This is a genomic window from Microcoleus sp. MON2_D5 (assembly GCF_036701905.1).
Taxonomy (GTDB): Bacteria; Cyanobacteriota; Cyanobacteriia; order Cyanobacteriales; family Microcoleaceae; genus Microcoleus.
Window position 1 is genome coordinate 1 of the sequence record NZ_JAUBRM010000049.1, and the last position, 55,566, is coordinate 55,566.

A 55,566-nucleotide genomic window follows, 5' to 3' on the forward strand; every position below is an offset into this window, starting at 1 on the left:
GTACTAGCTCGAACCTGTATAGCCACATAGATGAGAGATACAACAACTCCAACCGCCTGGATAATTCCAGAAATGTCACCTATAGATAATGAAAAATTGCCTGTCTTCATATAGTTTCTGATTTCATTCTCCTTATTTCCTGCAATGCCTTATCTCTAAAAACTTTGTTCTAAAAACAATTGCTACATTCTCAGCAATTGTTTCCTCCAACCCCCGCGCCTCAACATTCAATATCTCCAACTCCTCATTCAATAGTCCGGACAGTTTTTATATAAATTGACACCTTGAGGGATGAAGTTCTAGAATTACCCTCTCTGGTTACCCCTTTTTCGTGTGATGGGACTTCGGCAGAAGATTACATAAACCCAGGGTGATAGTTTCAACTATCAGTTTTATAGTTTGGCATCAATTAACTGGAGGACTGAGACGACGATGGGCTAACGAACCATTAGAGACATTTAGTAATGGCTTAGAAGCTTTGAGAACAGCTATATCTTATAGATTTGTGCGCTGGCTGCAAGAAAATATGGACGTATTTACTGCCTATAAAGCTAGTTTGGGCTTAGTTTGGGCTTAAAAATTGTTTAAGTCCCGGTAATAGATGGTAAATATGTTTTACAACCAGGCGATATCATCTGGATGCCAGAGATCGGTTTAGAAAAACGCTATATATGGGAATGTAGAAATTAGAGGCGTTTACCCTAGTATAAACACGTAGGCGATCGCAGAATAAAAAAAATCCAAGTATTTTAGAGAAAGGCTTTGAGGGTTTCGTGGAAGGTCAGTTGGGTAGAATCTCTAGTATAAATATTGCTTTTTATTTCAGTAAAACTACGTTTGTATATAGCTTTAAAATTATGCTATTTTTTTTACAGTTCTTAATCAAAGTATAAAGTATTATGAAAACTAGGGTTCTCGTCATTGGTGGAGGCGTGAGTGGATTAACGACTGCCCTATGCTTACTGCAAGATGGCTTTGAAGTAACAGTAGTTTCTGAAAACTTTGCACCAAACAATACCTCGGTTGTTGCTGGAGCTTTGTGGGAGTGGCCACCTGCTGTCTGTGGTTCTCACCGTCACCCAGTTTCCCTAGAACGCTCTAAAAGTTGGTGCATGACTTCGTACAATAAATTCTTGATTCTGGCAGATAATAAGGAGACAGGGGTTTATAGTCGGGATGTCGTGTTCTACTACAAAAAGCCCATAGAGCAGACACTGGAATTGCAAAAAATGAATGAATTGCAGATGAAGGTGCTGCGATTTAGGCGGGATGGATCATTAATTGACTCGCATGGCATCAACCGTGATGTAGGAGTTGTCGATGCCTACACCTATCTAGCACCCCAAGTAGATACTGACATTTATATGCAGTGGCTGTACAGCCAGGTTAAAGAGTTTGGCTGTAAGATTGTTCAAGCCAAAATCTCTGGCAATTTGCCTGAGCTTCAAGAGAAGCTCAAAAATCAATTTAGTGTAGATATCATTGTTAATTGTTCTGGACTTGGCTCAACTGAGCTAGCTAACGACGATATGTATCCTTTGCGTGGCGCACTGATTCGTGTTAAAAATGATGGCGTGTCGATGCCTCGCGTTACAACAGCTCACTGCATGACTTTTGACAATACTGTGGGTGGGCAAAATATGATTTTTATTCTGCCTCGCGGTGAAAACACCCTACTGGTGGGTGGTTTGGTTGAGCCACACCAATGGGAATTGGACATCAACCTAGAGAATTATGAACCAATCCAAGATATGTGGAATCGGTGCGTAAACTTCATGCCAATCCTCAAAGATGCCACTATTGATTCCACAGAACCAGTTCGGGTTGGACTGCGCCCTGCGCGAAAAGACAACATCCGATTGGAGCAAGAACCAGGAACAGACATTATTCATAACTATGGACATGGTGGTTCTGGAGTAACTTTGTCCTGGGGTTGCGCTAAAGAAGTTGTACAGATTGCCAACTCAGGCTTCACCCGCAGCAACCTGACAAAGGTGACGCCTAAACTTGAAGTTTCCTGCTAGGTTGTTGATGAGTTTGGCGATGATTTTTGGTGCAGCATCTGCTTCCACCTGTGGCGGACTTAAACTCAACCGCATTGTCGCGTTATACAAAGCATTGGTGTGGCATTTCCGGCAGATTTCCCTTAAGCCCGACGAACATAAGCATTATGAGCTTAACGGCAAGGAATTAAAGGAATTGTCGGAAACAGATACGCTGTCTAAGTTTTGGGATTAGGGTTAAATTTTAATATTAAATAATAGTAAAAGTGCCGTCATTCGGTGCTGTCCAAGACCACCATACCGAGTTAATTAGCCCACTTTTGCTAGGTTCACCTACTTCCCCCGTAGCTCCAATATTTGACCCTTCTCCATTCGGCGCTAAACCACTAAGCAAAGTTCTGTTAGCAAAATTATCATTTACAGCCATAGTCTTTTTACTTTTTTGTTGAAGAGTTGCCTAACTAGAGAGTTAACAAGCTGTGCAAAACTTTTTTTGCGTCTTGTAATGAAACTTTACCCGGAGAGTTTGATAGCTAGTAAATGTCTGTTTTGGGAGCCACCATAATTTGTGCTTATATGTCCCTCCAAATGAGACAGGAAGCATCTCTTGACCCAGAACTTAGAAATACTACGGCTAAGCGGGGATAGCCTTATTTCCCAGCTTAGGACTTGAAAGCACCGCGGCTACGTCAGGATAGTGGATTAACCTGTCCTAATCCTACATAGCACTAAATTTTGCTAGCAAGGGTGCTAGTAAGCTGTCCGCAAATTTGTTGACAACTCTGCGGACAAAGCTTAATATCGTATTCAGAGAATATGTAGGCAACACAGATTTGAGAAGTAATTATCACAAACTAGGAAATTTAAAAAAATCAGATTAACAGCACTGTTGTCACTTTTAATAACGCTAGGTTTAAACAATTTTCCTACTATTCTAAATGCTCAATTGAAAATATTTTCTTCCTTTGCACTGGCTGAGATAACTGCTGACCGGAAAAAGGAGGCTGACCAATTATTAGAGCGAGGGAAACAGCAATATCAAACCAGTCAATTTCAAGCAGCATTAAAGTCTTGGCAACAGGCACTAATCATTTATCGGGAAATTAAAGACCGAAAAAGTGAGGCGGATGCACTGGGAAATTTGGGAGGTGCTTACAGTTATCTCGGTCAATATGACAAAGCCATTAAGTATGAACGGCAGTCGTTGGCGATTGCACGGGAAATTAAAAATCGCCAAGGTGAGGGGAATGCACTGGGAAATTTGGGACTTACTTACACTTTTCTCGGCTACTACACCAAAGCCATTGACTACAATCAGCAGTCATTAGCTATCGCCCGCGAAATCAAAGATCGCCAAGGTGAGGGGGAGGCACTGGGAAATTTGGGATTTGCTTACCTTAACCGTGGCTACTACGACAAAGCTATTGATTACTATCAGCAGTCATTACTCATCGCCCGCGAAGTTAAAAATCGCCGCGAAGAGGGAAACGCTCTAGGAGGTTTGGGACTTGCTTACCTTCACAAAGGCGATCTAAGATCGTCCGACAGTTCGGATTATGAAATGTCAAGTTTAACGTCAGTGGCGGCAAGTTTCTACATTGACTTGGGCGAATACCGCAAAGCGATTGAATACGAAAAGCAGCACTTGGCGATCGCCCGTGAACTTAAAGACCAAGCTGAGGAGCGGAGAGCTTTGGCAAATTTAGGATTTGCTCTCTACCGACAAGGTAATTTTACCTCAGCCGAGACAAGCTTACTAGATAGCATCAAAATTGCAGAATCTCTCCGGTCTAGTTTAGCTGATGCCAACAAAGTGTCCATATTTGACACGCAAACTCAAGCATATCTCACCTTACAGCGAGCATTAATTACCCAAAATAAAACTCAGGAAGCGTTAGAAATTGCTGAACGAGGAAGAGCCAGAGCTTTTGTTGAGTTATTAGCTTCACGTTTATCTTTACCCCCATCAGCTATCAACCCGCCTAATATTCACCAAATTCAACAAACCGCTAAAAAACAAAACGCTACTATTATTGAATATTCTACTATTGCAAATTTTTTATTATACATTTGGGTAATTAAGCCTAATGGTAAAATTACTTTTCGTTCTGTTAATTTAAAATCTTCTAATCTTCCTAAATTGGCAGAAAATACTAGAGTAGCAACTGCTATAAATCGCGGTTTATCTGATGATTCTGCATTAATAACAAATTTGGTGAGCGATACTCGTGCTGCGGTGGGTGCAACAGAGACGAACCCCTCAGAGCGCTGCGGTCAAAATCAATGCTTGCAACAAATGTATCAAGTGCTGATTAAACCAATTGCCGATTTATTACCCGCAAATCCTGATGACAAAGTTATCTTTATTCCCCATAAATCTTTATTCTTAATTCCCTTTGTCGCCTTACAAGACGAGCAAGGTAAATATTTAATTGAAAAGCATACAATACTTACAGATCCATCGATTCAACTTTTACAATTAACGCATTTACAGCGTCAAAAAATTAAACAATCCCCTTTATCCAATATCACAGTAGTGGGAAATCCGATCATGCCTCAATACGGACTCCCTGGCAATCGCCATCAATTACCCCCATTACCGGGTTCTGAAAAAGAAGCCGCTAACATTGCTCAAATACTCAATACTAAACCGATAATTGGTGATCGAGCTACTAAAGCTTTCGTTATCCAACAAATGCAGCAATCAAATATTATCCATCTCGCTACGCATGGATTGCTGAATGAAGTATACAAACAAGGTTTACCAGGCGCGATCGCATTGACACCAGCAGGGGACGATGATGGTTTACTCAGTTCGGGTGAAATCTTAGACTTAAAACTCAAAGCTGACTTAGTGGTGTTAAGTGCTTGCAATACGGGACGGGGTAAATTAACAGGTGATGGGGTCATTGGATTATCTCGATCGCTGATGACTGCAGGCGCTTCTAGTGTTGTGGTATCCCTGTGGTCTGTTGATGATGAGTCTACGAGTTTCTTAATGTCAGAATTTTATCAACAAATTCAACATAACCCTAATAAAGCACAAGGCTTAAGACAAGCTATGCTAACCACAATGAAACAATATCCGGAGCCTAAATACTGGGCAGCATTTACTTTGATGGGGGAAGCCCTTTAAATGATGTTAACCGTTAACCACTAACAACTCTACCTTTCATCGCGATGCGTCGCGTTTTTCTTTTCGCTACGGTATGTTGATGGCAGTCAATCAGCCTATCCGGGAACTCCTTGACTAGGGTGAGTTGGGTTGTGACAGTTCTCAGGGGGTAACGGCGCGGCTGGCAATTCCTCTTCTACGGGTATCCTCGCCTAAAGCTTTAGCGGGATTTTTTCGACGGGCTGTTAAATGTTTGCCGAAGTGAAAAAATTTAGAAGACCGTCGAAAAAATAGCCGCCTGCCCGTCCGGCAGAGGACATCAAAAACCATGTGTCACGCGCTTGAGACTATTTAATGACCTTAGCGGTTTCAGGCTCTGGCTCAGGATATACTTATATCCTGATGAATCTGTAGCGCTTCTAGTGGTTGGGTTGGGGGAATAAGTATTTATAACGGCAATTTAACAGTCAGTTAGAGTGGCTCTTAACGGACATCCGCGATTGGCTTTGGCAGAATATCAGTTAGTGTTCCATCTATAAAACGTACCCTTGGGCGATATGCCGAATGAATCTGATGAGTTTGATGAATTACTGGAAAAACTGAAAAACTTTCGTCCCAATGTTGGATCTTTAAAGCCACGTAAGGAACAGCTAGTAGATTCAAGCGATCCCTCCTCAAACGATGGAGAGAAAGAAGTTTCTATTTTGTTTGCAAATCTTTACGGAGCTGAGCGCTTAACTCAGCAAATGGAAGTAGAAACTCGCGTCGAGCTGTTCAACCACTATTTTGGAGTGATGGTGGAAACCATTTTCAATCATCGAGGCACATTAGACAAATACATTGATTCGACGATTATGGCAGTTTTTAATTCACCACTGCCCTTAGAAGACCATGCGCTGATGGCAATTAAAGCGGCATTGGCAATGCGAGAGCGACTACCAGAAATCAACAGTTCCTGGTTCCCAGAAGAGCAACATCCGCTGAGGATAGGAATTGGCATCAATACAGATCGTGTTTTCTGCGGTAATGTTGGTTCCCCTCAACGAATGGAGTTCACTGTGGTGGGGCATGGGGTGAATGTGGCTAATCACCTGAGTCAACAAGCGCACCCATATGGCTGCGACATTTTGATTGGTCAAAAGACGTATGAAAGTTGTGTGGAGTATGTTCAGGTGAGAGAAAGAGACTCGACCCAACTGAAACCTGAAGGAAACCCATTCAAGGTTTATGAGTTGATTGGATTGAATGCTTAATTTTTGTCGAGCCAAAATCTTGCTTTATGACCCCAACAACTGATATTGTCCAAAAACTGTGGAATCTGTGCCATGTCGTGCGGGATAACGAAAGTTTGAGATACCAAACCTCACCCTGCATCCTCAGCCGATCGCAAAAGTGTGCAAAATTTGTCACACTTCGGAGTTTTGAGACAGGGGCAAACTGTCTGGCTTCTGTCTCGAAAGCTACATTGTTGGGGTTGCTTTGGTTGCCAAGACGTTTGATGCACCGTTGCCTGGAAATAGCACTCCACTTCTAAAAGCTAGAGAGTCAGGTAAAAATCAAAAATATTCTCTATTTTGATGAAGCTGTAACGGTTACAAGCTTTAGGCTGGGGAAAAAAGTATCCCCGCCTAGAACAAGGTTTTGGAGTGAGTGGGAAATTACCCTATCTCCGTTTAAAGCTCCCAGCGGGATTTTTACGACTGGCCGCCATTGTCTTTTTCGTAGCCACAATTAAAAAATCGACCATCGGAAAAATAGCCGCCTGCCCGTCCGGCTGAGGACACCAAAAACTCGTGTGTCACGCGCTTGAAACTACTAGGCGTTCTTGCTAGACTAAGTGAAACGCTTGACACAAGGGATTCATTTGTTATGCCAAACCCTAAAGGACACGAAGATTCAATCAAAGATTCCCGCTTTAAAGCTGCTTGGCAGAGCGGCCCAACTCGCACCATTCGAGTTCCGATCGCCCTGGCTGACGCTACTCTAGATTATGCCCGACAACTGGACAAAAAACTCGAACCGCGTGACACAGCAGATAATCGTAGCGGTTCCGAAGTAGATAAGAAACAGTCTCAATCGCGTGACACCAGTGGTTCAATTGATGAAGTAAAGCGATTAAAGGGTGAATGTAAGCGACTTCAGAATATAGTGAGTGACATGAGGATTGAGCTGTACCATACCCGACGCCCTGAAATTGAGCTACCAGAGGCTGCTGACTTGTTAAACAGGCTCAAAGCCAAGCGTAAGAAATCAGCGGCAACACTCGCAGACATTGAGGCAATTTTGGAGATGATTGAAGGGTAAACCCCAAAAGGGAATTAAGAATTACGCCCCCTAAAAAGCGGCTTTACTGGGATTGAACCAAAATATGCACCAATCGGAACCCCGCCCTTATGACGCTGTACTCGGCGGATCAAGGCAGCAAACACCCTGCTATGAATACCTTCTCCCAAGCGATTTTGATGCAGAAAGATTGTCCCAGTTAGTTTTAGCCAAGCGCGGCAAACGCGGGTACAGGGAGACAGCAAAAGAAATAGGTATCCGTATCGTCGCTATTTGTCAGGCTGAAAACGCTTACATTAAGAATTCAGCTTGGGTGACAGAAATCCACTTTGAGGATTTTTTAGCTTTGTGTAAGTGGTTGGCTATTTCTCCTGCTGAGTTGGTTCTCACCCCTACTCTGCAAAAAATTCTTGCCGCTCGCGGCGGTTCTGAGCCTGGCCCCTACGATGCTGTGATGGGAGGCTATCAACGGCACAAAACTTAACAGCCCAGTTGGGAATCGCTGTTAACTTCGCACGCATTAGAATTCGAGCCAAAAATGAAAACACGTCTGACACAGCAGCGTCTGGTAATAGTAGCCAGATTGCCCCCATCAACTTCTTTGAGCGGGTGGATTTGTCGCAACTGCTTGCCGTCGCACCTGCATCGGCGGGACTCATCCTACTTCTGGTTGCGATAATCCTGCTTGACGCTGGCTCCCGGCAACTGCCACACTCCCCGCTTAGTTTTAGGCTCCGGCTCGTGGCTTTTAGCATTCCTTCAAGGAGCATCAAAGCCAGCGATTTTCCTGTTTTTCTAGCTCAACATATTTTGTTTTTCTAATGTGTGTAAGGATACGAGGGATAAGTTAAAATGTATCCAGTGGAATGGTAAACACATTAAATTAAAGAGCTATTAACTAATGGAAGATAATAAATTTTTTCAATTTATTCAAGCGCTAGCATTCTTCGAGTTAGAGTTAGAAGAAATAACCGGACAACCAGGTTATGAAGGTAGAAACAAAGTTATTGCCATAAAGAAAAAAGGCGACCCGTCACGGATACTGTGCGCTTATTCCAACTATGACGAACTCTTGGACTGGGCAAAACAACAATTTTGCAACCCCAATTAACGCTTTGGCTAAGGATAATTTCCCAGCCGTTTATCACCCTTGGAAAGCTGCCACGCTTCCTACCCTGTTCGATCGCTCCACAACCTTGGTGTATACCGCTGTTGGGTGTGCATCAGTTCTTTTGCTTGCGGTAATCCTGCTTGACACTGACCGCCGTTGAGAAGCTTTCACACTCTCCGCTGTTGCCGATCGCCCTAAGCACGCTCGATTAGCGCCACACACACATCACCCTTGCACTCGCTCGCCGGAGCCAGCACCCACAACCGCAGAGTATAAAAGTGAAGCAGCACCATCGGTTGAGGTGGACGTGGAAGCGGAGATTGCACATGATGGGGATGATGAACAGCGCTTTCTTTAGACTCAGAAGATGTTGAAGATGCTGTGGCGATCGTCAACGAAGTAATTAAAGCGGCCCGCAATACTGTGGGAATCAGCAACAGCTTAATTTGGGAACGTTTAACGGCTCAGGAACAAGCAGCTTACAAAACAGCGATTAACGCTCAATCCAAACCGGAGGCTTAAACTTTATAAGCCGGAAAAATCGGTTTTTTCCACGAAGTTTAATATGGAGAGCGCAAATAATCCGGAAGATTTTTGTTTTGGAACGAATCTTGGGAAGAAGGAGAAAGCGACAGCAGGTCAGTTAAGATTTATGAATTTTTACTTTTCAAGACAAAAGCAGAGTTTGGTTCTGACTCCATAAACTCTGTTTTTGCGACTTGATAGTAAGCTTCGCTTTGCCCAAAATCAACTGGTGTTGCTTAATCCAGGTACGAAACAAATCAGTTGAAGCTCCCGAAGATTTGTGGATACTGATTCCTATGACTTGCATATTTAGCTTTTCATACCGTAAATCAGCAACGCCTGGCAAATGAAGTTAGTGAAGTGTTGCAGGATAATGATTTCAGCACTACTTTCCTACTTCTCGAACCAGAGCGCTCGAAGGCATTAGCGAGGGTAATGCCGCTACTGAGCAGTCGGGGCAGCACTGAAGTCGCTACAGTAAGTGAAGTCATTGCGGGAGCATCCCCATTTGTCCCTTGTTATTAACTAAAGTTTGAGGTAAAAAGCCGCTATCAGTAAAATAAGTAAAGTAAGTTTTGAGCAAAATTTTATCTACTGGCGGACAAACTAACCCAGTCTCTGCTAATGATTTAAAGGTTTCTTGGAAGTCCAGTTCTGGCATTCTTCCTTGCTGATATAGCTGAGGTATTGTTAGTTCATACTTAAACCTATTTTCAAGGAATAGCGGTACAAGTGGATATAAAGGATTGTCTTCTGAAGGTAAAGCACTCCTTAACTTTGACTGCCATTCTTGGTAAGGAATATGCTTAACTGGATAACCGAAGGAGCCAATGCAATCAACTAATTCATTCCAATATAAACGGTGAGGACTAATTAAATGAAACGCTTTGCCAATAACTGCTTGTTTTGAGAGGTAAACGGTAGCGCGACTAACATAATCTACAGGCGAAATGTTCCAGACATAATCTAGATCGGGCATACTGCCCATCTGAATACAACCTTTAATAAACCGGCAAATAAAATCAGATGTATTACAAATGCCCGTTTGAGTATGACCCAATATCCACGCAGGACGATAAATAGTTACAGGTAGACCGCGCTCGCGTGCAATCGTTACTAATTTTTCTGCTACCCATTTACTCTGGGCATAACCTACTAATATTCCATTAGGATTGACAAGCTCTTCGTTTTCAGTTACTACCTTCCCCGTATAATCGACCGAATCAAATACTGCTGTAGTGGAGATATAATGAACTGGTTTAACTTTAGCCTGGCAAGCTAATCTTAACACTTCTTGAGTTCCTAACACATTGGCAGACTTGAGGGCCGAATAAGGATAAATGAAGTTTAGTAAGGCTGCATTGTGATAAATCCAATCAATCTGTTGGGCTAAGTTTTCAAATTGTTCGGAATTTAAGCCTAGTAAAGGCTTAGATATATCTCCAATAACCGCAACGATACGGTCTTTAAAGTCTAAATTCCACAGGCTATATTTTTCTAAATTAGCTTGGATTCTTTCTTTACCCATTTCTGGACTGTTAGCTCGCACTAAACAATGAATGGATGCAGAGGTTTGTTGTAGGAGTTCATAAAGTAAAAAAGCTCCAAGAAACCCAGTTGCACCTGTTAAAAAAATATGGGTTGGGTATTCGGTGATTGCGGTATTCGTTGTGCCAGGATGAATTGCTTCATCAAGGACTGCTTCAAGATTCAAGTCAAGAGTAGTGTTTTGTGAAATCACATCATAATGATGAGAAACGGTAAAAGACGGTTGGACTTTTTTCTGGACTGGGCTCTTTTCATTGGCTAAATTTTTGAGCTTCTTCAAGGAATAAAGCGACGCCATTACCGAATCTGTATCAACACCAAAATCAATCAAACAGGCAATCTCGTTAATGCCAATTTCTTTGAGACGCTCAATTTTTGCTAGACAGCTTGTCGGCGTACCAAATAAAGCACTGGCTTGAAAATATCTCTCAAAGGCATAATTCAATAACTCTTCTTGCTCTTTCTCGTTCAAATCCTGCAAACTTTCTGCATTTTGTCGCCAGAGATTAACAGAAGTTTTCAAATATTGAATAAACGGCTCTTTTACTTTAGCACGAATTGTTTCTATATCTTCTCCAATAAAGGTATGGAGCATCAAGGTGACATGACCACTATCAGGATCGTGACCATTTTTGGAGCGTGCTTCTCTATAAATAGAGACTTTTTCGGCCAATTCTTCGATAGACTGGAAAAGCAAAGCCGTCAATATATTAGTGCCAGCAGCCCCAGCCTCCATAAATCGTTCTTTACCGCCTGTGCAAGTTGTCCAAACTGGTAGTTCGCTCTGTCTTGGTAAAGGATAAATTCTAATATTTGCTTGCTCTCCTACACCGTTGGGTAAAGAAACTGATTCTCCCCGCCACAGTTTTTTCACTGTCTGCATACTTCTAAATAAAATTTCGGTGCGGTTGGCATAATTTTCTGGAGCTAGAACAAAATCGTTCGGATTCCAACCCGCAGCAAACCCAATATCTACTCTGCCATCGGATAAATTATCAATTACTGACCATTCTTCTGCCACGCGCACAGGATTGTGCATAGGTAAAACAACACTGCCAGCACGAAGGCGAACCCGTTTAGTTACCATTGCTAAAGCCGCCGCTAGCACTGAAGGATTGGGATAAATTGCACCAAAAGCGTGAAAATGCCTTTCTGGTACCCATACGGCTGTAAAATTATGCCGATCTGCGAATTTAGCCCCTTCAATTAAGAGACTATATTTATTGTCTGTAGACTCCGCTTCATTACTAGAAAAGTAAAACAGGCTAAATTCTATTCCCGCTTTTACAACAGGCTTTTTACCTCTAGCAGGGTCATCGAGCGGTTTTATGTCCTCAACGCCTTTGATTAATGTTTCTATTGCCACTTTTGGAGTTGAGGATGCAATAGTAGCTGGCAATTGTGTTTCTGATAAAATCCAACTAGCTATTTTACTGATAGCAATTGGTTGTAGAAATATCTCTATAGGTAAACTCAGACCATACTTAGTCTCCAGGTAGTTTTTTATTTCTACAACTTTGAGTGAGTCTAACCCTAAAGAGTTAAGTACATCTTGGGCAGTAAGCTGATCTGAGGAAATTCCTAAAATTCGACCTATTTCGTTACATAAATCCCGTTCTACTAACAATCGAGGTGAGGAGTATGACCTAGCTGCTGCATCTGGCTCTGTAGTCTGAGTTATCGATGATTGGGGCATTGGGTCCAAAATGCTGGAAGCCATCACCGCTAGCGTTCCACCAAGGAAGGCTTCCCGACACGCAGAACGCTGAATCTTTCCGCTAGACGTTTTGGGAATGCTACCTGGTTTTATCAAGACGATCGCATAAGCCTGCAATTGATACTCTTCAGCAACCTTTTGTCGAATACTTTTGATCGTTGCTTCTGTATCTGAAGGTAGAGAGACTTCTGAAGTGCCACCCCAAATCGCCTCTCCCCGGCGACGATCGGATTGTTGCTTTTCTTGCCCCATGCCTTCATTAGTCTCTCTTTTAGACGAACGTCGCTGCCAATAGCGTCGCTCTACTTCAGCTACTAATACCAACCTCTCTTCCCCATCAATTTCTATAGAAAATGTTGCACTACAATTAAGACGAAGTACAGATGGAGAACTTTGCTCAACTGTTAATTCAATATCTTGGGGATAGTAGTTGCGCCCACGAATAATGATTAAATCTTTTAAGCGACCTGTAACAAACAGTTCCCCATCTTGCACAAAACCTAAGTCACCTGTGCGTAAAAATGGCCCTTCTCCAGTATCTGCCAAAAAGGCTTGAAATGTTTTCTTTGTCTCCTCTGGTGCGTTCCAATAACCTTGGGCTATGCTCTGACCAGATACCCAAATTTCTCCTACTTGACCATCAGGACAAGATATTAATTTTTCAGGATCGACAATTACTAATTTTTGGTTTAACCAAGCATGACCGCAACCTATTAGTTGACGGAAGTTTTTTTGTGGGGTGGTTATAGAGACAATATGATTCTTTGTTAACGCTTCAGCATCAACAGTTTTGATAACAGGAGCATTAGCTTTTATTCCTCCTGTAATAAATAGTGTGCCTTCAGCCATACCATAGCATGGGTAAAATGATTCCCGGCGAAAGCCACAATCCGCAAAAGCAGTAGCAAACTTTTCTAAAGTCTCAGCTCGGATTGGTTCGGCTCCGGTAAAGGCTATATTCCAACTACTTAAATCGAGATCTGCTCGTTGTTCTGGAGTAATTTTATTAGCACAGAAGTCGTAAGCAAAATTAGGGCCACCACTAAGAGCAACTTTGTAACGGGAAATTGCTTGTAACCACCGTAAAGGACTCTGAAGGAAGCTGATTGGTGACATTAAAACAGAATGAAATCCACTATAAAGGGGTAGTAGAATACCACCAATTAAGCCCATATCATGATAAAAAGGAAGCCAAAAGACGCCAGAAGTAGAAGCATTAAGCTCAAAACTTTGAGAAATTTGCTCTGTATTATGTAAAATATTTCCATGATTTACGATTACCCCTTTTGGTTTTCCTGTCGATCCTGAAGTGTACTGTAAAAAAGCCAAATCTTCGTTATTTAATACTAGTTCTTGCCATTCTGATGCTAATGAAATATCTAGTTCATCAGTAGCTACAAATGCTTCTATAGGCAACTCCAAGCCTTTAGTTAATTGTTCTTTAATATTAGTTTTCAAGGAACTGGTGCTGAGTACAAAGCTGGCTTGAGAATCCTTAGCAATAGATTGCAGTCTGAGGATTGATTGATTAGGTCGAGGTGGGTAAGCCGGAACTGCGATCACTCCTGCATACAAACATCCAAAGAAAGCTGCAATGAATTCTAAGCCAGGAGGATAAAGTAATAATGCTCTACTCCCTTTAGCATTTAAAGACTGCAAAGAGGATGCTATTGTTTTTGCTCGTTGCTCTAAATCTTGATAAGTCCAGCATAATTCAACTTTTTCACTCTCTTCTAGCCAAGTAAAGCAGGTTTGCTTTTGCTGTTGTAAAGCTCGAAATTTTAATAGTTCAACTATTGAAGAATAACTCACAAAATTACCTAATTTGCTGTTCAGGGTTTACTTGACTATGACTTCTACTTAAGATACAAAAAAATCAATAAGAATTGTTTCACACGAGGTAAACTATACAACCTAAATAAACTTGAGTTCGACGTAAAAGAAACTATTTCAATTGTTCTATAGCCTTGATGTGATATTTTAACTAAAGAGCTAAAAAGGGTTTTCCATCAACACTGTTTCCAATCAATTAATGGTATTGCTGAATACAGGTATGAATTCAATATTTCGGCATTGCTATAAGCCCGCTTGAGGGTGAGTTTTGTAAGGCTCTCCTGAGTTTTAGGCCATAGTAAAAATCAAACTTCGCGTAGGAAAGACCCGAAAGCTTGTGTGAACCAGAGACTCACACTACCGTTTCCACCAGGAATTGAGAACAGCCAATTTATTCGTCTACTATTATTTGCTGACGACAATATTGATGCCCTTTGGCTTCTTGATTAAGTGCGATCGAATAAACATATCATACTAGAGATAGATGACACAGCAATCAGTATTTATACTGAAAGCTTGGTGAATCAGTTGGACAAGTAAACACGGTATGGGTTCGCGGGGTGACAACCCCGTCAAGTTCCTAAGTTTCCCAAAAATCGGTGCAGCAGATGGCACGCTGGCGGTAAACTGCAAGTAAGGATTGCTAAAGCCCTGGCTCTGGTGAGTTTTAGCGGATAATAAAAATAAAACTTCTTGTGGGAAAGGCCCAAAGCCTGCGTCAGCCAGAGGCTAACACTACCGTTTTCACCCGAAATCCTGAAAAGCCTTTTGTAACCGACATTCCGCACTTCTTAACATTGTCAAAAATATGTTGACGATAAAACGTCATCCTAGGTATTTAATCGCCAATATATTCTCGATAATTAAGGACTATTGAAAAAAACAAACACTCCTTAATAAAAACTCATATTTCTACATATTAGTGCAATACTTGTAGACAAAGAATTATAGCCATTGCTTACCAAAAAATCCTCAATTAATGTTAAGACCTGCGGAATGTGGGTTGGAAAGCCGCCGCGCTTCCTGTCATGTTCGATCGCTCCACACAACTTTGGTGTATACCGCTTCTTGGTGTGCATCAGCTCTGATTCTGTTTGCGGTAATCCCAAGGACGCTGACCCCCACCTTGAAGCTTCCACACTCCCCGCTGCTGCGCTCGCCCCATCTCCTCTGCAATATCGAATACATCACGGTTGTGGCAATTGCTGCTGTACTGTTTGTAGTGGTAAGCCATACCCGCTTTGAGCATTTCCTCTTGCACTGATTGTTCGCCTGATGGTGACTCTAGCAATACTTCGGCGACACTGCGGCCGTACTTGTCCCGATCCATCTCAATAACTATGACCTGACCTTTTGCTTGAGCCACTAGGGAACGCAGGTAATTCCGAGACTCAATACCCAGGGGCTGCTTGGCTTCTGGCGCATCGATGCCGCACAGTCGAATCTTTTGTTCGCGATTGTCACACTTAACCCGAAAAGTATCGCCATCGTAAATCGAACCTTCAACGACCTGACACCGACGCGATTCTGTTTGACTGGGAGGCTTGGCTAGTTTAGGTTGATCACTGTTGGGTTGCTGGAAGTGGAACCAAATCAAAGCTGCGATGGCTAACAGGGGTAGGGCGTTGAGGAACTTCTGCATTTATTGATTCCCAAACCCTTTTTCTATTGCCAAATGTGTCAATTGTCGGTCAATCCACTTCTGGCAATCTGCAAAGGATTTGGCATCTTTAATCAATACCTTAGCACCAGAAAAAAATTGAATTAAGAAGCCTCTTTCTTGCGGAATAATGATACAATTTTGATGGCTTTTACTTAACATTAATTACCACCTCCAAATTAATCTGCCTGTCCTTTTGACCCAAGTTTTTGATACGGCGTACCTTGCCCGCTACGGGAGACTTAATCTGAGTTATTTCTCGCAGTTTCGCTTCTATTTCCTGTTTCTGAGCTACCAAACTAGCTACTTGGTACTGCTGCCTCTGCATTTCCGATTGTTGGCGAATCAGGTTGAGTGAATGCTGATACTGCTGGTGCTGGTGGTCGCTTTGCGCTTTATCTAAGGCAGCAATTGCTTGATTTAATTCGAGCGCTAATTTGGCTTTTGTTTCGCTTATCTTAGCTCGCTCCGAGGCTTCTGTTCTGATACCCTCCGCCACTTTATTCATCTTATCTGGTTCCAGGAGGTTCCTCAAGTTTTCGTCCTTAAACCTGAAAAAGGGTGCGGGTGTTGCGGGTAGCGAGGGTTTGCCGTCCATCAATTCAATTTCGCTTTTGATCCGGGCAATCGCTGCTTCCTGCACTGCAAAATTAGGGGGAGGTAGTTCGGCTACTTGGCTCATAGAAGTGGATAACTGCTTGATGCTGATATCGATTTGATTGCGCTGCGCTTCCAAACTTTCGCGTTCTTCGGTGCGGTCGCTGATGATTTGTCCGGCTACTACCTCTGCTCCTTCAGCAATCTTTAAATCGTTGAGGGAGATTACCTGCACTTGAATGCGATGTCTTTTAGTGGGTTTGGTTGATTGCTGTAGCTGAATAACGGGCTGCTTTTGTAAACGGGGTATGGGTGCGGATGCGGGTGAGGTGGTTAGTGTAGTAGGCTGCGGGTTGATGTTGAGGAAAGGCAAGAATCCGACAACTCCTGCTCCCAATAAAGTTGCTATATATTCTTTCATATTACAAATCAGGTTTGGGGCTAAATATCTTGGCTTCTAATGAACCTGTGATGTATTGTCCGCTCAGTAATTTGATGGCTGTTTCTAGAGGACAATAATTAAAACTTATTTTATCACCCATTAATTTCGCTATCTCTAATTGTTTCGGATTAGCAGTAATTTTAATTGAATCTGGTTCGTCCACTGTTAACGTACCCGTAAGAAAAATGAGAGTATCGGGAATGGGTGCTATGGCAAACTCTTCTTCATCAAACTGCAACAATTGAACTGATGCGGATGCGGGTTGCCCTACTTCCGCAGTTAATCGGCTGCTGATTAGATTGGTACCTGTTTTCCAAAGACCCACTTTATTGTGAATAATAAACTCGTTACCCTCTCCCGCTACTATAAAATACTTACCGTCCGCTGAACTAGAATCACTGGCAAAGGTGCCGCTTACTTGAGCGTAAACGTGATAAGAAGCCGCATTGGTTTGATAAATCTCCGTTGCATTCGAGCGCAATCCGAGGGAATTCCCCACCAATGCTGTGGGGCCACCCGTGCCACTTAATTTAATTGCTCCAATCAAAGTAATTATGGCAATAATTAACACCCAATATTCACCAGTGCCTCCAGTTTGCAAGCGTCGATTGGGATTGGAAACCGATATACACCAAGTGGGATAGGGCCAGAAAAACTGCACTCCCTGTTTGGTGAATATATCGGAGAAGCAACTTAGCAAGTGTCCCAGGGGCAGACACAGCCAAGTTTTCCAATCAGCGTAAAAGTAGACAGGTACAGAGACTAGAGCCAAAGCGCAAGTTGCCCAAAAGCAATGGGTAATCGAACGGTGGGGAAAGCGATCCTCAATCCAATTGCTAATCGGAAATAGGATTTGACCGATGGTACTCGTAGAGGTATCCAAATCGGGAAGCTGGCTGCCACCGATCGCTAAGGCTAAATGCAGGGGATTGGCAGTGGTCAAAATCAAGCTCGTTCCCGCTGCTGCGATGATGCTGTGAGTTAATGCCATCATTTCCAAGCTTCTCCCGCAGGCATAACTTTTCCAGTTTCGTCTATTAGCTCTAAACCGTATTCTGAGGGGTCGTCTAAATCTAAATCTGCTACTTGGCAGCAGTCATAAAACTCAGCACCGCCTGTCAGAGTGAGCTGATAAATATTAACCCACTGTTCGGGGTGTAGTTTATGTGATTCGGTGGCAGGAATACCTTTAATCATTGTCCTAACCTCTTCTTAGCTCCTTCAACCCGCCCTAATTGTTTAGCTGCCATCGCCAGAGTCAGTGAAACGCCGCCAAAGATTTGCCAGTTCTTGTTGCCCGTTCCCATCCCCACGTACCGAATCACGGCAAACGCAAACAAGCCGGTCAGCAAGATGGGCATCATCACTAAATACTGGCGGTGTTCCACTGTTGGGTTGATGCCCAGCTTCTCCTGCCTCACTACTTTACGCGCCAACATCGGATTTCTCCCGGCTAAGGGTTGCAGTTGGGAAAGTCGAGCTGCTGTGAGATTCAAACCCAACTTGGCTGCTTCATCCTGCATTGCCGATCTAATAGCGCGATCGCTCGGCAACTCTAATTCAACTTCGATCATTTTGATGAAGATATCGCGCTGGGGATTCGCTACCGCAAAACAACAAACGCGGCAACCGGCTTCGATTAAATCTTCGAGCCAGAATCGAATCCCCGTGGTGAGGCGCTTGGCTTCGGGCAGCAACAATAAAGCATCAGTGGGAAGATTGAGCGCGATTTCTTCCTTAAGTTGGTCTAGGGTCAATTGTTTAACTTTGCCTTTGTCATCCTCCACTTCGGTAGAAATATCGAGTTGTTCTGCCAATTGCTGAAAGAATTTCTTGCCGCTTCCCTTGTAGATAGTCGTAGCAATGGAGAACTCCCCCGCCAATTCCAGAGCAACGCCTGCTGCTACATCTTCCAAGCCGGTGCCGAGTTCCCCGGTGACGATGCAGCAATGACCGCTGCGGAGGATTTCACAGACTTTGGTTACTTCGTTTCTTGATTTTTCTGTTGATTCTTGTTGCGGTGCCGCTGCAACAGTTGCTGAGCTCTTGCTGCTGCGGCATTCGGCTTTGGGGTGGCTGCATCCCTTATGGCTTGGAGTTTTGCTCTTTGCTCGTCCGATAAATCCTCCTCGGTCATGTTGTTAGCCAGGTGCAACTTAATTAAATGCGGCATCGCTATCTGCTGCGTTTTTAGTTCACCTGCTTCCTCGATGAATTGGCTGAGCATTTCATCATCCATCTGATCGAAAGTTTCTGCCTCCACCTCTGGAATCTCTAACGCCGATGCCAAACCCGAGCTTTCCGATAGCGCTAGCTGACCGCCACCGCCGAATCCCTGCATCTTCCCGGTTTGTCGGATGTGCTCGCTCAAATCCTCCATCAGTTTCATTTGCTCGGCGTTGAGATACGGGCCATCCGCATCCTTGCTTGCCTCAATTCCCAGGTGCTTCAATCTGTTGTAATACGTAGACGATCCGATACTTAGCTTTTCAAAAACTTGTTCGGGTCGCCATTTGGTGGAAAGTTCTGTTGTCATTGGAATTATTGTAGTTTTTTAATATCGGATTTACATAATATGTACTATACACCGCACAAAATCCACACATCCACCGGAACATCGAACTGGAATTTACCCTGAGTTTAGCTCAGTCATTCCACCGTAAATAAATTAGTAAACCTGGTGTATTTTGTTACTTAGCGGTATCCCACAAACCAAAGAGGAATGAGAAACAATGCAAACTGACATGGGCAACAACCGGAGTCGAGCGTGGAACATGGGAACCTTAGCGAAAAAGCGCAAGAATTCCAAAACCGGGGAAAGCGTCGATATCCTAACCGGTGCAGATTGGAACGAGGGTACCGCAACCAAGAACAGCACCGAAGTTTCGAGCATCACTGAAACCATCGGCGGAGATGACATCACCGACTGGGCGAGATTTAAAGTGAACGTTCCGGTGCAAGCGAGTTTGATGACACATGACGCCATTGCAGGAATTCTCAACTCCAGTAACCGGGTTGTTGTAAGTTCTGGCGATGGCTACTCTAGCGAACTTTCAACAATCCTAGAACCGGGAGTTTACTTTCTCCAGTTCAGCACCGAATCCTCCATCCCTTATACGTTTACCTCACAGTTGACCTTAACCAAGGTTTAGCTAATCCGTGCAGATAATGGCATTGGGGCAGTGCTGTTCGATCAGGGAACGGACAGCGCTCCACTCGCCCCGCCCCCCAGACCATCCGAGTTTGTAGGGCACGAAAGGAGTTAGTTGCAGCTCCAAAGATTTGCGGTGGAGCTTGGACAAACAAAGCGCTAGGGCATCGTAATCGGTGTAGCGTTTCTTGCTGCCGTGCAAGTTTTGACCCGCCATATTGCACACCCAAAGCTCTGGAGCGGAGCTAACCCGAACCATTTGAATTTTGCCGGGAACAAAGCGCTCTCCACCTGCATCGGGGCCACAGAAGCGTTGATACTCCGATTCCACCAACGGCCATTTCTTGGCAATTGCCTTGCCCAAACCCGTATGCAGCACACCAGTGCAACACACTTGGTGAGCGATGATGCCCGTTTCGATATCGGGAATGAGTTTGAGTTTTATTTCTAATACCATGTGCTCTATGATACTCGGCTCTCAACAAATCCAAGTTGGCTAAAGTAATAATTTTGTAACAAACTGTAATAACCTGGATTAAAGATTAATTGGTGCAGCATCAAAGTAACCTTGAAGAGGGCAATTCTGAGAATACCAAACGCAGATTATCTTGATAAGCGCGTGCACCGAAACACAGCGAATATCTGAATATGCGAGTGCACCGAAACACAGCGAATATCTGAATATGCGGGAGCACCGAAACAAGCCAATAGCGGCAGTGTACCCAAGCATCAAAACACAGGCAATGCCTTAGCGTACCCCAACTCAAGAGATATCTTGATAAGCGGGAGCACCGAAACACAGGGAATAGCGAGAGTGTACCCAAGCACCGAAACACAGAGAATAACTCGGTGAACCAAATCATCGAAATAGCGAGGAATATCGGGCAACGAGAGAAGTGGGCAGAATGTAACCGCTGGCCCAAACTGAGCAGCTACCAGCGCCCGCAAGCGTGATAGTAATCCGATTCGATTTCGTGCTGGAGTTCGAGGTGAGCTAAATAAGGTTCGATGGATTGTTCTGGTTGGATATATGGTGCTAATTCTTGTTGTAAGAATAGAGCGATGAATTGCACTAAGCTAATTAGGAGCATGGGGATTAGGGTTCATCTTTGTATTTTATACCCCTTGCGATAGCCTTTTTATTGAGTTTTTATTGGTGATGATGTAACATTGATACTTTGGTTTTATTATCCCCAGCAATCCCATGCTTTCTGTAACCATGCACATCATATAATTTAGGATTGCTGGGAAATCTAGCTATGCGGATGCACCCAAACACCCAGCGCACAAACTCTGGGTACGCTGGGTTTTGAGTTAGATGCAGGGGTTGGAAGAGTTGCCCCTACGTCCGGTTCTCATAGAGCCTAGCAGGGTACTTACCACGGTGCAGCGTTCGGCATTTTCTTTGACTAGGTGAATGCGACCCAGGCGTCCGTTACTCACACCGAGCCAGTTGTACTGCATCCGATAGGCTCCATCTTTTTTGTCGTAATAGAAAGTGGCAGTTTTGATGGTGATTTTGGGGTCGATGCCCGCACTTTGCCACTGGGGAGGTTCATCAACTCGGTTCACTGAGTATTCGATGCCTTGGGGAGTTTGTCGGATCAGACACTCCACGATCAATCTTTCACGACGGGCTTCGGACTTAGCTTTTTGAAAGCACCAATAAATCCGATCGTTTGCTACACTAACTTGTTGGGAATTCATGAACCCAATCCATCCGGGTACTGCGATGGCACAAAGGATGTTGAGTACCGCTATGAGGATGAGTTTCTCGGTTAGCGTAAATCCAGAATCTGTTGTTGAACGCATGACATTTTCTTCAATAAGTGTTTACACCCGTGCGGTAGCTGTTTTCTGAGCATTTATTGTTTTCTTGACAGCTACAGTAGTTAGATAAAAAAGAGCGCTCGCACTCTCTCGTAAGTACGACCGCTCAGTTATTTGAGAGCGCGCTTACTCTCGGTCAGCTTCGCTAACTCGGCGTTTAGATTGTTTTACGCTTTTGACTCCGAGTTCGGCATCGATGTCGGGTTCCATTCCTAATAAATGGACGTTGCGCTCCATCCATTCGGCAACTTCATCCAAGGTCGCAGCGCGTCGTTTCAAGGGCCTCCGTTGCGGTTGTTGGGGTTTCGGATTCTGGGCTTTGATGCGGTTGGCTTGATTCCGAGCTTCCTCAAACTCTTCGGGGTCGGCATTCTCGGCTGCGTCTACCGCTTCGTTAATGCGGCGGGTTGCTTGTTGTTCGGGTGCTTCCACCTGGCGCTGGGTCAGCTTGTTCTCGTTGATTTCAAGGAGTCTCGCCTTCACCCGCTGGAGGTTGCGCTTGCGGGCTTGGGCTGATTCCAGACCTAGGAAGAAATCCGGTGCTGCGATGAATTCCTTGATGCCCGCATTCACTTTGGCGGCTAGTTCGAGCATTTCAGCCAGAAGTTTGGCTGACTTGGATGTGAGCGCGGTGGCTCCTGCGGTGTCGAAGTAAATCCTTCCCTGCCAGCAAGTATCGCCCCGCATTTGTTCGACCAATACATCCGGGATATTCGAGAAGTTGGGTGCACTGATGGCGATCGTCCGCTTGTTGGGATTTCGGAAATCTGCTTCGATGCGGATGCCGTTGGGTAGGTCGCTCGTGTACCGCGCTACGTTTTCTAGGGATTCTGAGGATTCATCTTCAATGCGTTCGAGGATGCGGTGTCCCCATTCGTCTAAGGCTACTGAAAGCAGTTCTTCGGTAACGGCTAACAAATCTTTGAGCTTGGTCAATTCTTGAATGCGTTCTAAGCCAAAGGTATCCTCGAAGTGCGTGCAGAAACGCTCCCAGAGGTATTTATTGAGTTGTTGGTAATCCCATTCATCTTTGGAATAGGAACCATCATCCTGGCGGCAACCCGGTGCAATGATAAATTGCTCTAATTCTCCCTTAGATTTAGCATCCATGAAGCTGGCTCGTTTATCTCGATTCAGCCAAGCTGTTTGTCGCAACCCGTAGTAGAGTTTCTTGTAGGTGAAAAGCGCATCCTTGATAACGGTTTGCGCTTCGGCACCGATTGCCGCTTTTTCTGAAGCCTTGGGTGCGTAGATTCCGAGTTGGGATTTGTTGATGAAGCTCACGGTCTTTGTCTCCTGAAATTGAATTCTGTTTACACCGAATGCGAAAGCAGTTTTATTTACTTTTCTTTTTTCTTTTCTCTTCTTGTTCGTGAGCCTTTTAATGCCTTGCTCAGGGCTATATCCTAAGAACGGTAACGGACAATTCTGAGAGCCAAGTTGTATTGATTGGCAAGGTCAATCATGTGCTGGGTTCCGGGTGATTCTCCATCCCAGAAACTAATGCAGTGAGTGGCATACTGCGCCATTTGTTCGTTGCGCCGATAGCCTGCGGATTTACCGTAGCGGTTCCAATCTGCGGGCATTACCTTGAGCGCCATCCCCCGCGATTGGGCGTAGCGTTCACCGAGGCGATCGGCACCCCGCGCTCCTCCAGATACTATTTCTACCTGGTCGGTCGAATAGCGCTGGAGGTACATATCCACCAATCTTTCGAGTAATTCGTAATCGTTGAAATCTCTCGAACCTGCGATGATTACTTTGAGCATTGTGCTTTCCTCCTGTTGTTAGTACAAAAAAAGGTAGAGATTTTACTCCCTACCTCGTTTCAAATCTCTAGTTAACTCAGTTGTTGTTTGTACTCGCTCCGCATTTTCCAAAAGGTAATACTGAAACGTTCTTGGCTGTGCCACAATATTGCATGGGGTAATTTGCAGTTAAATTCATAGATATCCCCATCTTCCAAATCAATTACTTCCCGATTGTTGGGTAAGCCAATGCCGAACTTTGCTTGCCCGAGATTGACACCCCTGGCGATAGCTGTTGCATAGTTGTGATCTCGATGCCAATCAATTTTTCCGTTGTAGGTTAGCAGTGCAATATCGCAGCCGGGGAAAACTCGCTGAGCAAATTTCTGGATTCGATTATCCGTATACGCTGGATAAACTCTGGCATTGGTTCGTAAATCGCATTCGGCAAAAATCCACATTCTCATTCTGCCGGGAGCATAACGGGATACATCTTGGCTCATGTCCTCGATTCGTTCCCGACACCAATCCCTCAAATCCTCGATTGAATTCGGGTCTACTTTGTTGATGAACTTAACGGTCATTGTCTTTTCCTCCTTTGATTAGTTGATAAAAAAAGCGAGGTCTTTCGACCCCGCCCCAAACCCTTACAGGTCATTCTTATTCATCCATTCCAAACAGTTGACAATCACATCTCCGTGACACAACTCAGAATCTTTACACCAACAAGTCAATTGCAGAGCATCAAAATCCCATTTATTTGTCAGTTTGTTGGCACTGGTTTGCAAATACTTCAACTCGTTCCACGCTCCATTGGGTTTCCCCGCCATGCCTTCTTTGACTTGTTCCCAAAGCCATTGTCGGTAGAGCGCAACTACCTGCTCGCGAGAACCGTGTTTGCCAACCACGAATGGATTTGCTAGAGGGCTTGGTTTTAATTGATAAGCTTTGTTTTCCCGTCCTATATAGACTCGATGTAGGGCATTGAAACCGAATAAACCGTCTTTTCCACAAGTGCGTTCAAACATGGGAATTTTCCTCAGTCACTACACTTTTAGGAGACAGGGGAGCGAGGAAAAGTTAGATTTTGTTAGGCTTGCGTGAGCGTCAACTACTTCTTAGCTAATCCGGTAGTTGCGACCGTTTTGTTGGCTTCTCGCCCTGGGGTTAGTAGCAGTTGGCGAGTCTTCGAGCCTTACTGCTACTTGATACGGGGCGAGAAGCTTACAAAACTGCCAGCTACCCGATTAGCTTAGAAGTTGTCTGCGAGCCAAGTCTTACAAAATCTTGCTTAGGTCAAGGCTTAGAGTTTGCTCGCTTAGAAGAGCTTAGAATTGGCAAGATTTCAGACGCCGACAACACGCTAAATAAAATAGAATAATTCGTTGTCGGCGTTTGAAATCTTAGCCAATTGTTAGCGAGTCTAACGATTGCAAACTCTTACTTGCTCTCGGACGCTTACGGAGACTTAGCAAATACGGTTCGCTTAGCAACTGCAAATTTTCACAGCCGAACTTAGCGAATACGGTTTAGTTAGTGTCAGTTAGCGAGCTTCGAGCTTACTGACACTTAGTAAAGCCTATTCGCTTAGTTCGACTGTGAAAATTCCTTGCAGTTGCTTAGCGAAGCCTATTTGCTCAGTCGGAGTTAGCGTGCGTGAGGCCTTGCACCGTTTCCGACCGCCTCTGTATACTGCCCAATGTAGTGACGGCCCAGCGGCCTGAGCGGCCCCAAACAAATAAAAGCGAAGCAACATTATGGCGAGGAAGTTCGGGGGAGCAATTTCGCATTCATGCAAGAAATCCTCCCCCGAACTTCCGAGGAGTGTCTCCCCCCGAGGGGGCAGGGGGGGCAACGAAACCAAAGCGCAGCAACCTTTTGAATTTCAAGTGCGATCGCTTATGCCAGTGCTGATGTGTTTCCCAAGTGTTTTGGATTGAGGGGGCGACCGTGTAGGATAACCGCTTCGGGCGGTCAAAAAAGTGCGCTCGCGATCGACAACTATGAGGCCCACAGCACCAGGGGCGATCGTTGATGCAGGCATACCGCTCGGTGCATGGATGTACTACCATATCCACCGCTGCTTTGGCTATAATTGTCCTAAAATATCGATGATTGTTCTGCAAATAGCCCACATTTGGGAGATAAAAAAAGGACAAGTTACGCTTTCTCAAACGCTTATTGTGACTGAAAACGAGCTTTTTTCTTCTGTGTCCAAAACTTTCGATTACTACCACATACAAAATAACATCGGTGAAGTTTAGTTTTGGGTATTTGCAGCAACCTGAGGGAGAGCAGGGGAACATCAAGGAAGCTGGTTTGAAGTGTTTGCAGCAAATTGGGGCAGAGCAGGGGAGCATCAATGGAGTTGGTTTGGAGCGTTTGCAGCAAATGGTAGAGCAGCTTAACAAGAGGGCGAACGAGAAATGTTACATCCAAAGCCAGAAACAATTGCGAGCGATCGTACTGAAGCGGGAAAGTTGCAGAGAAAGCTGCTGCGGGCGGGGGGTTTGGTATTCCCAGCAGATAATTGGGATGTACCGATGCTGATGCCCGAATGGCAGGCAACGGGTTTGGAACTTCCCCTGGACGCATGGGGCAGCAAAGCCAAGAAGCGGGGAACTACGGGAACGTTCCATTTTTACCAGGACGATTACAAATTTACGCAACTGCTGTCGAATCCGATGGCATTACCCGCCCTTTATCCCAAGGCAGCCTGCGAATTGAATTTCAGCACCGACCTGAATACGCCCCTGGCTTACCTGATGGGATTGATTTATGCCAAGCGGTGGACGAGTCGGGTTTGGCAATCGGAAGCAGCGATTCGGATTTGGGTGGATGTCAACTTTGCAGCAGAACAAGCCGAGTGGCAGCTACTGGGAGTACCCAAAGGATGGCGGGCATACTCGACTCGGGGCTGCGGCGATAACTTCCAGTACAACCTAGACCAGTGGGAGATGGCGTGCGAGCGGGCCGAGACGAAGGAAATCGTGTTTTTGGTAGTGGGAGGCGGCAAAAAAATCAAGGAACAGTGTACCAAGCGCCATTGGATATGGGCTCCCAGCTTTTGGGAAAGGGCGACGGGTAAATTTGAGGGAGAAGGAGCCGGTAAAGATGGGCGGCAGGAGCAGCGGGGGATGGGGCAACAAGTTTGAGGAAGCGCTTCAGAGGTTAGCGATGCTGGAAGACAACCCGAATACGAAGGGAAAGTACGGCATCAAGCAAGTTAGACCGGGGCGTTGGTCTGTACTTCCTAAAACGTGGAAGGGGGTGACAAATCCATTCGGGCCATAGAAAAGTGAGCCGTGAAACCGGGTTGGGGAGCTACTGTCACTTTAGTCTCGGTGGGTGCGGGTTCTTTGAGAACTTGCTGGATGTAATCAATTCTGGAGTTGAGCAAATCCAACTGTTCTCGGCGCTGCAACGCTTTAGCCGCTTCCTTGAATTCGGGAGACTCCCCCGTTCCCAAATGAACTACAAAGCTGTTGCCCTTTTTACCCGCTAAATCTCGATTGGGAGAACGCAATCGGTAGTACATTCGATGGCTGTTGCTGGGTGAATAATCCTCAATGTAAGCACCTGGGGGCAGTAAAGTTTGAGAATTCAACCGATAACGTTGTTTCTTATAATTGGCAAGCAAGCGTTGAAGTTCCGAAGGTGGAGTATTGTAAGCGGTCAAGACTTTCGAGGGAACCTTGGGGATACCCCAAATGCAGTTTTCTAGACGCACTAAATCGCATCCCAATATTGCTTGCAGGTAAGCTTTTCCCGAGGTGGCGGAGTAGTGCTTTTCAAAGGTGTTCCACTTGGTGATGATGCCATCGTTGAAGCGGGGTGCCGCATCTTTTGCCCTACCCGACAGCAATCCAACTATTAGGTACTTTTGAGCTAAATTCCACGCTCTAACCAACACTTGTTCGCGTTCTGCTAGATCTTCGATTACCGACAGTACGAAATTGAGCATTACCCCATCAGCGGGCAACGGAGTCGAATCGGGGAAGTAATACGGGTCGTAACGGCTGACTACGGGATATCCCATTGCACTCAAGCGTTCTGCATCTTGCCCGTAACCGCAGCCGTAATCGGTGATGGTAGTTTCTGGGGTGATGAATCCAAAGTCAATGGCTCTTTGGCAAGGTCGCGATAACTTATGGCGGTTGATTGCTGCTTTGTGGCGGTGTAGCATTGGGTTGCATTGCGGGTTAATAGATTCGATTCATACAATTGTATCTCCCAGGATGAACCTGGGAGTGCCAGTGAATCAGTTGCGATTCAATTAGTAGGGAATATCATCGGTTGCCCAAGTATCTGTTACCCGATTGCTCACTTCCCAAGAACTAACATCTTTGAGCGTTTGGGGAGTTTTTACAGAGTTGGGAATTACCGATACCTTGACTTCCACGTTGCGCCTTTCCCAAGAACGGCGGTTGTAAGCTTTGAGTTCTTCCAAGTTCATTCCCCACTTTTGGGTAGCGTAACTCACCATTTGTTCTAGAGTAAAGCGCTTATTGTCGGGAGTCCCGAATACTTCTGCAAACTTAGCTTTGTAGGCATCCCAGGAGAAGGTATCACCCTGAGCTAATTTAGATTTCCTGAGCGCTCGCCCTTGCAATTCTCGGATGGCATAGTACACGCTTTCCCACTCTTTCTCACAGTAATCTTTGACGGTAAAGCCATCACCAAAAGCAGCATCAAAGTTGGGAGATTGGGGTTGTTTCACAGTTGGGCGAGCCATATTGTATTTCTGATTCGTTGTTTTCACCATTGCGATAGCCGTTTTGTTGCTGTTTCCTGTACTTTTTTACTGTTTGAGTTTTGGGGAATCGAAGTTACTCAATTCCCCAAAAGTAAGGATTAGCTCTCAGATAAAGCTAAGGGCGGAGATGATGAAAACTCGGGGAGTGCGGGAATGGTCAAAGGGCGATCCGGTTCTAGGGCTTCCCAAGTCCATTTTTTGGTGGCTTGGTCGTAACCTAGGAAATGCTGTTTCCAAGTTTCTAGGGTGGGTTTTGTGTGCGAAGTAACGTAACAGCATGGTGATTTCTTCTTCTCTCCGACTGTTTGGCGATCTACTTCAAACTCGAACACGCACAGGCTCTTAAAAGCTGCATTCTTGGGTTTGGCCGCAATACCGTTTTCGAGGGCGTGGCAGGCTGTAATCTCGGTGCAGAATTGTTGCCAGTGTTTGCTAAAACTGGCTTGATTCGCACCCTTGGCTTTGTAGCTTAAAGGAATTGAATGCAGGGGTTGGTTGTTCGAGTTGACCAAGAAGACTTGGAACAATTGGATGTTGCTAATGCGCTCGTTTTCCTTGCAAGCGCGGTCGTACACACCCAGGATTACCGTCTGCTGCAGTTTTTCACTTTCATCTCGGTCAAAGGCGAGTACGGGTGTCTTGGGGCAGACAATCATCCGGGGTTTCCGTATCAGGATTCCTTGCTCGGTTTGGCCTGAATTAAAGGCGTACTCGATGAGCTGGGATTCGTCGAAATCCTGCCACCCAGCTTGTGCCATCTGATCCACGGTTATGAAGTAGCCACAGTGTTCTAAATTCGATTCCCCCCGCACCGCTTGAATGCGCGGTAAACGAGCTTCGGGGTCAACGAAGTCAGGGCTGGCAAACTCATCGCGCTCTATGGTAGGTTCTACCATTTCGGGAAGGAGCATAGTTTCAGGTTTAATATCAGCATCGGATTGGATAGTAGATTCAGATTGGACATTAGACTCGGATTTCTTAGCCATGATACAGCCTCCTATTTTTCACCCCAGCGAAAGCTCTTTACTTTCACTTTCATCAATCATTAATTATTGATTTTTAGCTTTGAATGGCTGCAAGTTTATAGTTCACAGACTTGCAGTCGAGCTAAGATTATTTGGTATCCCAGAGTTGTTTCAGAGGAGCGAAATAAGGCAGCAGCGCTTCTACTCCTTCACGGGTAGCAACTCGGATAACATCAGCTTGGCTGAAGGGAAAATCTCGTTTAAACGGGTCTTCAAATTCATCAAACTGTCGAGCAAATTCTACTTTCTCAGGATTTTGGGATAAATGTCGGTGCCACAAAGCGATGTAGTATTGAATTCCCCAATCATCGACCGCAAAGCTGGTGCCTTGTTCGTTCGACTTTACGGGTAATCGGCGAGTGCCTATTTGCCACGCTATTTGCGTGCATCCTTGGCGCTTCCAATACCGGGCAGCCGTCCAATTACCGGGTTCTGGGCAGTTTTCAAAACGCTTGGCACATTGATAGTGGTTCTCGATTGAATCAGGAATACCAAAGGCTTTTACAAAGCAGAAAAATGGGCTGTAGCGCTTATCTCCACGGGAATGGCACTGCAATATGCGCTTACCATCCTCAACGCGGTACTCACCCACAAATACTCGATCGTTCATAACTTTTACTTCAACTCAATGAATGTTGTACCCCAGGCGATAGCACTTACCTGGGGCTTTTCTTTCTCCATCTATTCCTGCGCTATTGCAGGTGTGCTGGATGCACCGAAAGCGCTTCAAATTGTTCGCTTTCTGGAATAGAATCCTCAACAAGAACACCGTTGATTTTGATTGTCGGTACGGGCCCTTGGTTGCTTTTCACTTTGCGGTATTCGGAGCGGACAGCTTCCCTCACTTTGTCCTGCAATATGGCGATGCAGCAATCTTCATCTTCTTCGGCATCTATTTGCGCCCACAAGGAGCAAGATAAGTCCACTGAGTTGAAGCCATCCAAGTTAAATTTACGGCTGTAACTTACGGCAATGGTTGTGATGTGCATGGGTTTACTCTATTTGGTAATGGTGCCCCCCAAGCGTTAGCAATTACTTGGGAGTTTTGTTGATTATTGATGCTGTTAGAAATAATCGGATTCAAAATCGCAGGCTTGGGGAGTTTGGGTAATCTTGTCCTCGGTTAGCCATTTGGTTTCTCCGTGTCCGGTGAGTGCTTTGACTCCGTAGTACCAAACTGGTTCAGCCATCAAAGAGCCATGTTGCCACCGGGGGGCGTAGAGTTCGATACCAAAGATGCGCTTTTCTTCCCAATCATCAATGGGTAAATCTGGGGCAATCAGCCATACTTTTTGACCGATGGAATAAATCGGTGTTGGAATAATCCACTCGTCATCCGAGTCTGCTGCAACTTCGAGGCAACATTGCAGCTCGATGGTTTGGGTAGTTAAGGGAATGCGGTAAGGCTTAGGTAGCTGAATCGGTTTGTTGGGTTGAATTAGCATGGCAAATGTTGGCTATTTTCACCCCAAGCGATAGCCACTATTTTAATATTTTATAATTGATTAAAAGTTTAATTAATCAATAACTTAACTTACTTAAATAAAAGAGCTAACGCTTTGGTTGCAAACAACATTAATCAAAGCGATGAACCCCAATCAACCCGGTTGTTATTTAATCCATTGGCAACCCGCTATCGGTAATTTAAGCAACCCCAGAGGTACGGCATCCCACTACTTGGGCAGCACTAAGAAACCCGTGAGCGATCGTTTGAGAGAACACAAGTCTAAAGTGGGAGCGCGAATCACCAAAGCTGCGGTGGAACAAGGGCGGGAGTTGGTGCTGGTAAGGACTTGGCGCGGGGGAGGGCATCGGGAACGGGAACTCAAGAAGCTACACAACAATCCCTTGCTCTGCCCTATCTGCAATCCCCGCCTCGGTTGCAAACGCCGTAAGCGAAAAGATTGCGATGCAGCGGTAGGACAGGATTAGCGATCGTTTGGCGTGTATTAGATGAAGCAACTACGCTGCGTTTCTAAATCTAATACTCCTTACTTGAGAATAAACTGAGTTGACCCTGGCTTACAGGGCATTTGCGAGGGCGCTTTGGAAGTCCGCTACGCCATCCCGGATAAGTTTCTGCGGGCCATCCCGTGCTGATAAAATGGGGAATCTTGGCCACTTCTTGAAGCCATGTTTTGTAGGGAGTGTACTTCCTGAATCCAAAGGGAAAGCGCTCCCTAGATACCCATTTCTTGGCTGCTTTGCCATCTATTTCTTTTTCCATTAACAAGCATTGAGCTTCGTACTCTAGAAGAGCGCTGGCAATCCTATCAATTGCTTTATCTCTCCAAGTCAATCGCTTCATTGCCTAACTCCCCTTTGACTGCACTATGGATGTTTTGTACCCGTGCCGAGGCTTTAATATTGATACTTCCCCGGCATCAATAATTTAATTTTTCTCTAATTGCTGTTGGTGTTTCTTAGACTCTGAGATTCTACGCTGGAGAGTTTCTAATGCCATCATTGCTGTCCAATTACCCCGACTCGCTAGTTGGATGCACTGCTGTATCAATTCTTCGGTGATTTGTTGGTCTAGCCACTGCACTAACTCTACGGTTTGTTGACGTGCTTGGGGATTGGTGTGACCGAACATCTCGAACATTCCCAACTTCTGCATTTGTTCTAGGGTCATATTCTCCAACGCTTTTACGGCTGCTTCAAACTCTTGCTGTGACAAGGCGGGCAACTCTTTCGGATGCTGCTGTAACAGAAAGTAATCGATTTCTTTGTACGCGCCGACATACATTTTATGGTGAACAGTGTCGCATAAAATAGCGTGTTCTGGTGCTTCATCATCGGAACCTAAGTTGTAGGGTTTTAAGTAAATTGCTAGAGCTATGTGTTCGATTAGAGGCGCGTACACGGCGTAGTAACTGAATGTAGCCATTGCTCTGCCGTTGCTCCATGTGGCTTTGCTTCCTTGGTAGTAAAGAGCAAAGTATTGAGTGTTGCTGGCTCCCAGCATTTCAGGCAGCATAGGTGGCAGGCCTACGGGTAATTCTCTGAATTGTGTTCCTACCATGATTCTTCTCCTATTCAAATAAAAACAGCGCTTTTTCCTCCTCTTCATGATTCTTGGCATATTCGATATCTACCTGCTTTCTCAGTAGGTCAAACTCATCAAATAACTCAGTGCGGACATACTTGGTATTTTTGAAACTAGATAGTTTATAATAGGCGCGCTGCCACTGGTCAAAAGAGTTTAATGATGCGGTGTAGTGCAGCAACCAATCGCAGTTGTTCAGGTGCTTAAATCCCCATTGTTCGTTCGTCCATTCGGTATTGGCATCTCTGCTGTGCCAACACAGATACACCGCTCCGGGTAATCCTTTGATCAGCACTATTTCGTAAAGATTCCAGGCTTTTGTGTATTCGTGGCAAAGTTCTTCGTTGATGCACTCACCGCATTCATCCAAGCCCATTTGCGCGCAATCTAACCCTAAATTGCAGTGCATACTATCACCTCTAACTTGCTGTTGTTTTCACCCTAGCGATAGCCTTTTTTTTGAAATTGATTATGTTTTTCATATTAACATACAAGCATGAAGATATCGGTTTGAAATTCACCAATATCTTCATGCTTTCCGGGGGACTATCGCACTCTCAAATGAGTTTCTCGCTCGGCAAAATAAGCGACTTTCTGAGCTTCGATATCTCCTGATTCCAAAGCTTGGCGGATAGCGCCATTATCGGCTGATACTTCAATGCGTTGAAACTGGGGAGGAAGTTCTGCTACTTCACAAGAGAGTTTGAGAGGCAAGACTCCACCATTGTTGCTGATAGTTAAATTGAAGCGATCCAGGCTTAGTTTCTTAACACCGTGAGCTTCAAGACACTTCTTGAGTTGTTGCTTCATCCAATCAACCCGTGCGCTATCGGTAGCTGCTAGTTTACTCAAGCGTTCTGCTTCTGCTTTGCGCTGTTTGCTGATGGCGTGGCGGTTGGTGATGGCAGCGCAGTAATTGTCTATTTTGATGAGCCATTGGTCGTAGGTGCCATCCCGTTGTTCTAAGAGTTCTTGCACCGCTGCTTCTAATTCAGGTGGGATTTCTTCACCTTCGATGCTGTCGATTAGTTCATCAAAATCCTCCAATTGAGCAGTGAGTTGGTGCAATGATTTACCGCGCACTCGTTCTTTTTCTCGGTGAACTTCACAGCGACTGGTGATGAGAGCGCGTTGCTCTGGATTCATGTGCTGCCACGCTTGCTGCACGATTGAGTCGGATTCAGGAGTTTCGGACGTGTCGTGCTGTGCTGTTAGTTGAGCTTTTAGCCTGGTCAGCGCTTCTATTCCCTGCTCTGATGCTGCTAGCAATTGAGCGCAAAGGGCATCCAATAAAGGTGTTTGGGGCCTAGATTCAAGCGATTCAGTGGAAGTAGGAGGTTCCAAGGAGATGGGTGATTGTGTCTTCTTTCTGGGCATAATGCTATTGCTATTATTCTAATTGTTTGCACCCACTGCGATAGCTTTTTTATTTGAGTTTGCTTAGTTATTACTTATTTGTTATTATTTAAAATAAGGGAGTTGCCCCAAGTGCGGACTTGAGGCAGCATTTATTAAAGCATGACAACCACAGTCAGATTAGCCGCTACTAATTGAAATTGAGCTTCGGTCAACCCAATTGTTTCACCATCCTCCGTAGATGCAGCAGCGATTACTTGACCGCAGAGAGCAATCCTTCGGCGGGTAATGCAGGTTAAGGGTAACTCCTTGCATAAAAACTCTTCGTCGCAGATTAAATCGATGTTGGGGTCAATAAATTGATCGCGCACGTATTCTATTAACGCATCCTCCCCTTCGACGCCTACTCGGTTTTGCAGGTCGGCGAGTTGTAACTTTTCTGCCACTTCTAATCGATGGGTTCCGGTGTTGTTAATCAAAGCGTAGAGCATAGCTTACTCCCTATTTTTTGCAACCCAGCGCTAGCTATTTCATTTAAACTATTTGTATATTTGTATTAATATTAATTGGATGCTGCCATGACATTAACAAACCCTGATAACCTGACAATACCCAGGCACAAAGCGGCACTTAAACGCCGTGAATTGAGTTTACCGATAGCTGCTACCGTTGCTGCGGGAATTTTGTTATCCCATCACACGCACCTGGATTATGGATGCGGTCGCGGTGATGATGTGCGCTTCCTTCAAGCAATGGGTTTTCGTTCTCGCGGTTACGACCCTTACTACTTTCCCCGCACTATTAAAAGAGCGGCTGATGTTGTTACGCTGCTTTACGTTTTGAGTACCATTGAAGTTCCCGCGCTTCGGTGTGAAGTGCTCGTCTCTGCTTACGGACTCACCCGCCAAACTTTGGTGGTTAGCGCTATCACCGGGCGATCGAGGAATCATGGCGGTATTGTTTACAACGACGGCGTAATTACGCGGTGGGGTACGTTTGAGAAGTGTTACTCGCACATCGAACTCAAACACCTAATTGAAGATACCCTAGGTGTACCTGCCCGCTATCTGGCTCACAATACCTACATTGTTTCTCACAACTCTTATGCTCTTCCCCTGATTATCCACAGCAGCGATCGCCATTACTTGGAAAAGTGCCGCTCTTTACTTCATTCCCAGCAGCAGGAATTAAAGAATGGTTGGATTCCTCCCGCTGATGCCATCATTGAAAAGCACTTCTCCATCCAGAAGGGCAAGCGCTATTACTATTTCAGGTTGAAGTCTCGTTCTCGCTCTCTTGCCAACGGCAAGCTAACCATGCACTTGGGAACTGCTCAAAGTGAATGCTACCAGAATGCCCTGGAAGCGATGCAACGCAGGGACTTACTCCGCATCAGCGAACGGAGGTTGATTCGGATTGAAGCTATACTTGATGGGATGAGCGAATGAGTTGAGGACGGGGCCGTGACTAAAGTTATTTCGATGAAAGATTGGGTACCGGGTTGGGTGAAAGATTCTTACCTCACTGAAGATGAAATAGCTACCTTTGAAGAAGAATTGCGCCAATCTCAATTAAAACAGGAGGATATCGAAAGTGTTTCGGATAATCAAGCCAGGTTGGTTAGGGAAGCTGTAACCAAGTTAGAATCCATAGACCGAGCTAGTTTAGAGAAATGGCTACACCGCATTCCCACTGAAATGTTAGTTGAATTAGTTGAGAAATCAAAACACTAAGAAAAATCAACCAAATAGCTTACGCATTGTGTGCAAACAAATAGTGATGTAAGGATTAGAAAAGATACAGCGCGGTTAGGATTGACGGCAAAAGCCAAGACTACCGAATCGTTCATTGAGTTAGAAGTTTCTCATGTTAGTTTTATTTAACGACTAAAAGTATACACCAAAGCTTGATAATAGAGCCTGGTGTATACTCGCGTTCTACAAAGTAATCAGGAAGTTGCTATCAGTTTCCATGAGAGCGCCATAGTATACACCAAGGCTTCTGATAGAGTTTGGTGTATACTGCTTGTTTGCCAAGTAGCAAAAGAGTGACTATCCACTTCATCCGTCGCATCGTAGCATACACTGGGACCATCTCATATTTGTAAAAACACTTACTCTGGCTCCTTCCTTCTTCCTCCTTCCTCCTTCCTTCTTCCTTCTTCCTTCTTCCTTCTTCCTCCTTCCTTCTTCCTCTTTCCTCCTGACTCCTGACTCCTGACTTCTGGCTCTCCAATTTTGGCCTTGGCTGCTTTCATTGAGATGCTCCCCATAAACCCAGCATTCCTGCTGCCATCCATTCAAGACGAGTCACCCGCGCTTCGAGATTACCCTTGCCTTTAAAATAGCCATTTTGGAATCCTGCTAAGCCACCGCACATCATGGTGATCGTTAGTAACTCTACCTCATCCAAGCTTCACTACCCACACATTCATGGTTAGGCGATCGGGCTAGAACAAGGGGTCTTACCCCGCATTGTACCCCGATCGCTATTGGATTCCTATGCTCTGTATGGGTTTGACCAGAAACCACATCAGCCGTCCAGGCGATCGAGGCAAAGTAGGGGGTCTTACCCCTTATTATGGTGCGATCGCCTTCTAATTCCCTTGTGGTATATGGGTATGAGTAGAAGCGATCAAGGTGATCAGGGCGATCGCCAACTCCTCACCTTTTTTATTAAGGGGTGTTTTGTTGTTGCAAGGAAATACCCCCCCCCTCTCTATTTTTAGGGAGTAGTACCCCGATCGCCCTGATCGCCCCGATCACACCCTTGAAACCTTTGATATTACGTTGTATTTCTAGTGATCAGGGCAAAATGAGGGGTAAGACCCTACAATGTGCCTCGATCGCCTTTATATGGCTCAAAGTATTGAGTTAGCGTAATGTGTTAGCTGATCAGGGTAATATAAGGGGTAAGACCCCCCATTATGCCCCGATCGCCTAGTCAATAAAAATGAGGGGTAAGACCCCCCATTAATATGAATGTGATGGAACGCAGGGATGGACTTTACATCAACGAAGAGATAGATGCGGATGGATAGTGAATGAGTTGTAGAGAAATCAAAAAACTAAGAGAGTCCAAATAAAGGGCTACCGCATTGTTTGAAAAAGAGGGAATAATCAATCACAAGTTTCTACCCAATACCTCAACCACTATCGCAGCTACGCTCAACTTATTAGCGATAGCTTCTTTTACTTTAGGGAGCTTTCCAACCGGAATGTAGACACTCTTCACCTGCCACTTGCCATTGGTTTTTACTTTGTAACGGTAGTGGTTGACTGTGCTTTCACCCTTCCAAAAACTATACACCAACCCGCTGCCTCCCTGAACTACAGGCGCTTGCTGTATACTCGCAGCTAGTGAATCATAGGCCGTATTGCTATCATTTTGATTGTCATCATTGGGGTATACACCAAGACTCGGTATTGAGCTTTGGTGTATACTCTCGGCTAGCAAAGAGATGTCGGTGTTAGCATTAGTTGGGTTGTTGCCGCTGCGGTATACACCAGAGACTCTTCGATGTTCCTGCGAGGCAGAGACGAAAGCTGCTTCTATACTATCAATTGTGATAGGAGTTAGGAAAGAAACAGAGCTATTTATATCGCTTGGATGAGGTGCTAGTGAAGTTTGGTGTATACTTTCACCTTTTAGAGTAATGCTAAAGCTGCTGTTAGTCCTCTTGTGAATCGCTGAGTATACACCAAGAGGTCTTAATGAAGCTTTGTGTATACTATCCAGTCCTGAAATAATGGGAAAGCTGCTGTCAGTTGTGCTGGCAGAGTCTGAATATAAAGTAACCCCGGATATTTGAGCTTGGTGTATACTCTGGTCTGACAAGGTAATGGCAGAATTGCTATTACCTTCAGTTGTAGAGTCAGAGTATACACCAAGAGGTTCGGGAGTCTTGGTTGATGCTACTTGCTCCAATGGCACAAATTCAAAGCGAATTACCCAAACTTCTTGGTTGCTGTCGCCTTTAAAGTAGCGTTTGACGAACTCTGCGACTGAGGAACACATTTCCCCCTCAGCTTGCAAATCTTCATCGGGCATGGCTGCAAGTTTCTCTTTGTAGGGAGCGCCAAGTAACCGACACCAACCGATTTGCTTGCCTCCATAACGGATATCTTTATCGAGGGCTTTGACTAATTTGTTTTGATGGAAAGCGTTAATAAATTTCTGAGCGTGTTTATCTTTCCAAACACGGCGTGTCACCGTTTTATGGGTAAGGCACTGCAACGTTTTCCAAAAGCTAATACCCAATCCCGATAATGCAAGTTCGGCGGTGTTCTCAATCGATGATTCCGAAAGCTTTGGCAAGGTGCTGCACTCGTTTGAGGGCAATGTAAGCTTGTCCGGGCATGACTGTTTTGGCAAAGAGGTATCTGGCTCTGATTCTGCCTTTGGTTTTACTTTTGACTCCAAAGTGGGAGATAGAGATGTTGTGCTCGAAAGGCAATCCATCCAGCCCAGGGGGAACCCGAATATCAACTCCATCCCCATCACGGATAAATAATGGGATGGGGAAATGATGCCGAGCTTCCTGAGCGATTGTTCGCACTTGGTCAGCCCAGCCGGTTTGGAATTGGTGCTCGTGTTGCTGCTGTGCAAAGTCCTGAAGGTAAGCAATGATAAAGACTCGGTTTCGCTGATGGCTCGCTCCGATTTCCTTTGCCGATACGAGGAGCGGATCTTCAACACAATATCCTGCCATTCGGAGAGAGGCAACGACTTCTCTACCTCCTCGGACGAGCAAGCCTTCTGGATTTTCGACAATAACAAAGCTGGGTCGAGCTTCGAGGATAATTCTGAGCATTTGCCACCACAAACTTGATTCAGGATGAGCCAATCCCCCTCGCTTTCCGGCATTGCTCGTACCGGTACAAGGGAATCCTCCCCAGATGCAGTCGTAATGTCCTCTTGTGGCGCTAAAAGTTCGGATGTCGCTGTGAATAGGGATGTGGGAATAGTGCTGTCGGAGTACATATTGAGCATCCTCATCGATTTCTACCAACTGTTCGACTCTGAAACAATTTAGGGCAGCAGCAGCTAATTCAAAACCACCGATGCCGCTGAATAGTGAAAGCGTTCGCATCATCTTCGATTCTCCTTTTGGGGAGTCACAACTGGGCTTCTCAAATGGGTGACTCAGCGGGGGCTAATAATCCATTAGCATCCATAATTCCTGCTTCTCAAGCCAATCCTGGCGTATCGAATTCACCCTTTAAATCACCGAATAGCGAAGCACTGTAAGCCAACCGATAAGCAAACTTTTGGGAGTTAGTTATTGAGTGCCACACTTCGACATAGTGCCAGCCTTTCAAAGGTTTGCTGAGCCAGAACTTATCTCGAAAAAGGGGAGCCAAAACTTGTTTTGCTTGCCATCTGTGATTGCAGTTGTCGCAGCAAACCTCCAAGCTGTGGGGATGGTGGCGGTAAATGTCAGGGGAAGCGCAATTCTGGCATTGTTTATTCATGATTAAAACCAATCCTCCGATTCGGGTGCAAATCTGTTTTCAGATACTGAGGGTGACTCAATATCCGGTAATAAAGTGAGTTGTTTTGGTTCAGAATTTGTGATTTCTAGCTCGGTATTTGTTACTGCCAAATCCCCAAGAACTTCAGATTTCTCAGTAGCTAATTCAAGCGTTTGAGCGTACACCGATGCTCCCAAGTCAAATAATCCAGCTTTATTGATTCTTTCCACCCAATTACCGATACCCAACAAGCATTGGCTCCATAAATCAAACTGCTGCCATTGATGGTTCAGTGCATCTGCATCCAACACCGACCAAGTTGCGATCGCCTCTTTCCACTTCTCGATATCTTGGGGAATCCGCATCTCGAACTCTTTTCTCAATTCCTTAAGTCGCTCTTTCACTCCCGGTGTCAATGCAGCAAAGATTTCAGGGCGCTGGTGATTCGGTACACCCAATCCCTTCACTGCTTCATAGGTTGTGCCATCTCGGTTTGCTACTTCTGAAAGCATGAATACCCATTCATCAATCCTGAGCGAACGAGCGGGAGAATCAGGGTAGATTGGGGTAGAGGGGAACTCCTCACCTCTTTGATGAGGGGGGGTGTCTTGTTGATTGGGAACATCCCCCACCCTTTCATTTGTTAGGGAAGTAGTACCCTGATCACCTTGGTCGCTACTCCCAAACCCTTGATTTTGCGTGGTGTTTTTGCTGATCAAGGTAGACTGTGTGGTGTCACCCCCCGTCATGCCCTGATCGTCTTGTTGATTCAAATCAGGGATAAGACCTCCCATCTTTTGTTGTTCGTTCCATTCTTCAAAAGCTAATAAACCGCCTTCTGAGCAACGGAATTTGGCACATCGCCACTCGGGTTCGGGGTGTGGTTGGTTTGGTTTACCTTGATAGCCGTTAGAAGCATCCTCAGCGAGTGAAACATCGACCATGACACCGGGTAATAGAGTCATGTGAGTCCAATGAGCGGGTTGTAACTCGCCATCTTTGCGCTGTCGGGGTATGTGGTGTTGAGGGATTACTGTTTTTAAGTGAGCGATGAACTTGCTCATCCCCCGGTTGTCCGAATAGCCGTGTGCCTTGCAGTAAGCGATAAACCAACTGTGGAGTTCGTGGTTCTGGATTTGCGAAGCAGAGTCGGAAGGCCGGAAGCACAAATCAATGAAGCTGCGTACCGGGTCGCCGTAGGTAGCAGCATCGAGTTTGGCGAGGCGGATGCGGTTGTTCTTGGAAGGTTGCAGCAGTATGGCATCGCGTTCACTTCTCGGCATTGCCAGCGCCCAAGATACAATATCCGCTTTGACGGCAGAGAGTTTGTGGCGCAGGTAGGGGTCTTCCAATCCTTCCCGCCCTTTCGATAAAAGAGGCAAACACCGTCTATCCCAGCCATCACCCGCATTCTCAATTTGCAGGTGGTCAACGGAAGCGACAACAAAGCGGCAATTCCACTCTTTGGGGTAGCCGCAGGATGAATAAAGGCTCCGACCCGAAAGTTGGCCGTTGTCCACCAATTCGTAAAACGGTCGAACCCCCGTGATGTAGCCCCCGGTGTCGGGAATGGTGTACAAAGATTTACCCGTGAGGTGTTGGTGCCGCGATTCGGGATTGCTCAATTCAGCAAAGTCACCGGAGTGTGAATCCTCCAAACCAAAGATTTCGCCCCAGAGCCTGAGCAATGTTCCCTTACCCGAACCCGAAGGCCCGATGATGTGTACGAACTTGCCGTAGGGTGCAGTTGGGTCGATGAGCATTGAAGTGTAGGCCCTCACCGCATCTAGTTGGTCTTCACCAAAAGCGGAGATGATGAAGTCGAGGAAAACTTGGGGGCAGGGGCGGTCGCGAACGTAATCCGATTGAATGGCCGAAGTGAGGTAGTGAGCGGGGTCGTGGGGCAAGAGTTCTCCCGTTCTCATATCCACGGTGCCGTTCTTGAATGCTCTAAAGTGTCGATTGGGTGCAGGTTCTAAGTACAGGCGCTTCATGGCGTACTTGAGTGCAGAGTTAGCGCAGCTTTCACTAGAGAAAGGAAATGTTTCCTCCCATTCCCACTTGCTCACTTGGTGTAGTTTAAATACCTTTTCGCTGCACACCGCAATCATGTGTTCGCAGCGCTTATCATCCTGCCGCTGCCACCATCCAGCCCCGGTGTATTGATACATGGCGCTGTTGATGGCTTTGTACTCGGCTCCGAATACCTTGCGTACCGCAAAGTCATCGAAAGTACGTCCCCTGGTGTAGTAATTGAAGTCGAGGCCTAACTTGTCGCAGAGGCTGCGGTAAAACGCATCTCGCTTGCGTTCTGGATACTTGGTTTGCGAGCTTTCTGAATTATCTTGATTGCCCGCACCCAATTCTTTACTGAACTCCAACAACCAGGGTGGCGGTAAACTTCCTAGCGCTTCGCCGATGGTGGGCCAATAGAATATGTTGAGCGCCGCTGCATCCTTAATATTGGTTGCCCACTTGGTTGCTTCTAGGAGCACTGCTTGTTTATCCGCATCGGTGTTGCCCGACAAGCGAGTTATTTGTTGCGCTTTCCACCTCAACCCGTGCTGAGCTTTTTCCAAGTCGGTATGTTGCCGCCAAGCATCGATGCCGTTGCGGGTAATGAATTTATCCGGGTCGCCGTCGCCGTCTTCACCCACAGGCAGCCTGGGAGCTACATAAGGAACGATGCGCGCCAGCAACAAAGATTTGATGCAGCTTTCAATCCCCTTATCCCCCGCGCTATCGGGGTCAAGGCAAATCACCGCTCTCTCAATTCCCGATCGCCGCAGTGACTGCACCTGTTCTCCCGACAAGCTAGCGGCTACACAAGCCACAACTCGGGTATCTCCCAATGCTTGAGCCACCGCTGCATCGGTAACGCCTTCGACCACCACCACTTCTTTGTGACCCGCCGCCAAAGCTCGATCGAAGTAAAGCGGCGATTCCTTAGTTGTCAGCCATGCCCCCTCTTCATCCTTGGGATTCCAGCAAGCATATTTCTTGGGAATTGTTGGTTCCGTCCAAGGTTGTTCTACCTTCTGAGCCTCCGAAAGTTTTCCCCAAGCTCGATAAGCCGCATCCCTCTCACTTTTCCACCCCCGGTGGTGCTTTTTGAGAGGCAAAGGTTTGGTGGGACAGTGACCGTACACCGTAAGCGGTTGACCCAATGCCGTGTGCCACGGAAAAGTAACGTATCCTTCCCACTTGCGGGTCAATACGCCCACTTCTTCTGCAATCTCTAAGTTGTAATCTTGTGCTTTGAGCGCTGCTGCAACTTCATCTTTGCTCAGGTAGTAGCCCAATCCCAATTGAGCGATCGCTTCCCGGCTCATGCCCCTCTCTGCAATCAAGTGGTTGATAGCACCCGTCCCCGCCTCGCTCCACAGCCAATCCCGGCACTGAGCGTACACCGCAGCCAATATCCCCCGGCGCGCTTCCCACTTCGCTGCTACTTCAATTTCCCTAGGAGTGTGTTCGCGTTCGGGTAGCGTTGCTCCTACCCTTGAAGCTGCTTCCCGCAAAGCTTCTACCCAATCAATTCCCTTGGGATGCTCCCAGCGACCTACCTTAACGCTGTGGATATAAGCGATGGGGTCGCCTGCAAATTCGCATCCCGCATCATAGAAGCGGAGAGAGTCGGGCCACACCGCAAACGAAGTTCCAGACTTGCTTTTGCGAAACGGGCTGCCTCCCCGCCACTTCTGGGCACTCCGCTGGAATTGATGCGATGGATGGTCGTACACCAAGTCAGGCGTCAGTCGGGGCAACACCTCCTGTTCCCAAAACCTCAACAAGCTGACATCTGTAGCTGGAGCGTTGCAGTTTTCTGAAATATCTGCCATGATAGAAGTCCTTATTAATATTTTTTGAGCCCTCTTCCTTTCAAAGAGGGTTTATTTTTTGGGCGAGTGTTTTTTTATGCTCTACCGATGTGTTAACTTTGAGTTGTCCTAAGAGTCAATCGATTCGCCAATCATTGACAATTTATCCTCTCTGTCACCCATAGGCGACAGCTATGTAATAAATATTTACAATGACTGAACCCGTATCACCTTTATTGAGGTGGCTTTGTGAAGAACAGGCGGACATTCACGGCACAGAATTAGCTGAACTAAGCGGTATTGCGCGGCAGACTTGGAGCAAAGTGCGGCAGGGAAAGCAAGATCTCAGCAGCGGCTTGTTGTGGCGGTGCATGGAAGTGATTGCCCGATTGCGCCCGCGCAGCGAGTGCGCTCAGGTGGTTCGCATTGTCACCTCTCAAAATGACTTGGAGAGGAAGAAAAGGGAGAGAGAAGAGCACCCGCTCCTGAGAATTGAACGCGCGTTAGAAGAACTCAAAGACGAGACTGAAGAAAACCAAGCCATGCTGTTAATGGCAAGGCGCTTGAGGAAGTCGCAGAATAATGTCAGTTTGATTAATTTTTAGTTAGGAAAGCTAAGTTTCAAGGGATGCACTCTGATACTGAAGATGGTGAGGTTATAGGAGTATTGCCACCTGATTGAGGGGTTATTTTCATCAGCTAGTTCCTATCTTCTTGCTGACACCAATTGAGCAAGCGAAAGTGTCTCCTGAATGTCCTTATTGGCGGTACACCACGAATCCAGCATCCGACCGTACAGCACGCTAGTTTCACGAGCGATGCGGCTGTACTCTTTACCCTGTGCCGAATCTTCATCACACTGGGGGATGAGGTCAATGCCCATTGCTAAATGATCTTGGTCGATTTCACGGTGTACCGTCCAATAGCGATTGGTTTTGAGTCCGAGGCGGGCGAACACGGGGATGACTGCTGAAAAGAAATCGAAACTAACGCCCTCAGAAATGAGATTCATGGCAATGACTTGGTGTTCGTAGGATTCGCGCAAGACCGACCTGAAACAATAGGCGCTCACCAACTGCGTTTCTAAAGTGGCAGCTATGGAAGTTGGGTTTTCTCCCGGTTGCAGGAAATCGTGTTTGTGCATCCACTCCAAAAGAAGCGATGCGTGGTCTACCTCTTCGGTGGCGTGGCGGGCGAAGCATCCCTGATAGCGAAAATCCCGGCACATTGTATAGCGCATTGCGAGCGTCGCAGTAAAATCACTCGATTGATAGTAGAGTTGCCTGACCCAACCCCGAACGTCATCGGGATGCTGGGCAGCAGCTAAGTGCTTGTAAAAAGACCCAGAAAGTAGATCCTGGCGGTACTTGGCTCCCAAATCCAATAACCACTTCATTTTGGTATCCTCTCTTTACAAATTATGACAATAAGGATCTGCGTACTATGCTACACCAGTATTATAATGCCCGTCAATCAGTATTTACGCGGTAAACTCCTATCAAAGGTGTGATACAATGCGCTAAGCTAATCTCAAAGCAAACCCTTGAATGCATTAGGATTGAGGGTAGAAAAAGTAAAGATTTGTTAGTTGAGAATTTCTGATGCTGTCAATTTCAGACCGACTACCTAATCAACAAGAGAATGCGGGCATTTTAATCGTCAACCACCACCGCCAAATGGTAGGAGTCACTCCCAACTTGTTGAGGATTTGGCAACTACCCGAACTTATTGTGCGGTCGTTATCCGACAAACTCGCCTTAGAGTTTGTATCCGAGCAATTTGATAATCCGCAATTGTTCCTCAAGGATATGACGGAAATCTACGAGCAAACGCATCTAGAGATTAATGAAAAAGTGCAACTCAGGGATGGTCGCATCATCGAGCGCCATTCCCAACCCTTATGGTTTAATGGAGTTTATGTCGGTAGGTTGTGGATGTTTCAGGTAAATTAGTGTAATAAGTGGCAGAGAATTATGAGCCCCACTCTGTCTTCTAGTAGTGGCATTTAATGACTAAAGTATGAATCAATAATATGAGAAAGAATTATGCCAACTTGTATGACAGACCCGGTTTTACCCCCCATCGTTGTGGATACTGCTTCGCCCATCACCATTGGCGCTCAAATCACCGAACAAATTAAGCTACTAATCGTGCGCGGTAATCTCAAACCGAATCAACCCTTACCGCCGATTATCCAGTTAGCTAAATACTTAGGAGTGAATCACACCACTGTGGCGCAGGTGTACAACGAACTGATCAGTTCGGGATATTTCGTAGGCAACCGGGGTAAAAGAACGGTGATTGCCGATTCTCCCTTCATCAGACAAATGGTTGCCCGTAAAAGCTTTTACGACTTACTCAGTCAAGCTTTTCAGGCAGCATCTCAATACGGGTTAACCGCATCAGAGTTTTCAGCAGCAGCTTACGCTCAAGCCGTTTTGGTGGATCGCCATCAAATAAATGTAGCATTTGTGAACTTCTACCCTGATAGTATTGAGATTAGTGCCTGTTTGGAAGCAGCAACGGGATTAGCTTTGGTATCGATTCCTTGGGCGCATTTACACACAAAAGAACCACAAGCCTTATCACAACTTTTATCTGCAGATTTAATAGTAACAACCATTAAAAACCTGTGGGATGTAGCTCAGATAGCCGACCCCAATAAGGAAGTGATCGGAATTGAAGTGCAACCCGATATGCAGTTATTGAGCCACATCTCGTCCTTGCCCCGCAATGCCAAGGTGTTGTTTGTGTGCCAAGAACAAAGCAGCAGCGAAGCAATGAAGCAGATTATCGACTATAACGTGCATCACATAGAATCAAAAGCAGTTACTCTAGAATGCGTTCACAACAATGTACCGGGACTCCAAGACTTTGATTTAGTGGTAGGTTCGACCTACGTTGAGAAGCAATTGAGTAGATACATTCCCAAGAATGTGAAATTAATGACCTTTAGCATCGGCATTGATCCGGTGAATTTACTCGTACTCCAAGCTCGTTTAGCTGCTGTGGAGATAGAAAAGTTAATGTAGCAGAAGTTGCCTAAATTATCATTTTCATCACACCAGCGCTCGCCCAATTAATCTTTTGAATCCGTGTCCCAACTCGAACTTTTCCCTGAATTTCAACCAAAACCCAGAACACTGAAATCGCCTCAACTAACGATGAGTTCTGAGGCGCTGCATTCTTGGAAACAGCGCATTTTTGAGCACCAGCAATCTGAAAGTGCGCCACAACCGCGACAGGGAAGTCTATTTGAGTTAGCGCCAAATCTCTGTGACCCCAACGATATAGACCCCTTTGCCCTGGAATTAAACAATCTCTCATTTTGTGAGAAACCGGATTGGGGCGATCGCACTTGCCTCTACTTCGTCATAGATAATGAGCTTCCATTGGTTCTTTACGTGGGAGAAACAGACCGCACTCCCAAACAAAGATGGATGAGCCACGATTGTCATAAGTACATTGAAAATTACATCGAACTGCATCGGCGTTATTCGTTAGATGTGAGTGTGGCTATAGCATTTTGGTACGGAGCGCCGGCTAACCGCAAACAGCGACTGCAACTAGAGTCAGAGCTTATTTATAAGTGGAAGTCACCTTTCAACAAAGAATGCTGGCAGTGGTGGGGACAGCCTTTTGGTAAGTGAAATAGCTGGAAGTTGGTATGTTAAAGTCACAAACCATATAAGAACAATCACCCATCTCCGAATCAAACATGGCTCGATTTGAGTTTCAGCTAGCAATGCTGCAATAAGGAGCGGAGGAACTAGAGAAAAAAATAGCTAACTTCACTAGCTAGTAAAAGTATAGTCATTTATGACATGACATGGAGAGATTAAGTCTTTACCCCTTCACTTTCACTTGGAGGGGATTGACCCGCATAAGGCTCGAACTACGCAGCTCCCTATCCCATTGCTAATTGTTGAACGAACCTTTTTGGTGGAATTACTATTGGCGTTTAATTAAAGACTATCAGGTGTTACCAGAAATGAGTCAAGCCATGATTTATGGAGCAATGATTCACCGGATGTTGCGACGTTTAGGAAAATGACAAGAGGCAACTTAACCATTGTTTAGAGGCAGGTTTTTAACGCTCGACCCGAAACCTGACTAACTCACAGACTGTAAGAATTACTCGTTCATAGTTCCTGAGTCTGAGTCGGAACCTCTCTTGAGCAATGCGAAATATTTTAAATGCTACTATGACCCTCAGTTTATGGAACCTTCTGCATGATGGAACGATTACCAAGATTGCAGCACCTCGACACGATACGCGACTCCTCACTATCGAAATTGAGTATCTCCGTCATATGTTTAGCAAAGATGGAAACGCAATTATTGTACAACTGGATAGTTGTGATGTTTTCGAGTATCAGGATTATCAGAATTTTACCGATGAGGAATGGACTCAAGAATTGTTGACGATTGCTACCTATGAACCGCAAATCCTGTCAGCAACACAAAATCAAAACAACATCCTTACAATAGGATGCGTTGCAGGACTGGTGCGAACACGCTACCAAAGCTTCAATCTTGCACTTGATAATGGATATCCCATAACTCTTGAAAATCTCCAAAATGCACATCAACGCTACTGGGAAGCATTCGGTAACAAAAATACCGTTATGGAATAGCAGCCTTTAGATTTCCTAGACCATCTCCGCATCCTCTAGGGCCCGCTTCTGTTCTCGGGGAGCGGGGTTGCTATCAATAAGATCACTTAACTCTTTGAGATTTGGCTCAGACACATTGTTCTATTTCATGTTATATTTCCCACATTAAAATTAACAGACGACCTAACTATGATAAATCTTAATTTTTTAAGAATTATCTAGGTTTGCTATAATATTGTTTCGTTTTAATTTTAATTCCTAGGTCTTCTTATGCAAATTGAACTTTCAGGTATAACCTTTCCCAAGAAGGTTGATTTGGTCGGCGTGTCTGGGGACGAAGAAATACTTAATAATGGCTTCACTAATACTCTTGCGGGCCAGGACTTAACCTTTAGTAATAGTATCAACAGCACTCCCACAAGGATTAGCGGTTTCTACAACAGCGGGACGTTTACTACCGATGATAGTAACAGCTTAATCGTTGCTGCGGCAGACTACGGCGACTCAATTCCTGATACTTACGACTACACGGTCAGCGGTATCCACAACACGGGTATGCTCAATACTGGTGAGGAAAACGACTTAATAGTTGGTCTCCGTTACAAACAAGGAAAATACAGGTCAAGCGATCGTGATAGTAATGGCATTTTCAACGAAGGAGGCACCATTGATACGGGTGGTGGTGATGACACAATCACGGGCATTGCCCAGGGTTTTTTGAGCGTAGGAATCGAGCATAACTCAAACAACCCCAACTTGCAAAGCCCGATCATCATAAAGACTGGCTACGGTAATGACACGATCGCGGGTACTGGCGAATACATGGGCTTACGTTTTGGTTCCATCAATGGTTCCATCATTGATACTGGGGAAGGGGATGACGCAATCACTGGCACTGGTGGGTATTCTGGCACGGTTCTCTACTCCTCTTTTCTCAACACCGGCGGGGGCAACGACACAATCACTGGCATTTCAACTCAGGGCGACGCCATTGCCAATTCCTCCACCATCAATACCGGGGATGGCAACGATATAATCACTGGCACTAGCACTTACAGTCTCGCCATCTTCAATACCGGCACCATCAACACCGGGGATGGCAACGATATAATCACTGGCACTAGGACTGATAATCGCTTTGGCCCGATCCTCGCCAACAGCGGTACAATTAATACTGGTAAGGGCGCCGACTCTATCATTACTGATAGCAGCGTGTCTAGCTTGGGCAACATATTTTTAGGAAAAGGTACAGACTATATCAGGGGTTTTGGTTATGGTACTTTGTATGCAGGGAACGACCAAGATGCGCTGGAATTAACGTCAGGTCGCTATACCGTTGAAATATTGGGAACAGCGGTGAGTTTTACGAGTAGTAGTGGCACTATAAAAACTTCCGAGTTTGAAAAACTCATAGCTGGTAGCACAACCTATGACTTCAGCAGTTTAACCAATGGTCAAACAATTGTGGTCGCTTAGCAGTCTATTTGGGAGGTATGGGACAGCGACCCAATAGAAAAGTTTTTCTGTCCTAAAAGACCCTTGATTTTTTACTGATAACGCTTTTCTGCAATCTCCTGCAAGAATGGGAGTTTTGGTTGTGGGGATGGGTTGTGGTTGTTGGTTTATACTTGAGAGCCAACATACCTCCGTTCCCCTTTACCCTTTATTAAAATCCACGTCACACTTTAAAAATTAGTCAGTTAATCCATTCTAAACCCGACCTGATGTGTAAGCGGTCAATGCTTTCAGAAAGCCCCAGCAAACTACGGAGGCACGCTCGACAATTACTTCAGTTTCAAAGCCCTTGATTGCACTTTAATCAGCAACTTTTCAGCAGTTTGTTGGAGGGCATCATCAGGGGGCATATCCTCAATGCCGAACGACCTCATTGCTGTATCTTTAAATTCTTGCAAAAATAGCAGTTCATCAGGAGTCAACGAGCAGAATCGGGAATCGGAACGAGGCTTAATCAATAATTATCTCAGCCTCAGAGTTCTATTTTGCCGATAAAAATGACTATTCTGAAGTCAAAGTTATGAATTTTATGAGTTGACTTTAAGAGTTATTTATTTAATAATGACTAAAATCCTCGCATCGGATATCGTATATATGGCTAACTGGAATCTAAGTATACGCCGAATAGTGCAAGTCTTAAAGCGGTTTTGGAACAAGCTGTGGGGATTGAGGGAACGGTTAGCCCGGACTTGTACCACGCTACAAAAACAGTTGGACGATCGAGAGCGGGGCAAAGCTTGGACGACGTATGCCAAAGCTTTGTCTCTGGCTAGCCAATGCGATGCACTCTCGGTAATTCAGATTGTGGTCAGGTTCGATCCGCTTTTTGATAACCAAGTTTTCAGATCAACCATTCCAGTGGGACGAGCACTTTCTATCCTGATAGACACAACACCTCAGACAACTCAGGGTCTTAATGCAGCATGGCGACTTTCCAAACGGTTAAATGAACAGTCATCTATTCGACAAGTACAGCAACAGATTTGCACAAAACTGGCTTCCTTGGGCGACACTAATGCGCTATTGGTCAGACTGCTAGAGCTACGAAATGAAGGGCTACTCACCTCACCAGAACTTACCTCCATTCTTAAAATCTTTCTAGAAAAGCATTCTTTTGGGCTTCTTGATTCCTGGAGAGACTTTTTCACGCAATTTCAACCTGCTGACCTGCCTCAAATTCACCAGGTATATGCTGTTCTGCGTTATTACGAACGGGCATCAGAATTGGCAGAAGCGGCTTTGGACTACCGCAGTGCAATCTGCTATCTCCAGTTTGTAACAGGTAAAAATGCTGCGCTCAGAATGCTGGCATTATCGCAGCAGTGGGGAGATACTGAGGCGATCGCCCTAGCGCACCAAAAAGTGGCTGAAAGTTTCTGGGAGGAAGGTAATCATGCAGAAGCTCTATTACACTTTCAGAAAGCAGACAACCCAGAAGGCATTAGCAATTGTTACCAACAACTGGGACAGTTTGACCTTGCGATCCAACACTGTCCTGTTGTTAGTTCTGACTGGATAAGATCGATTCGAGAGGCAATAGATAATGCAGTCCGGTTTCACTTAGAACGTCTTGAATTTTTGTCCGCTGTTCGCTTGCTAAAAGCGGTAGGAGATGCTTGGCGCAGCAAATCCCAAGATTCAACCATACAGGCTGAGGCTAACCGCACCCAACACTTCTTATCGGAAGTAGTCAGAACAGCCCGTTCCGCTTTTGAAGCTGAATTAAGGGCTTCTGAAGGTTTATCTGCAACATCAATTTTTAAACAAAGGAGCCTGTTGGAAGAAGCAGCAGGAAATTATTTGGAAGCTGGATTGCAAGCCCAAAAAGCCCAAGATTACTTTGCAGCCTCTTTATTGTTCGAGAAAGCGAGTGCGTTTGGTCAGGCTCTTTCGGCTTTGGAAGCTGCGGAACCCGATGCTCCAAATCCTATCAAAAAAGCACAGCTTCTGGAACAGGGAGGAGACTTTTTCATGGCAGGGCTGCTCTACGAGGGTTTAGGAGAAACGGAGCAGGCAATCGCTATGTACGAGCAGGCAACAGAGTTTTGGCGGGCAGCCCAATTGCGCCGGCAACAGCTTGGTGATGAGCAAGTGATTTTTGATGACCGCTTTCAAGAATTACTCACAAAAGCAGGGCGAGTCGAGCAACTGGCAGAACTTTGTGCAGCAAAAGCCAGCGATCCTCAACGAGCAACCGATGAAAAAGCGCGGTTATGGCGTCGGATACGAGATTTAGGAGAGCGCAATCTGGTTGAGCAGAAGTGGCTAGATATTGTGGCAATCGAGCTTCCTGGGATTGAGGTACTGGATCGGCGTAGATTTGAAGACCAGGCATTTGCCTGGGTACAAGCTGCCAGCCGAGAAGTTTTGGCAGACTATATTGATGCAATTGGACTGGATTTGGGTACAAGCAATAGCGTAGTCTGTGTCTACAACAAGCGGACCTGTGAGCCAGAGGTCGTAGAATGGCAGGGGCGGCGGCAAATTCCATCAGTCTTTGCGATCGACCAGCAAGGACGGGAATTAATTGGTTTATCAATCTTAGAATTACTAGGCAAGTCTCCTCGTGCCATTATTACTAAAGCTAAGCGGGAGATGGGAACCGAGCGAAAATTTAGAGCAGGAGGTCAGGATTATCGTCCAGAAGAAATAGCTGCCCGCATCATTAACCATACCCGTGAGTTAGCCAGAGAGCATCTGTATAAAAAGATTGGCGAAAAAGTTTCTGCGCGAGCGATTCGTGTGATGGGTCAAGCTCCACCCTCAGATTGGGTGAAAGAGTTTCTGAGAAAGCATCCTCCGAGCATTCCATTAGCTAATGTGGCGATTACCGTCCCAGCTTACTTTAATGACGCGCAGAAACAAGCCACCCGAACGGCTGGAATCTTAGCAAATGTCAACATTATCCGGCTCATTCACGAGCCAACAGCAGCGTGTTTGGCTCAAGGAATTCGCCAACAAAGGGAAAATGAAACAATTCTAGTTGCTGATTTAGGAGCAGGTACGTTTGACTTATCGATTATAGAAGTAGATCAAAATGTTTTTGAAGTGCTGGCTATTGAGGGAGATAATACCCTGGGTAGTGCCGATTTAGATGAGCTATTATATGCTCATTTTATAGGCGTAATTGCAGCAGAAACTGGGCAAGAAGTTTACAGCAATAGTCAAGCCGCCACTCGTTTGCGTCAAGCTTGTGAAGAACTAAAAATAGAACTTTCTGCTTGCCATAGTTGGACAATCGACTTACCGCAACTTGTGGGCGATCGCAATGTTGAGTTGACCTTAACACGAGCAGAGCTGGAACGTCTTGCATCATCTTGGTTAGAACGGATTCAAGCAGCCTGCCAAAAAATCACTCACAAACCAGATCGCATTCTATTAATCGGCGGAGGAGCAATTATGCCTGCCGTCCATCGCTGTATTCAAAGTGTATTTAAACTGACACCTGGTTCAGATGTCGATCCTCTAACTGCGGTGGCGCGGGGAGCCGTCCTACAAGCTGCTATTTTGATGGATGCTTTACCCGGATGGTTATTGTTGGATGCTGTACCATTTAGTCTTGGCATCAAATGCCAAACTGAACCAGGACAATTCAAGTTTGATTCAGTCATTACTAAACACACCACTATTCCTACAGATAAAACGCAACGCTATACAACAATAGAAGATAATCAAACTCAAGTCAGAATTGAAGTTTTTCAGGGAGAATCGCCGATTCCTGAAGAAAATTTCAAGATTGGACAATTTATTCTGCAAGGCATTCCCTTGGCAGAAGCAGGTGTTCCCCAAATTGATGTCACGTTTAAAATTGATGCTAATTGCCTGCTAACTGTAACTGCCCGCGATGCTGCCACTGGAAATCAACAGAGCATTACAATCGCCGATTCTCATCTATTGACACCGGCTCAAACGGCTTCTCTTCAGGGTAGATTTCGAGATTCGCAGCTTTATCAAACAATGCTTGGACGATTAGAAAAACTTGTGGCCGAATTGACAGTTATACTTCGTGAGGCAGAGCAGACAGATATTCTTGGATTGTCGGTTCGTTTACAGGAACGACTTCGCTCTTATGAGCGGTACAGAGAGCAATATTTGCCAACGGATAGAGATAATGAGGTCTTTTTTGAGGTTTATCGCGGTCGCAGTGAAGCAGAGATGAAAGTAAGGCTTGCCCTAGATCAATGGGGTACTTTGAGCCGGAGTATACAAACTTGGCTACAGAGCTATAGTTCATTCAATTGGCGTTCTACAGAACTTGAAAATCAAGTGCAACAGTTGGTGGATGAGGGCGATCGACTATTCCTGCGAGCCCGCGATGCTATGCTGAATATCACAGAGATTTCTGCAACTTACCACAAATGGCTGAGTACAATTGAGAACCTCTCTATTAATCCTGAAGGAGATGCCGAAGCGCTCGCCCAATACTTTATTAGCCTGAATCGTTACTCAGAAGCACTCGCCCAATTTCAGCGAATCAATGCTCCCTTATCTTTACCTCAGCTTGAATTGAAGCTAGAAATTTTAGCACGTTCCCGACAACATCAAGCTTATGCAGCACTACTTCTAGACCGCGCTGAAGAATTGAAAGTTCACAGTCCCGATTTTGAAAACCTCAATCGCGCAGTTTCTATCTATGCCTCTTCATTTGTTTGGATTCAAGTCAATTTAGGAGGACTTGTCGCAAGTGGTAGTGGTTTTGCTATTGGTTATAGCCAGGTGGCAACAAACCGTCACGTTCTCATAGATCGAGTAACAGGAAAATGTGTGGCGCCAGAAGCTATTTGCGTTGTCACAAAAGAAGGTAGTTGCCAAGTTGCAGCCATTCATTTACCTACTTGGGGAGCAGATGACGTAGCAATTCTAGATTTAGTGTCAGAACATTCACCTCTCGTGCCTTTGCGGTTAGGTTTCTCGGAATTAGTTGAGGTAGGAGAACGAATTATGACGGTTGGTTTTCCATCTCCTGAAAGTGGTGGATTTGAAGAAAATCTCTATTGCAATACTGGACTGGTTAACCGAATCCGACAGAATCAATTCTGTACTGAGCGAGTGCTAGAGGTCAGCATTCAACTTCAAGGAGGAATCAGCGGTGCTCCCCTTTTAAATCGGTTAGGAGAGGTTATAGGACTTTTAACATTTTGGACAGAGCGAAGACCGGATCCCAAGAGTGGGCAATTTTACAGTGAGCAGTCTTTCTACGCTATTCCGGTTGAGATTTTACGCCGTCTTTCTACGAGCATTCGACAACGCTTGAATAACTAAGTGTATGAGTTGCAGGTGGAAGTTGAAGGAATTTGAGGGCGATCGATGACTTCGGAGCGATCAATCCTTAAAGTGATCGGTAAATATAGCCGTAATACTAATCGCTTAAATCTGTAATCCTAACTAAAATAACTAACATTTTTTGTCCCTCAAATGAGTGACACTCAAATATGCGACTGGTCATACGTCCATAGGATTGCTCAGAATGGGTTCAGGTACAAAGAAAATCACGAGGTTCAGAGTATGTGGGGATGGAAAAGCATTCTTAAATCAGGCGATGGGTTGGCAACAGCGCGAGAAGATGTGCGGGAATTGCAAGTGCGATTGATTGATTTATCTAAACAATCGAATCGCCCCAAGTGGCATCCCGGCAACCCAGATGGTCAATTCGGCCCTAAAACTGAAACCGCCGTAAAAGCATTTCAAAAAGACCAAAATCTAGTAGCTGATGGTCAAGTTGGTTCCCTCACCGTAGAAGCGCTCTACAAAGATTATGCCCAACTGCGAGATTTCTTAGGCGCTAGGCAGTGGCAACAAGCAGATGAGGAAACAGCCAAACTCATGCTCAAAAAAGTTGGACGACAATTTGAGGATTCCTTTGAGCCAGGAGAAATCGAGCAAATTCCCTGTTCCGACCTCCACGCCTTAGACAAACTATGGTTGGCATCTTCTGGCGGTCACTTCGGCTTCAGCGTTCAAAAGCGTATTTGGAAAAGTACCGTTGCTACTAATCCAGACGTAGACGATGCGGGTCAACGCTTTGGGGAAATTACCGGACACCTTGTGGACGGTGAATGGATAGAGTACAAGCGCGTTACCTTCAACCTGAGTGCTCTTGCGGGTCACTTACCTACGCTGTGGTGGCGGCGCAGCACGGTATTGGCTGGCTTTGGTCGCCCCGTCGCATCTTTGGTATCCCGCATGGATAGTTGCAAGCTACCTTGACGCTCCTCAATCAAACTGCAATCAAACTGATTGTATTTTTGAGCGATCGCCTCTAAATACCAAAACTCACCCAGCGCCATCACCACAGGCAGTTTCAGGAGTTTCAGGATTTCCAGGCGGTGTCAACCACCCATTCCAACGGTCGCGGCTGAAAATTCAGTTCGCGTTTTGCCTTGGCATTCGA

Annotated in this window: 60 protein-coding genes and 1 pseudogene; 25 read left to right on the forward strand and 36 right to left on the reverse strand. The window is 45.5% G+C overall.

The window, feature by feature from the left end; translation table 11 throughout:
- Positions 1-388: 388 nt before the first annotated feature.
- From QUA47_RS18595 to QUA47_RS18605, 3 genes and pseudogenes are all read left to right on the forward strand, one after another.
- A pseudogene (locus tag QUA47_RS18595) lies at positions 389-577 on the forward strand (IS701 family transposase); the annotation flags it as partial.
- Positions 578-899: 322 nt separating this feature from the next.
- Positions 900-2,024 carry an FAD-dependent oxidoreductase gene (locus tag QUA47_RS18600; RefSeq protein WP_333431806.1) on the forward strand — a complete coding sequence of 375 codons (1,125 nt, stop codon included), beginning with the start codon at positions 900-902 and terminating at the stop codon, positions 2,022-2,024.
- Positions 2,008-2,238 carry a hypothetical protein gene (locus QUA47_RS18605; RefSeq protein ID WP_333431807.1) on the forward strand — a complete coding sequence of 77 codons (231 nt, stop codon included), beginning with the start codon at positions 2,008-2,010 and terminating at the stop codon, positions 2,236-2,238. Before QUA47_RS18600 ends, QUA47_RS18605 begins: the two co-directional genes overlap by 17 nt.
- Before the next feature lie 15 nt (positions 2,239-2,253).
- Here the strand turns inward: QUA47_RS18605 and QUA47_RS18610 are convergent, their stop codons facing one another.
- The gene (locus tag QUA47_RS18610) at positions 2,254-2,430 is read right to left on the reverse strand and encodes a hypothetical protein (RefSeq protein ID WP_333431808.1); all 177 of its coding nucleotides are present in this window, start codon (positions 2,428-2,430) and stop codon (positions 2,254-2,256) included.
- A 519-nt stretch (positions 2,431-2,949) separates the two neighbouring features.
- Here QUA47_RS18610 and QUA47_RS18615 point away from each other — a divergent pair.
- The 7 genes from QUA47_RS18615 to QUA47_RS18645 all read left to right on the forward strand — a co-directional run bounded on the left by QUA47_RS18615 (position 2,950) and on the right by QUA47_RS18645 (position 9,034).
- On the forward strand, positions 2,950-5,139 hold the full coding sequence (locus QUA47_RS18615) for a CHAT domain-containing protein (RefSeq protein WP_333431809.1): 2,190 nt from the start codon (positions 2,950-2,952) through the stop codon (positions 5,137-5,139).
- Between the two features lie 536 nt (positions 5,140-5,675).
- A complete protein-coding gene (locus tag QUA47_RS18620; RefSeq protein WP_333431810.1) occupies positions 5,676-6,371 on the forward strand; it encodes an adenylate/guanylate cyclase domain-containing protein in 696 nt (231 codons plus the stop codon).
- A 26-nt stretch (positions 6,372-6,397) separates the two neighbouring features.
- Positions 6,398-6,652, forward strand: coding sequence for a hypothetical protein (locus tag QUA47_RS18625; RefSeq protein ID WP_333431811.1), 255 nt, complete (start codon positions 6,398-6,400; stop codon positions 6,650-6,652).
- Between the two features lie 335 nt (positions 6,653-6,987).
- Positions 6,988-7,422 carry a hypothetical protein gene (locus QUA47_RS18630; RefSeq protein ID WP_333431812.1) on the forward strand — a complete coding sequence of 145 codons (435 nt, stop codon included), beginning with the start codon at positions 6,988-6,990 and terminating at the stop codon, positions 7,420-7,422.
- 64 nt (positions 7,423-7,486) lie between these two features.
- Positions 7,487-7,885 (forward strand): hypothetical protein, encoded by a 399-nt coding sequence (locus tag QUA47_RS18635; RefSeq protein WP_333431813.1) that lies wholly within the window; start codon positions 7,487-7,489, stop codon positions 7,883-7,885.
- Between the two features lie 417 nt (positions 7,886-8,302).
- The gene (locus tag QUA47_RS18640) at positions 8,303-8,512 is read left to right on the forward strand and encodes a hypothetical protein (RefSeq protein WP_333431814.1); all 210 of its coding nucleotides are present in this window, start codon (positions 8,303-8,305) and stop codon (positions 8,510-8,512) included.
- A gap of 381 nt (positions 8,513-8,893) precedes the next feature.
- Positions 8,894-9,034 carry a hypothetical protein gene (locus QUA47_RS18645; protein ID WP_333431815.1) on the forward strand — a complete coding sequence of 47 codons (141 nt, stop codon included), beginning with the start codon at positions 8,894-8,896 and terminating at the stop codon, positions 9,032-9,034.
- Positions 9,035-9,524: 490 nt separating this feature from the next.
- Here the strand turns inward: QUA47_RS18645 and QUA47_RS18650 are convergent, their stop codons facing one another.
- From QUA47_RS18650 to QUA47_RS18685, 8 genes are all read right to left on the reverse strand, one after another.
- Positions 9,525-14,114 (reverse strand): MupA/Atu3671 family FMN-dependent luciferase-like monooxygenase, encoded by a 4,590-nt coding sequence (locus QUA47_RS18650; protein ID WP_333431816.1) that lies wholly within the window; start codon positions 14,112-14,114, stop codon positions 9,525-9,527.
- 1,099 nt (positions 14,115-15,213) lie between these two features.
- Complete coding sequence (locus QUA47_RS18655) at positions 15,214-15,777, reverse strand: thermonuclease family protein (RefSeq protein WP_333431817.1); 564 nt, start codon at positions 15,775-15,777, stop codon at positions 15,214-15,216.
- Positions 15,778-15,957 (reverse strand): hypothetical protein, encoded by a 180-nt coding sequence (locus QUA47_RS18660; RefSeq protein ID WP_333431818.1) that lies wholly within the window; start codon positions 15,955-15,957, stop codon positions 15,778-15,780.
- Positions 15,947-16,813, reverse strand: coding sequence for a hypothetical protein (locus tag QUA47_RS18665; RefSeq protein ID WP_333431819.1), 867 nt, complete (start codon positions 16,811-16,813; stop codon positions 15,947-15,949). The genes QUA47_RS18660 and QUA47_RS18665 overlap by 11 nt, the downstream gene beginning before the upstream one ends.
- A gap of 1 nt (position 16,814) precedes the next feature.
- Positions 16,815-17,828: a metal-dependent hydrolase gene (locus QUA47_RS18670; protein ID WP_333431820.1), complete on the reverse strand. Its 1,014-nt coding sequence runs from the start codon at positions 17,826-17,828 to the stop codon at positions 16,815-16,817.
- Entirely contained in the window at positions 17,825-18,031 is a 207-nt protein-coding gene (locus tag QUA47_RS18675) for a hypothetical protein (RefSeq protein WP_333431821.1), read from the reverse strand. Before QUA47_RS18675 ends, QUA47_RS18670 begins: the two co-directional genes overlap by 4 nt.
- Entirely contained in the window at positions 18,028-18,750 is a 723-nt protein-coding gene (locus tag QUA47_RS18680) for a hypothetical protein (protein ID WP_333431822.1), read from the reverse strand. Before QUA47_RS18680 ends, QUA47_RS18675 begins: the two co-directional genes overlap by 4 nt.
- Positions 18,751-18,815: 65 nt before the next feature.
- Positions 18,816-19,370 carry a hypothetical protein gene (locus tag QUA47_RS18685; RefSeq protein WP_333431823.1) on the reverse strand — a complete coding sequence of 185 codons (555 nt, stop codon included), beginning with the start codon at positions 19,368-19,370 and terminating at the stop codon, positions 18,816-18,818.
- Between the two features lie 196 nt (positions 19,371-19,566).
- Here QUA47_RS18685 and QUA47_RS18690 point away from each other — a divergent pair, with 196 nt between their 5' ends.
- Entirely contained in the window at positions 19,567-19,986 is a 420-nt protein-coding gene (locus tag QUA47_RS18690; protein ID WP_333431824.1) for a hypothetical protein, read from the forward strand.
- On the opposite strand, the gene QUA47_RS18695 is transcribed toward QUA47_RS18690, so the two are convergent.
- The 7 genes from QUA47_RS18695 to QUA47_RS18725 form a co-directional block, all read right to left on the reverse strand.
- Positions 19,987-20,442: a hypothetical protein gene (locus tag QUA47_RS18695; protein ID WP_333431825.1), complete on the reverse strand. Its 456-nt coding sequence runs from the start codon at positions 20,440-20,442 to the stop codon at positions 19,987-19,989. It lies immediately after the preceding gene.
- A gap of 475 nt (positions 20,443-20,917) precedes the next feature.
- Entirely contained in the window at positions 20,918-21,076 is a 159-nt protein-coding gene (locus tag QUA47_RS18700; protein ID WP_333431826.1) for a hypothetical protein, read from the reverse strand.
- Positions 21,077-21,299: 223 nt separating this feature from the next.
- A complete protein-coding gene (locus QUA47_RS18705; RefSeq protein WP_333431827.1) occupies positions 21,300-21,797 on the reverse strand; it encodes a hypothetical protein in 498 nt (165 codons plus the stop codon).
- Positions 21,798-21,941: 144 nt separating this feature from the next.
- Positions 21,942-23,099 carry a hypothetical protein gene (locus tag QUA47_RS18710; protein ID WP_333431828.1) on the reverse strand — a complete coding sequence of 386 codons (1,158 nt, stop codon included), beginning with the start codon at positions 23,097-23,099 and terminating at the stop codon, positions 21,942-21,944.
- Positions 23,100-23,221: 122 nt separating this feature from the next.
- Positions 23,222-23,584: a DUF2493 domain-containing protein gene (locus QUA47_RS18715; RefSeq protein ID WP_333431829.1), complete on the reverse strand. Its 363-nt coding sequence runs from the start codon at positions 23,582-23,584 to the stop codon at positions 23,222-23,224.
- Positions 23,585-23,655: 71 nt separating this feature from the next.
- On the reverse strand, positions 23,656-24,147 hold the full coding sequence (locus QUA47_RS18720) for a hypothetical protein (protein ID WP_333431830.1): 492 nt from the start codon (positions 24,145-24,147) through the stop codon (positions 23,656-23,658).
- Positions 24,148-24,210: 63 nt separating this feature from the next.
- Positions 24,211-24,591: a DUF4326 domain-containing protein gene (locus QUA47_RS18725; RefSeq protein WP_333431831.1), complete on the reverse strand. Its 381-nt coding sequence runs from the start codon at positions 24,589-24,591 to the stop codon at positions 24,211-24,213.
- Between the two features lie 149 nt (positions 24,592-24,740).
- Here QUA47_RS18725 and QUA47_RS18730 point away from each other — a divergent pair, with 149 nt between their 5' ends.
- Entirely contained in the window at positions 24,741-24,944 is a 204-nt protein-coding gene (locus tag QUA47_RS18730) for a hypothetical protein (RefSeq protein ID WP_333431832.1), read from the forward strand.
- 504 nt (positions 24,945-25,448) lie between these two features.
- Here the strand turns inward: QUA47_RS18730 and QUA47_RS18735 are convergent.
- Positions 25,449-25,607, reverse strand: coding sequence for a hypothetical protein (locus QUA47_RS18735; protein ID WP_333431833.1), 159 nt, complete (start codon positions 25,605-25,607; stop codon positions 25,449-25,451).
- A gap of 382 nt (positions 25,608-25,989) precedes the next feature.
- Here QUA47_RS18735 and QUA47_RS18740 point away from each other — a divergent pair, with 382 nt between their 5' ends.
- Positions 25,990-26,718, forward strand: coding sequence for a DUF4417 domain-containing protein (locus QUA47_RS18740; protein ID WP_333431834.1), 729 nt, complete (start codon positions 25,990-25,992; stop codon positions 26,716-26,718).
- Between the two features lie 98 nt (positions 26,719-26,816).
- Here QUA47_RS18740 and QUA47_RS18745 read toward each other — a convergent pair whose 3' ends face one another.
- The 6 genes from QUA47_RS18745 to QUA47_RS18770 form a co-directional block, all read right to left on the reverse strand.
- Positions 26,817-27,749: a DNA phosphorothioation-associated putative methyltransferase gene (locus tag QUA47_RS18745; protein ID WP_333431835.1), complete on the reverse strand. Its 933-nt coding sequence runs from the start codon at positions 27,747-27,749 to the stop codon at positions 26,817-26,819.
- A gap of 90 nt (positions 27,750-27,839) precedes the next feature.
- A complete protein-coding gene (locus QUA47_RS18750) occupies positions 27,840-28,298 on the reverse strand; it encodes a hypothetical protein (RefSeq protein ID WP_333431836.1) in 459 nt (152 codons plus the stop codon).
- Between the two features lie 119 nt (positions 28,299-28,417).
- Complete coding sequence (locus QUA47_RS18755; RefSeq protein ID WP_333431837.1) at positions 28,418-29,305, reverse strand: DUF5895 domain-containing protein; 888 nt, start codon at positions 29,303-29,305, stop codon at positions 28,418-28,420.
- A gap of 127 nt (positions 29,306-29,432) precedes the next feature.
- Positions 29,433-29,954 (reverse strand): hypothetical protein, encoded by a 522-nt coding sequence (locus tag QUA47_RS18760; RefSeq protein ID WP_333431838.1) that lies wholly within the window; start codon positions 29,952-29,954, stop codon positions 29,433-29,435.
- A gap of 82 nt (positions 29,955-30,036) precedes the next feature.
- Complete coding sequence (locus QUA47_RS18765) at positions 30,037-30,333, reverse strand: hypothetical protein (RefSeq protein ID WP_333431839.1); 297 nt, start codon at positions 30,331-30,333, stop codon at positions 30,037-30,039.
- Between the two features lie 75 nt (positions 30,334-30,408).
- On the reverse strand, positions 30,409-30,789 hold the full coding sequence (locus tag QUA47_RS18770; protein ID WP_333431840.1) for a hypothetical protein: 381 nt from the start codon (positions 30,787-30,789) through the stop codon (positions 30,409-30,411).
- A gap of 118 nt (positions 30,790-30,907) precedes the next feature.
- Between QUA47_RS18770 and QUA47_RS18775 the strand changes: the two genes are divergently transcribed.
- Entirely contained in the window at positions 30,908-31,276 is a 369-nt protein-coding gene (locus QUA47_RS18775) for a hypothetical protein (RefSeq protein ID WP_333431841.1), read from the forward strand.
- A gap of 49 nt (positions 31,277-31,325) precedes the next feature.
- Here the strand turns inward: QUA47_RS18775 and QUA47_RS18780 are convergent, their stop codons facing one another.
- From QUA47_RS18780 to QUA47_RS18800, 5 genes are all read right to left on the reverse strand, one after another.
- Positions 31,326-31,652 carry a hypothetical protein gene (locus QUA47_RS18780; RefSeq protein ID WP_333431842.1) on the reverse strand — a complete coding sequence of 109 codons (327 nt, stop codon included), beginning with the start codon at positions 31,650-31,652 and terminating at the stop codon, positions 31,326-31,328.
- Positions 31,653-31,736: 84 nt separating this feature from the next.
- Positions 31,737-32,369 carry a hypothetical protein gene (locus tag QUA47_RS18785; protein WP_333431843.1) on the reverse strand — a complete coding sequence of 211 codons (633 nt, stop codon included), beginning with the start codon at positions 32,367-32,369 and terminating at the stop codon, positions 31,737-31,739.
- A gap of 10 nt (positions 32,370-32,379) precedes the next feature.
- A complete protein-coding gene (locus QUA47_RS18790) occupies positions 32,380-32,802 on the reverse strand; it encodes a hypothetical protein (RefSeq protein ID WP_333431844.1) in 423 nt (140 codons plus the stop codon).
- Between the two features lie 137 nt (positions 32,803-32,939).
- Complete coding sequence (locus QUA47_RS18795; RefSeq protein ID WP_333431845.1) at positions 32,940-33,770, reverse strand: siphovirus Gp157 family protein; 831 nt, start codon at positions 33,768-33,770, stop codon at positions 32,940-32,942.
- 134 nt (positions 33,771-33,904) lie between these two features.
- A complete protein-coding gene (locus tag QUA47_RS18800; protein ID WP_333431846.1) occupies positions 33,905-34,240 on the reverse strand; it encodes a DUF3846 domain-containing protein in 336 nt (111 codons plus the stop codon).
- Between the two features lie 87 nt (positions 34,241-34,327).
- On the opposite strand from QUA47_RS18800, the gene QUA47_RS18805 reads away from it, so the two are divergent.
- Complete coding sequence (locus QUA47_RS18805; protein WP_333431847.1) at positions 34,328-35,197, forward strand: DNA phosphorothioation-associated putative methyltransferase; 870 nt, start codon at positions 34,328-34,330, stop codon at positions 35,195-35,197.
- Positions 35,198-35,212: 15 nt separating this feature from the next.
- Positions 35,213-35,482, forward strand: a complete 270-nt coding sequence (locus QUA47_RS18810) for a hypothetical protein (RefSeq protein WP_333431848.1) — start codon at positions 35,213-35,215, stop codon at positions 35,480-35,482.
- A gap of 380 nt (positions 35,483-35,862) precedes the next feature.
- Here QUA47_RS18810 and QUA47_RS18815 read toward each other — a convergent pair whose 3' ends face one another.
- The 6 genes from QUA47_RS18815 to QUA47_RS18840 all read right to left on the reverse strand — a co-directional run bounded on the left by QUA47_RS18815 (position 35,863) and on the right by QUA47_RS18840 (position 43,065).
- Complete coding sequence (locus QUA47_RS18815) at positions 35,863-36,006, reverse strand: hypothetical protein (protein WP_333431849.1); 144 nt, start codon at positions 36,004-36,006, stop codon at positions 35,863-35,865.
- Entirely contained in the window at positions 36,003-36,161 is a 159-nt protein-coding gene (locus tag QUA47_RS18820; RefSeq protein WP_333431850.1) for a hypothetical protein, read from the reverse strand. The genes QUA47_RS18815 and QUA47_RS18820 overlap by 4 nt, the downstream gene beginning before the upstream one ends.
- 711 nt (positions 36,162-36,872) lie before the next feature.
- Entirely contained in the window at positions 36,873-37,961 is a 1,089-nt protein-coding gene (locus QUA47_RS18825; protein WP_333431851.1) for a hypothetical protein, read from the reverse strand.
- A 76-nt stretch (positions 37,962-38,037) separates the two neighbouring features.
- Positions 38,038-38,844, reverse strand: coding sequence for a DNA cytosine methyltransferase (locus tag QUA47_RS18830; protein WP_333431852.1), 807 nt, complete (start codon positions 38,842-38,844; stop codon positions 38,038-38,040).
- 94 nt (positions 38,845-38,938) lie between these two features.
- Positions 38,939-39,223 (reverse strand): hypothetical protein, encoded by a 285-nt coding sequence (locus QUA47_RS18835; protein ID WP_333431853.1) that lies wholly within the window; start codon positions 39,221-39,223, stop codon positions 38,939-38,941.
- Between the two features lie 2 nt (positions 39,224-39,225).
- Positions 39,226-43,065 carry a toprim domain-containing protein gene (locus QUA47_RS18840; RefSeq protein WP_333431854.1) on the reverse strand — a complete coding sequence of 1,280 codons (3,840 nt, stop codon included), beginning with the start codon at positions 43,063-43,065 and terminating at the stop codon, positions 39,226-39,228.
- 191 nt (positions 43,066-43,256) lie between these two features.
- Here QUA47_RS18840 and QUA47_RS18845 point away from each other — a divergent pair, with 191 nt between their 5' ends.
- Complete coding sequence (locus tag QUA47_RS18845) at positions 43,257-43,649, forward strand: hypothetical protein (protein ID WP_333431855.1); 393 nt, start codon at positions 43,257-43,259, stop codon at positions 43,647-43,649.
- Positions 43,650-43,750: 101 nt separating this feature from the next.
- Here QUA47_RS18845 and QUA47_RS18850 read toward each other — a convergent pair whose 3' ends face one another.
- A complete protein-coding gene (locus QUA47_RS18850) occupies positions 43,751-44,440 on the reverse strand; it encodes an iron-containing redox enzyme family protein (protein WP_333431856.1) in 690 nt (229 codons plus the stop codon).
- 205 nt (positions 44,441-44,645) lie between these two features.
- On the opposite strand from QUA47_RS18850, the gene QUA47_RS18855 reads away from it, so the two are divergent.
- The 6 genes from QUA47_RS18855 to QUA47_RS18880 all read left to right on the forward strand — a co-directional run bounded on the left by QUA47_RS18855 (position 44,646) and on the right by QUA47_RS18880 (position 49,136).
- The gene (locus QUA47_RS18855; protein WP_333431857.1) at positions 44,646-44,996 is read left to right on the forward strand and encodes a hypothetical protein; all 351 of its coding nucleotides are present in this window, start codon (positions 44,646-44,648) and stop codon (positions 44,994-44,996) included.
- A 93-nt stretch (positions 44,997-45,089) separates the two neighbouring features.
- Complete coding sequence (locus QUA47_RS18860; RefSeq protein ID WP_333431858.1) at positions 45,090-46,076, forward strand: GntR family transcriptional regulator; 987 nt, start codon at positions 45,090-45,092, stop codon at positions 46,074-46,076.
- Positions 46,077-46,208: 132 nt separating this feature from the next.
- Positions 46,209-46,694, forward strand: a complete 486-nt coding sequence (locus tag QUA47_RS18865) for a GIY-YIG nuclease family protein (RefSeq protein WP_333431859.1) — start codon at positions 46,209-46,211, stop codon at positions 46,692-46,694.
- Positions 46,695-46,966: 272 nt separating this feature from the next.
- Positions 46,967-47,098 carry a hypothetical protein gene (locus tag QUA47_RS18870; protein ID WP_445302525.1) on the forward strand — a complete coding sequence of 44 codons (132 nt, stop codon included), beginning with the start codon at positions 46,967-46,969 and terminating at the stop codon, positions 47,096-47,098.
- 151 nt (positions 47,099-47,249) lie between these two features.
- Positions 47,250-47,681, forward strand: coding sequence for a hypothetical protein (locus tag QUA47_RS18875; RefSeq protein ID WP_333431860.1), 432 nt, complete (start codon positions 47,250-47,252; stop codon positions 47,679-47,681).
- Between the two features lie 249 nt (positions 47,682-47,930).
- The gene (locus QUA47_RS18880; RefSeq protein ID WP_333431861.1) at positions 47,931-49,136 is read left to right on the forward strand and encodes a hypothetical protein; all 1,206 of its coding nucleotides are present in this window, start codon (positions 47,931-47,933) and stop codon (positions 49,134-49,136) included.
- A 308-nt stretch (positions 49,137-49,444) separates the two neighbouring features.
- Here the strand turns inward: QUA47_RS18880 and QUA47_RS18885 are convergent, their stop codons facing one another.
- Complete coding sequence (locus QUA47_RS18885) at positions 49,445-49,633, reverse strand: hypothetical protein (protein ID WP_333431862.1); 189 nt, start codon at positions 49,631-49,633, stop codon at positions 49,445-49,447.
- Between the two features lie 136 nt (positions 49,634-49,769).
- Between QUA47_RS18885 and QUA47_RS18890 the strand changes: the two genes are divergently transcribed.
- Complete coding sequence (locus QUA47_RS18890) at positions 49,770-54,437, forward strand: Hsp70 family protein (protein WP_333431863.1); 4,668 nt, start codon at positions 49,770-49,772, stop codon at positions 54,435-54,437.
- Between the two features lie 243 nt (positions 54,438-54,680).
- Positions 54,681-55,382: a GUN4 domain-containing protein gene (locus tag QUA47_RS18895; RefSeq protein WP_333431864.1), complete on the forward strand. Its 702-nt coding sequence runs from the start codon at positions 54,681-54,683 to the stop codon at positions 55,380-55,382.
- Positions 55,383-55,566 lie beyond the last annotated feature (184 nt).

Excerpts from the sequence above, each read along its gene's own strand:
- QUA47_RS18600 (WP_333431806.1), top strand. The coding sequence starts at position 900 with ATGAAAACTAGGGTTCTCGTCATTGGTGGAGGCGTGAGTGGATTAACG.
- QUA47_RS18610 (WP_333431808.1), bottom strand. The coding sequence starts at position 2,430 with ATGGCTGTAAATGATAATTTTGCTAACAGAACTTTGCTTAGTGGTTTA.
- QUA47_RS18620 (WP_333431810.1), top strand. The coding sequence starts at position 5,676 with ATGCCGAATGAATCTGATGAGTTTGATGAATTACTGGAAAAACTGAAA.
- QUA47_RS18625 (WP_333431811.1), top strand. The coding sequence starts at position 6,398 with ATGACCCCAACAACTGATATTGTCCAAAAACTGTGGAATCTGTGCCAT.
- QUA47_RS18630 (WP_333431812.1), top strand. The coding sequence starts at position 6,988 with ATGCCAAACCCTAAAGGACACGAAGATTCAATCAAAGATTCCCGCTTT.
- QUA47_RS18635 (WP_333431813.1), top strand. The coding sequence starts at position 7,487 with ATGCACCAATCGGAACCCCGCCCTTATGACGCTGTACTCGGCGGATCA.
- QUA47_RS18640 (WP_333431814.1), top strand. The coding sequence starts at position 8,303 with ATGGAAGATAATAAATTTTTTCAATTTATTCAAGCGCTAGCATTCTTC.
- QUA47_RS18655 (WP_333431817.1), bottom strand. The coding sequence starts at position 15,777 with ATGCAGAAGTTCCTCAACGCCCTACCCCTGTTAGCCATCGCAGCTTTG.
- QUA47_RS18660 (WP_333431818.1), bottom strand. The coding sequence starts at position 15,957 with ATGTTAAGTAAAAGCCATCAAAATTGTATCATTATTCCGCAAGAAAGA.
- QUA47_RS18665 (WP_333431819.1), bottom strand. The coding sequence starts at position 16,813 with ATGAAAGAATATATAGCAACTTTATTGGGAGCAGGAGTTGTCGGATTC.
- QUA47_RS18670 (WP_333431820.1), bottom strand. The coding sequence starts at position 17,828 with ATGATGGCATTAACTCACAGCATCATCGCAGCAGCGGGAACGAGCTTG.
- QUA47_RS18675 (WP_333431821.1), bottom strand. The coding sequence starts at position 18,031 with ATGATTAAAGGTATTCCTGCCACCGAATCACATAAACTACACCCCGAA.
- QUA47_RS18685 (WP_333431823.1), bottom strand. The coding sequence starts at position 19,370 with ATGACAACAGAACTTTCCACCAAATGGCGACCCGAACAAGTTTTTGAA.
- QUA47_RS18690 (WP_333431824.1), top strand. The coding sequence starts at position 19,567 with ATGCAAACTGACATGGGCAACAACCGGAGTCGAGCGTGGAACATGGGA.
- QUA47_RS18695 (WP_333431825.1), bottom strand. The coding sequence starts at position 20,442 with ATGGTATTAGAAATAAAACTCAAACTCATTCCCGATATCGAAACGGGC.
- QUA47_RS18700 (WP_333431826.1), bottom strand. The coding sequence starts at position 21,076 with ATGCTCCTAATTAGCTTAGTGCAATTCATCGCTCTATTCTTACAACAA.
- QUA47_RS18705 (WP_333431827.1), bottom strand. The coding sequence starts at position 21,797 with ATGCGTTCAACAACAGATTCTGGATTTACGCTAACCGAGAAACTCATC.
- QUA47_RS18715 (WP_333431829.1), bottom strand. The coding sequence starts at position 23,584 with ATGCTCAAAGTAATCATCGCAGGTTCGAGAGATTTCAACGATTACGAA.
- QUA47_RS18720 (WP_333431830.1), bottom strand. The coding sequence starts at position 24,147 with ATGACCGTTAAGTTCATCAACAAAGTAGACCCGAATTCAATCGAGGAT.
- QUA47_RS18725 (WP_333431831.1), bottom strand. The coding sequence starts at position 24,591 with ATGTTTGAACGCACTTGTGGAAAAGACGGTTTATTCGGTTTCAATGCC.
- QUA47_RS18735 (WP_333431833.1), bottom strand. The coding sequence starts at position 25,607 with ATGCCTGCATCAACGATCGCCCCTGGTGCTGTGGGCCTCATAGTTGTC.
- QUA47_RS18740 (WP_333431834.1), top strand. The coding sequence starts at position 25,990 with ATGTTACATCCAAAGCCAGAAACAATTGCGAGCGATCGTACTGAAGCG.
- QUA47_RS18745 (WP_333431835.1), bottom strand. The coding sequence starts at position 27,749 with ATGCTACACCGCCACAAAGCAGCAATCAACCGCCATAAGTTATCGCGA.
- QUA47_RS18750 (WP_333431836.1), bottom strand. The coding sequence starts at position 28,298 with ATGGCTCGCCCAACTGTGAAACAACCCCAATCTCCCAACTTTGATGCT.
- QUA47_RS18755 (WP_333431837.1), bottom strand. The coding sequence starts at position 29,305 with ATGGCTAAGAAATCCGAGTCTAATGTCCAATCTGAATCTACTATCCAA.
- QUA47_RS18760 (WP_333431838.1), bottom strand. The coding sequence starts at position 29,954 with ATGAACGATCGAGTATTTGTGGGTGAGTACCGCGTTGAGGATGGTAAG.
- QUA47_RS18765 (WP_333431839.1), bottom strand. The coding sequence starts at position 30,333 with ATGCACATCACAACCATTGCCGTAAGTTACAGCCGTAAATTTAACTTG.
- QUA47_RS18770 (WP_333431840.1), bottom strand. The coding sequence starts at position 30,789 with ATGCTAATTCAACCCAACAAACCGATTCAGCTACCTAAGCCTTACCGC.
- QUA47_RS18780 (WP_333431842.1), bottom strand. The coding sequence starts at position 31,652 with ATGAAGCGATTGACTTGGAGAGATAAAGCAATTGATAGGATTGCCAGC.
- QUA47_RS18785 (WP_333431843.1), bottom strand. The coding sequence starts at position 32,369 with ATGGTAGGAACACAATTCAGAGAATTACCCGTAGGCCTGCCACCTATG.
- QUA47_RS18790 (WP_333431844.1), bottom strand. The coding sequence starts at position 32,802 with ATGCACTGCAATTTAGGGTTAGATTGCGCGCAAATGGGCTTGGATGAA.
- QUA47_RS18795 (WP_333431845.1), bottom strand. The coding sequence starts at position 33,770 with ATGCCCAGAAAGAAGACACAATCACCCATCTCCTTGGAACCTCCTACT.
- QUA47_RS18800 (WP_333431846.1), bottom strand. The coding sequence starts at position 34,240 with ATGCTCTACGCTTTGATTAACAACACCGGAACCCATCGATTAGAAGTG.
- QUA47_RS18805 (WP_333431847.1), top strand. The coding sequence starts at position 34,328 with ATGACATTAACAAACCCTGATAACCTGACAATACCCAGGCACAAAGCG.
- QUA47_RS18815 (WP_333431849.1), bottom strand. The coding sequence starts at position 36,006 with ATGAAAGCAGCCAAGGCCAAAATTGGAGAGCCAGAAGTCAGGAGTCAG.
- QUA47_RS18830 (WP_333431852.1), bottom strand. The coding sequence starts at position 38,844 with ATGATGCGAACGCTTTCACTATTCAGCGGCATCGGTGGTTTTGAATTA.
- QUA47_RS18835 (WP_333431853.1), bottom strand. The coding sequence starts at position 39,223 with ATGAATAAACAATGCCAGAATTGCGCTTCCCCTGACATTTACCGCCAC.
- QUA47_RS18840 (WP_333431854.1), bottom strand. The coding sequence starts at position 43,065 with ATGGCAGATATTTCAGAAAACTGCAACGCTCCAGCTACAGATGTCAGC.
- QUA47_RS18845 (WP_333431855.1), top strand. The coding sequence starts at position 43,257 with ATGACTGAACCCGTATCACCTTTATTGAGGTGGCTTTGTGAAGAACAG.
- QUA47_RS18850 (WP_333431856.1), bottom strand. The coding sequence starts at position 44,440 with ATGAAGTGGTTATTGGATTTGGGAGCCAAGTACCGCCAGGATCTACTT.
- QUA47_RS18855 (WP_333431857.1), top strand. The coding sequence starts at position 44,646 with ATGCTGTCAATTTCAGACCGACTACCTAATCAACAAGAGAATGCGGGC.
- QUA47_RS18860 (WP_333431858.1), top strand. The coding sequence starts at position 45,090 with ATGCCAACTTGTATGACAGACCCGGTTTTACCCCCCATCGTTGTGGAT.
- QUA47_RS18865 (WP_333431859.1), top strand. The coding sequence starts at position 46,209 with ATGAGTTCTGAGGCGCTGCATTCTTGGAAACAGCGCATTTTTGAGCAC.
- QUA47_RS18875 (WP_333431860.1), top strand. The coding sequence starts at position 47,250 with ATGACCCTCAGTTTATGGAACCTTCTGCATGATGGAACGATTACCAAG.
- QUA47_RS18880 (WP_333431861.1), top strand. The coding sequence starts at position 47,931 with ATGCAAATTGAACTTTCAGGTATAACCTTTCCCAAGAAGGTTGATTTG.
- QUA47_RS18890 (WP_333431863.1), top strand. The coding sequence starts at position 49,770 with ATGGCTAACTGGAATCTAAGTATACGCCGAATAGTGCAAGTCTTAAAG.
- QUA47_RS18895 (WP_333431864.1), top strand. The coding sequence starts at position 54,681 with ATGTGGGGATGGAAAAGCATTCTTAAATCAGGCGATGGGTTGGCAACA.